Genomic DNA, 48767 nt, shown 5'->3' with positions numbered 1-48767 from the left:
ATCATCGAGCGCCACGGCGGCGAAATCTGGGTCGAGTCAGAGCCCGGCGAGGGGACGACATTCTCGTTTACGCTGCCTACAGCTAACACACGTGGTTCGTGAATCACCTTCCGTACTGGGATATTACAATTCCCTGTAAACTACCCCACTCTGCTCGCTCACGGGAGGCTTCGCTCGCTCCCTGCGGGTGAGGCCTTGATGTGGCCTCTCGGCAATCAGTCGCAGCGATTGGCCGGTGACTCTCGCCGTTCAACGTCCTCCCCTTCACACGCACGTTTACTGGGCGTTTCCGCCCCCCGACGTGGGCGAGGAACGGTGTCTGTGATGTTGCTTCCGAGCGTACCGTCCCCCGATAGTCTTCGCAGCGTTGTAGGCCGCAGTCACTTCGTATCCGCACTTTTGGCACGAGAAGCGTCACCGTGGCGGTTGTCGCCGTACGTGAACTCGCAGTCCGTCCGAGAACAGCGTTGGGACGTGTGGTTCGGGTCGACTTGCTCCACGGACACACCCCGCTGGGTGCCTTGTACTCCACGTACCTGGAATTGCAGCAAGACTGTGTGGTCGTCCGCATGGAGGACGTCGGAGGAGAAGTACTCTGACGAGTGCGCGCTCGAAGTTGCAGTGACGATTGCCTGCCAAGGGCCGCGGGGAAGATGGCAGATCAGAATCTCGATGTTGGCGTAGCCTCCCACCGCTGGCACTGTGACTGTGCGATGGTCGTGACACCCCCAACGAATCCGTCGAGAACATCACCACTCCAGTCGGACTCGTCCTCGAAAAACCGGGACCGGCCATGATGGCTGGTGGCGTCGACGACAAGAGCCGCTGCAACCATCACCGCAGTGTCGTTCAGCGGGTTGTGGCGTGTGATTTCGCGTCGGTACGTGGATCTATGTCGGCTGAGTCTGAATCTGGCGTTGGCTTTGTTTCCATGTCGTATTGCGGGTCGAGTTCGACCTCGAGGTCGACGGTTCCGTCCATACAAGTAACTTTGCGGTAGAGAACCTTCTTTGGATGGGCGACGCGGCCTGCCGGCGGCAGGAAGTCCGTCACTGTCACCGTGGCGCCGTCGGTTTGAAAGGTCGTCTCGAGGACATTCGTGTCGTCGACGTAGCGGCGATCCGTCTCGAAGGAATCGGCCGGCGTGATCCGGAACCGACCGCCGCATTCGGCGTCGAGAATTGCGGCGAGGATACTCGACGACTCGAGGTGCGGGAAGGGGAACCAGTCGACCGAACCGTTCGGCGCGACGAGCGCGCACGTCTCGAGGTTGCCGACGACGCCGTAGGCTTCGATCGGAGGGTACGCGCCGGACTCAGTCACCGACATCACCTGTATTTCGGACAGAGGCGTCGAACGTGGAACTTCTGAGGGCTGAAACGACGCACATACAGTACTATTCGAGGACCAGCAGGAAAAAAGCGGAGCACGCAACGACCTGCAAATATATCATCACGTGTTCTCGAAAATCATCGTCGGGCAGCCGCTCACAGGGCATACTCTCGGGGTTACGTATGATGGGCTTGCTACGGAACAGTCTCAAGTTGAGCGGATAGTTAATAGATTGTTGGTCACAATCAAGGGGAAACGTAATTGTCGGTGAACTGTAGTATGGTCCCCTCTGCGTGAGATACGGAACCATCGGTCGACGGTGCTCGAAGAATGATTCGACATGAATGCGGGACTCGTCGCTACGGAGACGAAGCCCGAAAAATCACGCTGCGAGGATGTTCGGTCGCGAGACCGATCCGTTCCGGTCCCCTCACATTTCGTCTTCGTGCTCCTCCTGTGCGTGTTCGTGGAGTTCTTCTTCCGTGTCGAACGACTGACCACAGAGGTCACACTCGTGTTCGTCTGCCATGGGTATGGCTCTCGGCAGCTAACAGTAAATAACATCATCCTTCATCTAGAACCCCATGACTGTCAGATCGGGGTTTTCCACGATCACGGGGTAGAAGCGGAAGGGTGTCAAGCTATTACCAGTGCGTCAATCCAATTGTCCGACTGGATCCAGGAGTCTTCGATCCGTTCGTCGTAGACGATCACCTGTAAGTCGTCTGTCTGGGCAGCAGAATACTGATTGGGTGAAACTTGCTGAGCTAACAACAGCGATCGATACCGCTCTTGATCAACTCACTATTCCCAAAATGTTGCGAAAATAGATCTATCTGAGGGGTTCCAGCCACAGAAGATACTTATCACCGTATGTGTATTAGCTATCATGACTACAATTCATGGGATTTTTTCATCGTTATCAGGCCTGGATAGAGACATTCGGTCGGTGACCATCGGTCTGGACAGGCGAACGTTTATCGGCGTGCTGGTCTGCATCGTCGGGGTCGGACTGGCCTTGGAGTGGGCCTACTGGACGACGATAGCGTTGCGGCTCGACCTGCTGCGAGCGCTGGTGGAACCACTGCAACCGATCGTCGGGTTAGTACCCTTCGTTGTTGGGGTTCTCGTGTACGTGCGGTATCGGCCAGCAGCGAGTGTCCTGGAAATTGGTCTCGTCGTACTCTGGGGGGCGTGCGCGATAGCCGCTGCGTATGTCTTCATGTTCCTTTTCGCACCCATAGTACTGAGCGATGCCCGGATCTCGACCGTTCTGGTGTCTGGTGGCTCCGAATTCACGCAGTGGCAACTATTCCTCTATCTCGGACGGACCGCCATCTTCGCCGGATTGTACGCCGCTGCGGCGTTTCTGCGTGATAGACCGCTTATCAGCGCCCTCGTACTGCTTACCCATCCGGTCTGGATCGTTGGCGTCTTGGCGATTATGTAGGCCCGTTTCGTCGCAGTTCTGTGTCTCTTGTAGGAAGCGAGATCTGCCAGATGAGGGGTCCATCAGACGCAGGCGCTCCGCAAGCAGTACCCACACGCGCCTGACGACCCCGAGCGGATTCGGAACGTGATACACGACGCACTCGACGCCGACGAAAACGAATCGGAGTAAGGAGCCCCGAGGACTGTGGCAGGTACCGGGGTACGGATAGTGGCTACGCCATCTGTTGTGAAAACTATTCGGCCAAGAGACATAAGAGGGGGTAGTAAAAAGGCATTTTCATGGGAAGATCGATTTCAATATATCTTACATCTATGGATGTTGGGGGCGTACAGCGTGTTGCACTGAACCTATGTACAGGATTAGTAGAGAAGGGCCATGACATTGAGGTCGTATTAGTCAATGCAGAGGGCGAGTTGCTGAATGAACTACCAGAGGAGGTATCAGTTATCGACTTAGGTGAAGATCGTGTGGCCACTACGGTTTTTCCACTTCGTCGATACCTAAATCGGAAAAACCCAGATGTGCTGTACGCGATGATGACGGAAATAAATATAATTGCCACCATCGCACACCGTCTTTCTCGAGTTGATTCACGCCTTATACTCAGCGAACACAATATGCCTACGAATAGTATCGACTCAAAAAAAGATCTAGCAGTTATGAAACTAGCGACACTCACTTACTCGCTTGCAGACCACGCAGTGGCAGTCTCAAACGGCGTCTACGAGGATCTACTCAATGTGTCCCGTCTGAGCGAATCTAAGATATCACAAGTCCATAATCCAATAAACATAAATCGAATCCGTACTGATGCGTCAGAGCAAGTTTCCCATCGTTGGCTCAATAACGACGACTATAACGTGGTTATCAGTGCTGGGCGACACGTCCCACAAAAAGGATTTGACACACTGATTGAATCATTCTCACGAGTGAAAGACGAAAATTTACGCTTATTGATTCTCGGGAAAGGTGATGAAACAGAATCACTAAAGGAAATTGCAACTAATCTGGGCATCAAAGACAGGGTTGAATTCCCTGGTTTCGTCGAAAATCCCTTCGCCTACATTTCAAGAGCCGACGTGTTTGTACTTTCATCACAGTACGAAGGGTTCGGAATGGTTCTTGTTGAAGCGTTGGCTTGTGGATGTGCAGTAGTATCAACAAATTGTCCAAGTGGGCCGGAAGAAATCCTCAAAGGCGGAGAATACGGACCATTAGTGCCAGTTGGTGCAGTAGATGAGCTTACGTCGGGGATCGAGAGAGTTTTAGATTCTCCTCCTACGTCAGACGAGCTGGAATCGAGAGCACGAGATTTTGCAGTCAATAAAATTGCGTCGGAGTATGAAGATGTGTTTTTTAATACTATGTGACCAGTAGTTACAGTTCTCTGAATGGTACCTCAATATCTACATCTGGTAACATAGTGGCGAAGTTTATTAAAGAAGACTGGAACATAGGATCAGTACCTTCGCCTGTGAATAGTCCTGTTTCTGGATCGTATGACCGTGATATCTCGACTTCTATTGAGTTCGAGATTTCTGTCTCGGTACTATCAAAGAATGTACTTAGAATACAAGCGTGGTGTATCCCAGGTAAGACGCTTCCATATTTGGGGGTGTTTGCCTGGACTTTCCGTTGATAGTCCTCAGTCTCAATGAAAGAGAACGCTTTCTGGATTTTTCTCTGGTCCCAAACACTGTGCTTTGGAAAATTTTCCTTTAATTTTGCGAGGGCTGATAGAACAGTCACGTGATATCCGATCTCCTTTGTCCGCCGCTTCTCGGATCGTTCATAATAGTGGGATGCGATCTCGTTTCTAACAAGGTGTGCGTGTGAGGATAATTGTGGAATAGTTCGTATAATATTCTTCAATGGCGGTCGGATATAGTGACATACCAGACCATCATCATGTATATCGATTGTTTCAGCAAGGTGATCGAGAAACCCGTTAATACGGTTTTCAGCTACTTTCGACAGTGACGCTAATTCGGAAGTCGAAGCAGCAAAGATAATCTGGTGGTTGAGTGTGCGATCGAACGATAAATTGGTCCCATCCACTTCGATTGCTTCCCAGAGACCCAATCGATCATCGAATGGGTGCAGAGTAAATACCTCGGTCGCTATATTGGCAAGCATAGGGCGGTCAAGCCGCTGTCCCGCAAGATATAGACTTTCGATCGGTTTTGCTTGGCCAACAATGCCGTTACAACGGTTTGCACCTGCCTTTCGAAAATAAAATGTATATCCTTGGGGACGAGCCTCATCTGAAGCTAAGTACGTTGCAGCGCGGTCTGCGACCTGACGAAACCGCCGATCATGAGTTTGTTTATAGACAAATAAAAAGAGATCCAACCAATGGGACGTTGTTCCAACTGGAGTCTCAAGTTGGCCATATACACCGTTTTGAGCAGATGGGAACGAGCCATCCTCACGTTGCAAATCAATCGCTTCGTCAGCACATCGTCGAAGCAAGTCATAGAGGCTGATAGTCTGTGTTTTTAGCTGGTAGTCTGGCATTGATGTTCACATGTATCCAAGTGCTTCAAGCATCTTCTCGCGCTCCATCTCGGTTTCCTTGAGATCTAATTCTGGTGCATATGTGTGAGTATCTGTTGCTGTAGTTACTGCCCACGGAACTCGGCGTACATGCGGATGGATCGTCCCACCACGGTGTTTGTATCCAAGCCATTCACCAAATGCTTCGCCATGGTCAGAAGTAATCACAACACGGTCTGCATCGAAGTTTTCCAATAACGTACCAACGCTATCGATAACCGACTCCAATTCAGAAATGTACTGTGACCAGACAGCCTCACGAGAGATTTCCCCAGACATCATTGACGGGAATGGATACCGCTCCCATCCCTCAAGAGTTGTTCTCCCCTCGGCTTCGGCAGCTGCATAGTACGGATAATGGGGCTGGATATAGTGAACGATCGTTCGCTCTAAATCATTTTCACGAGCATGGTGAATCGCTGCATCAGTGACTACCTCCGCAGAAGGGTGAGGTCGGTCTTTGTGACCCTTGCCTGAACTTTTCACATTCCGTTGCTCCCATACAGACACGAAATCGTTGAAATCTTCTGGTAATAATGTTTCCCACGCTGTGGGGCTCCAAGATGAGTTACTGGCATCCTCCGGATTTTGGTTGCCAGTAAGAACATCTTCAACGACCATATTCCCAGCAATATAATCGATATCAGAGGCTAGATCTTGCGTTTGCTCTCGAAATGTCTGTGCAGTCCACTCAAGGGTTGACCCACCGATCGATCGACGAGAAGATATCTCAAGATCATTTAACCAGGGAAAAGTACCAGATTTTTGGACTTGGTTGAGAGCGTCTACTCGGCATGTGTCTAAAACAATAAGCAAATCCCAATTTCTATGCAGAACATTCTCACCATAAGGAAAACGGGATGAAATAGCCAATTCGAATCCAGACAGTGTGGAACGAGGGACTAAGTATTCCGCCACACCGCGAGGGTTCCCCAACCCCTTTTTCGTTAACTCCAATAAAGACATTCTGTTCTTCTTGTTTTAGACGACTCTTTATAAATGTAGCTAGAAATATCAAGACAGAATGCCTTATTGAAGGCGAGAGTTGATCTGTTTAGTTTTCATTTTCCAGCCAAGTTCCGAATATTTATATAATACATATTACACAGATATAGATATTATGGTACATCCAAATTTCCTACTAATATCGATCGATAGTCTTCGACATGACTTCTGTTCATTTTTGAATGATGGCGAAAACACAATGACTTTCCTTGAGAAATTCGCAGAGAAATCAACAGTTTTCGAACGAGCGATCTCCCCGTCAGTATGACCACTTCCAGTACATACCTCAATTTTCACGGGTCTATATCCCACAGAACACTAAATCAATGATGAAAAAACTATACTAGGCGATCACCCTACATTCGCTGAACTCCTTCAAAATGAGGGATACGAAACTCGATCGTTCACACATAACGACTGGTTCCGGACCGCTGAAATGGCGCGCGGATTCAATCACGAACATACTCGGATGCCGGGGATGGTGGGTGACGGAATTACGAACATCAAGAGTAAAACTGAAGAGCAGTCCTTTAGCCCCGTGAAGAAAGGGATCAAGCAAATTTTAGAAGCGCCCCTAGTAAAAGGGCGTAAGGCGTTTTTCAGACATCGCCTTAAGGGATCTCGAACTGTCTCTAACAGTATTTCGCGGCTCAAAGAATGTTCTTCACCGTTTTGCTATATGATTCATTTAAACGATGTACATCACGCATATCGACCAAATATCAAATATTATCGGGAATTCGGTGACGAAGGACTGCGATCATTACATAAAAACGTCAACTACCAGCGAACACTCAAGAACAACCGAGAAGCAATCTACACGGAGAACTTCGAGATTGATGAAGAGCGAGTGCCGCTGATGAAAGACCTTATAGAGCGTCGATCCTCCAGACTGATCAGCTGGTCGAACGGCTTGTGAATACGCTCTCTGAGATCGGGGAGGAGGAGAACACGATTGTTATCATCTTCGGTGATCATGGAGATCTGATTGGGGAAAAGGTATGTTTGGTCACTCATTTTCAGTTGCCGATGAACTTATACGAGTCCCACTGTTGGTCTACGATCCGACTGAGCAGCTTACATCGGGACGCCGCCGGTCTATAGTTCAATTGAACGATCTTTATCTAACGATCCTTGAACTAGCCGGTGAAGATCCGCCAGAGACGAACAGTGTCTCTCTATTAAATGAATCCCGTGATGCTGCCTTCGTTCATTATGAACGGGCAGATAGTGAGTTAGAGTACCCACAGTCTGCGTATCCACCATTCAAACAATACGCGACCTGGAAATCACCATCTTCGAAACTGATATATTACCCGGAAGAGGATCGGATGGCAGGTTGCGACTCTGGAGAGTTACAATCTAAATTAGATGACCACTTAACACAACTTAATCCAGTCCATCCAAAAGGTGAAACACAGTTATCAGAGTCCGTCGAACAGCAGCTGAAAAATATGGGTTATTTGTGAGGCTGAGATAACCACCGGTGAGAATTCACTCTTTCTTCAACACTACTAGCTTTTGTTCGCTATGTTCCTTGAATAGATCCATTTTTTTCGTTACTAGAGAACAACTTTCTGAGATAGCAGTTGGGAAGTATTTATTGATGGCCTTGAACACTTCTTCATACTGTATTTCATCGTGGAGTGGATGAGCATCTATAAGTGAGTATGGTCGTTTCTCGCAGAGTTCATGGATATAGTCGTTCTTTGAACGTATTTTCACATGATTGCCCGGTCTTTTCTCTTCATCTGTCCATGCAATCCGCAAAAATAGATAGCCATCTGTTTTTGTTACCCGATCTAATTCATCAAGGCTCGCCTTCCAAATCTGGTCATCAACAATGTGGTAGAGGACAGAGAAACAATGAACAAGATCGAATTCGTTATCATCAAACGGGACTGAATTTAGGCTAGATTGTTGATAAGAGCCAGGGATACCTAATTGTTCTACTTTATTAACTGCTTGTTGTGAAAGGTCAATACCAAATACGTTCGCCCCTTTTGATGAGTAAAATTCTGAATAGATACCAGTACCACATCCTGCATCCAATACCTGAGAATTCTCTAAATCCACGGAGTTGTTTTCGAGTGTCTGACTAATCCTCCCAAAGGTTTTTTCTCGCCGATACTTATTGATTGTATTTGGAAGAGCTTCTTTTCCAACAGAAGAGTAGCGGCATTTATCATTTATCCGTTCATTCCAATATGACTCTGGATCGGTGCTATAACTCATTAATAGCCAAATCAAGCGTGATTAGGAATAAATCTTCTTGCCACATATGTTCAAACCGTTATTTATGCCAAAATGAGTATCCACGAGATTAATCAAGATCGTAAGTCTCTCACAGCCAAACGAGTTCAGTAGTTCCGCGAGGACTCTACAAGACGCCGAGCGGTACGTACACGTTCACGAGGACGCCAGCGGTCCAGTACACGCTCGTGATGGCTCGATAGCGTCGATGGACCACCTGCTCGAGATCATCGTCGCATCCGCGAAGCGTTCCCAGACCACTCGCTTCCGAAGGAGATCAAGCACTACTACGCGAGAGAAGCGCTTAGCCAGGGCGACGATTCGCCCCTTTCACCCAAAGGTCGGCGCATCGTACCAGGTGAGCCGGTGGGACAAGAAGTTAGGAGTAACCCCGGAAGAGCTGAACCAATTGGGGCGTGAGCTCGATCAGACAATCCTATCTGACTCGCGGATGCTGGACTCGACATAGCACCCTACCGATAAAGACGTGAGCAAGTCAGTTTCGGCGTTTGAGTGGGTCGACGCCGATTCTATCGAGTCGGTGAATAATGTGCCCGTTCCCGAGTGGGAAGACCGGATCAACCATGCACATGTCGAGACCGTCGACGCGCCGAACGAACTCGTGGTTTACGGCGAGGACGGATACTCGGAAGAGGCGTTGATCGTTGCGACTGGCGAAGCGTTCACTACGCTTGAGAACGCCCGATAGCGTGGATGTCATAGAACTTTCCCAAGAGTTTGTTCCACCTACGTTGCGGTGAATCACCCTCTCAGTAAGTGTCTAATTTCTCACTTAATTTCCAACTGGCCGCTCCCGTCGTTCCCTTCACTGCCGTTCTCGTCCCATTCGAGTTCGAACTCGATACTCAATTCACCGGGTCCGTCCGTTGGCCCTTCGCGTTCAGCTTTGACCTCAAACGTCGGACGGGCTGGCGGTTCCATTGTCACGGACTCGGAACCGGATTTCAGTGTGACTGCACCCCCTTGTTCGAGCTTATTAGCGACACTGCGAAGATACGATGCGATGTCTTCTCGGGTCTGGTCGCTCTCTGATTTGAACAGGACTTCTTCGGGCATATAGAGNTTATTAGCGACACTGCGAAGATACGATGCGATGTCTTCTCGGGTCTGGTCGCTCTCTGATTTGAACAGGACTTCTTCGGGCATATAGAGACAATACACTGTCTGCACCGATAAGTCCATCCTCTGTATTGATCATTCGTCGGACACCGCATAGCGGTGTGAAAACTCTCCTATGACACCACCGATAACGGTAGTCGGCGAAACCGGCTAATCTAGTCCCGTTGCCGTCCCTCGTATGGCAACGCGCGAATACTCGATTGCGACGCCGCAACTTCCATTCTCAACCCGAACTGTTGACCGCGTCCTGTAGGGACTCGTCGTGCTCACACTGATCGGTGATATCGTCACGACACTCGTTGGCCTACAGCTCGGACTCGTCGAGTCGAATCCAGTTGGCCAGCATGCTCTCGCGAACGGCGGGCTCGTTGGAATCCTCACGCTGAAAGCCGGCGCGATCGGCGTCGGGTTGGCCTGTCGTCCTCTCTGTCCGCGCTCGTATCAATTCATCGTGCCGGCATGTCTGGCGCTGCCGTGGTCAATTGCGGTCGTGCTGAACTCGTGGTTAATTCTGTCTGTGGCCGGGTAGCGATAGACTCCAAAATCAGAGTTGCCACTACTGAATTTTGCTCAAAAGTCATTTCGGCGCTTTCGCGCTACGAAATGACCCATGTAAACCCATTTTCACCTATCCGCCCGACGCAGGTAAGTCTAACTGAGGTGTTTTGACCTGTCTTCAATCCGATGTGTTTTAGGGGTGGTAGTACATACCATAAAATGGGTCGAAATGACCCATGTAAACCCACCGCCGAAGTGGCTGAAGGAGTGGGCAACCGTCGCGGCGAAACTCGCCGTGGTTGTCCTCACCCTTGTGAGGTTGCTTCGCGGGCTGCTCGCATAACTCAGGGCGAAAGCCCTGAACTACCCCGAGAGGGGTTTGCGGGCGATCAAACCAACCATGACGGCCACAACGATATTCGGCTTTGACCGCCAGATGGTTCGCGGCGTTGGAACAGCTGCGATGTTCGCAATCGTGCTGATATACCTCTTTGAGTCGAGTATCGAACCGATCCTCGGTGGTGGGTTACTGGCGGTCTACGCCGTGCTCGCTATCATCGTCTTGGTGAGTGTCATTGAGGACATCCGCCAGATTAGGTAGGCGTTCTACTCGGTTGCAGAAAATATCACCAACTAGTTTTGAGTACGATGTTCCCGATCGCCTGACCCAATAGTTGAGAGTACCCCTATTTTACTGAGGTGCCAAGAGTGTCATAGAACGAGTCGCATGGCCTTTCTTTTGCCTCTTCTGGACCGAACAGACGTTCCCCACACGTGCCTACTGACCGCTACTTTGATGTAAACCAAAACGTATATCGATGTGTGAAAGATTCGTTAAAAGCCAGACTATTCCGGTTTGACACCAAGGCATGGAACAATCCATGGTATGGATATCTTGGTGCGCCAGCTTTGGCGATGTTGGGAGTATTAATCGGTAACCTGTTCGGTGTCCATCTCGTGAACTCTGAACTAGGTGAGTATCTAACCGTAGGTCTGTGTATAGTGATTACAATGTATATTGGGTTCGCAGGATTGGCATGGATTGATACGCGCCAATAGTCTATGGAAAGCGCGGTAGTCTCTTTCCCTGTACTCTGGCAACTCCGTATGCTACGTACCTTTTTCCGCCTCGGGATTCCTCACTTCGTTCGGAACCTCTTGGCGCAAAATCTACGCTACAAAGGCCGCCTTCGCGGGCTTCACCTGCACCAGCGGTGAACCGCTTGCTTCGCTCGCGGATGCTGGCAACGGTAACTCCTTGCTCTGTACTTACCGTTTATCGGGACGTCATAGGATGAGTATGCGAACCGTTCTATGACGCTCTCGAGGTGTCTTCTAATTCACTCAGTATTGAACCTTCTATCCGTATCAAAAGGATAATTCTGAAGTTCAGTCTGTTGTGTCGTCTCATTTGTTATTCGATATGCGGCTGAGTAAGTGTGCTCCTCCGATTCAGACAGTTGCGATGAGTCAGTGATCCCGCCCCGACACTCTAAACGGACGCGATACTCGTCAGTACTGTTGTTTGAGACTGATGTAGTGGTACAGTCGGTTATTACACTTTCATCGGCATCAAAACTATGGTTACGGCTTGCAAGTAGGTCGTTATAGAAAAGGCGCTCCTCGTACGTTACAGCATAGCTCCCTACATTCGAGGAGTTCAATGGGGACGGTTTTTCGGGACCAATTGGATAGGATTCAACATCTACATCACCGTTTCCCTCCCCATCTGGCCCTGTATGAGAAACTATGAATGCGCCCATTCCAGCAAGAAGTACAACGATAAGGAATCCGAGTGATACTAGAACCGGTTTACGTCTGGAGACCATATTTTGAAAATCGTCGCATTTACATATATATTCTCCACCTTGTCTAAAGACAGACAGATTGATTGTTCATGGATAGATATAATCGAAATGTATTTGCTGTTTAAATTTCACAGGTAGCTAAGCATGACGAATCCACTTAGTCAACTTCAGGTTACTAGGAGTTAGCAACTGAGGGAGAGTCTGAAAGATCTTCTTGAACTGAATCGTCTGAATCCACGCTCTACAGGCCTCCTAAACTAACTGTAGTCTTATCCTCTAGACTCGTCTTACCGGCATGCTTGGCGCTGCCGTGGTCAATTGCGGTCGTGCTGAACTCGTGGCTGATTCTGTCCGTAGTGTAGCGGTAGCGAAAATCAATATGCGGAGTTCACCGTTGGCACTACTGAATTTCTCCAAATGTCATTTCAGCGCTTTCGCGCTACGAAATGACCCGTATCAACCTATCTTCGAATGTGGCTTCGAATCAAATAGGTGTTCTGCTTGACTGACTCGAATCTGATTCTTGACGATACTACCGATTAGTTCTAAGTACATTGTTCCCGATCGCCTGATCCAGTAGTTGAGAGTACCCCTATTTTACTGAGGTGTATTCTAACCCATCGGATTTCAAGAACCCAATGCATACGCTGGTCTGACTCCGTACGATCAGTACGACCAGCCAGCAACGTACGCAATGCGAATACTAGCAGGGGCGTTTCTCTAAAAGAAGCCTCCGGCAGAGATCACAAAACAGCACTCCTCGAGCACCGCAAACGGCGGCCAATGATCCGTCAGCAGCTTGGCTTCGAGACGCTTCCTGATCAGTCAATACTCCGGCGGACATGGCACTGCCAGTTCTCACCTATGCAATGAGAAGTTGAGACTGTTCTCTCAATGCGTACGATCCGCGAACTGCTCCGTGATCAACAGTGATTTCCCTTCAGTGTTTTCGTAGCTTTCACTCCTAACACTCTTTACAGTGGGTCACGTATCCGCATTCAACGATGTCCATCGACCGAGACACCTTCGAAAACACGAGTGAGGACGAGCTCGCGGATCTTTCAGTCCCGGACCAGGTCCTCGGATTTCTCGCCGCCAACGAGGGTCGGGCGTTCAAGGCCCGCGAAATCGCCTCCCAGATCGGTGTCGACGAAAGTGCAGTCAGCACTGCGCTCTCACGGTTGAAGGACCGCGATCTGGTCGAACACAAGGCGACATACTGGGCGGTGACTGACGACGATGAGCGTCTTGAGGGATACAGTAGTTACGAACGGGCGACTGCCCTGTTCAACGACCAACTCAGCGAGGAAGACAAGGCATCCTGGCGCGAACACGCCCCCAGCGAGCCACATCCGAGTGTGGAGAACGAGCAGTGACCGACCAGGAAGCTACTCCGGTGTTCGAGTGAGGCGATGTCGTCTATGGTGATGACACGTTCAAAGGCGAGGAAGCTGCTCGGCCGTGGCTCGTTCTCTCGAATCACGAGGGTCGGCTGTTCCACGGCGAGCAGTACATAGTGATGATGTTAACGTCGAAATCATGGATGGACGGTCTCATTGCTATCCCTGAGGAGAGCTGGCTTCGTGGCGGGACGCCGGATGAGAGTCGAATCGTCCCGTGGGGTGTCCAATCAATTGACCACGTGGACATCGATTTCTGGCAAGGTCGTCTTGAAGGCGATATCGCCGACGAAGCGGTTGCTTCCCTCATCGAAGAACTCCAGTAGCGGTTACTCGTTGAATTCTTCTTGGTAAGGGACGAGGGCGGGAACACAACTGTCGTGCTCGCGCCGTGGCTACGGGCGCACGGCCCGAAATCGAAGCATCCCGAAATCAAGCCGATCGTCGAAGACCTGCTCAACTCGGCTGAGGACCTCGTCCAAGGTGACAACGTACTGATTGACCGAGAGTTCGACAGTCAACACGTTTTGGAGATGTCAGCAAACGCGGGCTTACGTACGCCGTTCCAAAGCGGATGCACACAAGTGAGAGAGCCCAGGCGAAGCGACTCCTCAAGAGCGATACGGATCGGTACGTGAACGACCGAAAGCTCCACTTAGGTAAGAACGAGTGGCACAAGACGACGCTCGTGTATCGCCGAAACGAGAATTCTGAACACACCGACCGCGTCGCGATCGCGGCGGCCTCAGTTCGCGGCCTCGGTCAGCCGCTGGACCTCGTCGTCGCTGAGCGACAGGTGAGTGGCGGCGACGTTCGACTCGAGGTGGTCGGGATCCGAGGTTCCCGGGATCGGGAGGATGACGTCCGCCCGCTCGAGCAGCCAGGCCAGCGCGACCTGACGCCACGTCGCGTCGTGCTCGTCGGCGATCTCGTCGAGGAGGTCGCCGTGTGCGTCGAGGTCGTCGCCGTCGATCGGGGCCCACGGGATGAAGCCGATGCCGTTCTCTTCACAGATCTCGAGGACCTCCCGGCTCCCGCGATCGTTCAGGTTGTACCGGTTCTGGACAGTCGCGACCTCGACCTGCTCGCGGGCCTGGTCGAGGAGTTCCGGCGAGACGTTACTGACGCCGACCTCGTTGACGAACCCCTCGTCTTTGAGTTCGGCGAACGTCGCGACGGAGTCCTCGAAGGGCGTGTCGTCGTCGGGTCGGTGGAACTGGTAGAGGTCGATGGTATCCGTCTGCAGGCGACCGAGCGAGGTGAGCACCTGATTGCGGATGTAGTCCGGATCGCCGTGGGCGATCCAGTCGCCGTCGTCGTTGCGCAGCAGGCCGGCCTTGGTCGCGACCAGCACGTCGTCGGGGTCGCCGATCGCCTCGCCGATGAGCCGTTCGCTGACGGCCGGGCCGTAGGAGTCGGCCGTGTCGATGAGGTCGACGCCGCAGTCGACGGCGTGCCGGACGACCTCGCGTGCGGTGTCCTCGTCGTCCGGCGCGCCGATGATGTCCTCGCCGGTGATCCGCATCGCGCCGAACCCGAGTCGGTGGACGGTCGCGTCGCCGATCTCGAACGTGTCGCTCTCGTTGGTGATCGCCTCGTCGCTCATACTCGTGCCGACAGCGGCCCGCCTCTTGAAGAGTGGCTTGCCCGAACGGCATGCCGGTTCCGCGAACACGCGGCTTCCGGCCTTCGACCGAGGATCCACAAGCCTCGGTCCCACGGGCCTCTGTCCCGCAAATTCGCGACCATCACCGTCGCCGTCACTCGCGCTCGCGCCGACTCTCCTCGACGTCGGTCCGCTCGGGCAGCGGACACCGAGCCACGCTCTCCGCGTTCGTCTCCGGGAGCATGTACTGCTTCCACTCCCGGGTCCGCGGGTCGATGAAGTCGCCCGCGTCGGGGTGCATCGCGACGTCGCCGTACGCCGCCAGGCGGTCCCTGATCCGCGTCCGAGCCTCCTGCCCCTCGTCGTCGAGTCCGGTCAGTCCCTCCGAAGACGCCCCACGGCTGGACGGTGATCTCGAGCCCGTGCGGGGTAAACCGGCTCCGGCGCCGCTCGTAGAACAGCGCGCGGCCCACGAGGAATGTCGGTTCGCCGGCGAAGCAGTACTGACACTTCGGGTGTTCGGGATCGGTCAGGACCGACGCCGGCCAAGGCTCGGGGTCGTGGTCTTGCAGGTACTCGAGGACACCCCAGAACTGGCGCTTGTACGCTTCCGCCGACGGCTCGTCCGCCACAGCCGGATCCGCCTCGGGCGGTCGAAAGAGCACCACCAGCGACGGGTACTCGCCGATCGATTCGTAGGTCTCGTGGAACTTGGCCAGGGGATCTACGAGGGCCGCGAGTCGCTCGCCGAGCCGCCCGGGCACGTCGACCCGACGAACGAAGCGTGGCCGCGGCGTCAGCCGTACACGCGCTCCGCGAAGAGCAAGGCGACCAGGCCGAAGATGATGATCGTGTACGAGACGGCGGCGAAGAGGGCGTCCTGCGCGGTCGCGTACTCGTCCGTCCGGAAGATGATCGCCTTCCGGACCATCGCGATCACGCCAGTGTAGATGACGAGCCTGACGATCTGGCGGGTTTCGCTCTCCTGCGTGTACGCGATGACCGTGTGATACACCTCGACGATGATCAACAGCAGGAGGCCGGTGTCGATGAACCCGATGACGACGAGCGGATCAGTGATGGTCCGCGCTCGAATCGACCGCAGGATCTGCAGCGTCAGGTCGACGACGCCGATCGCGAAGAGGATCGCGAACACCCAGGCCGCGATCAGTTCGACGAATCGAATGAACCGATCCGCGGCCGCGGCGATCCGATCGGAGCCGGCGACGGTCTCCGGACTGCTGCCTGGCGGGTCCGGTGGCGGGGAATCGTCGTCGTCGGCCATGATGCGATTGAACCGTCGGTCCGTTCCGAACGTCGACTCGAACGCCGATAAATGTTCGACGTCGCGCCCGTCGGTCCGGGCGGCGGACGGCGTTCGATCCGCAGGGCGTCACGCGTGTAGTTATGGTCCCGCCGGTCGTCGTGCCGGTATGAGCGCCACTCGCGACGCGATCCTCGATCACCTCGGGACGATCCCCGACCGCTCCGATCCGGCCGTCGAAACCGTCTCGACCACGGCCGCCGACGGGTTCGAGCGCCGACTCGTCGAGTACGACATCGAACCGGGAGAGCGAGCCCGAGCCTATCTGCTCGTGCCGGACGACGTCGATACTGGCGACGAGCGCCCCGGCGTCCTCGCCGTCCACCCCCACGCGGGCGAGTTCGCCGTCGGCAAGTCCGACCCCGCCGGGCTGAGCGAGACGGCCGCGTACCACTACGGCGTCGAGTGCTGCCGGCGCGGCCACGTCGTCTGCTGTCCGGACCTGCTTTGTTTCGAGGACCGTCGCCCGGCCGAGCGCGAGCGCACGGCCGGGACGGCCCCCGCGGGCGCCGACTACGAGAAGTTCGTCGCGATGGACCGTCTGCTTCGCGGCTCCTCCCTCCAGGCGAAGTACCTCTCGGACCTCGCCGCCGCGCTCGACATCCTCGAAGCCCACGACTCGGTCGCTCCCGATTCCCTGGGTGTGCTCGGGCACTCGCTCGGCGGGCAGGAGGCCGCCTGGGTGGCCTGGTTCGACGACCGCGTCGACGCCGCGGTCGTCTCAAGCGGCGCGGCGCGACTCGCGGCCGTCCAGCGCGAGCAGATTACCCACAACTTCGCGCTGTACGTCCCCGAGCTGCTGACGGTCGGCGATATGGACGACGTCCTGGCGGACGCGGCTCCGACGCCGCTGTTGGTGACCCACGGTACCGAAGACGGCATCTTCCCGCCGGACTCCGTCCGCCGGCTCGGCGACACGGTTTCGGACGCCTACGCCGACGCCGGCGTTTCAGAGCGGTTCGAGCTGACGTTCTTCGACGGCGGCCACGAGTTCCCCGCCGACGTCCGGTCGAACGCCTACGCCTGGTTGGATCGCTGGCTCGATCGGTGACCCCTGAGCTCGCTTCCCACGACGCGATTTCGGTGATGCGCTCTGCTCGAGTACGATGTCGTCTCCAGTCCGTCCGGTCTCCACTCGGACCGCTGACGAAGGCGTCGGCGTGAGACGTCCTCGTCGGTTCGGAAGGCGGTTCGTGGCCGACGGGTCACTCGCTTCGCGATACGCGTTGTCGATCGCAGACGGACGGTGCCTCCCGGATTTGAACCACAGGATCTTTCGCGAGAAGGAGACAGCTCGGTCTCAATCGGGTGCGGAAGAGTATCGATTTTATCTACATTCGGCTCTATTGAATCACTAGAGGGCGTCGGTGTGGGTCGGTAAATCAAAGGAGTTGAAGCGGGTCGAGTTTGCCGGTTGAAATCTGCATCTTGTCGGTCCTATAGCCCGTATAGTCTCAACTTCCATCAACTTGGACTCGTACAGAAGTTGAGACTGCGTCGTCCAATGCATATGAAATCGTCACCCGTTTCGTCACTTTGTTTCGGCGAGTCTTTTCGGGAAGAGCCGATACAGAGACAGTGCGAACCTACCGCTGTTATTTCTGTCAGCTGACGCTTCCTCTCGGAGCATACAACGGGTAGCAACCAACGACTCGCTGACCCACGTCCAAGTCGGGTTTGGGATTCTGGCCACCCTCGCCGGAAACTTCACACCTATCCTTCGCAACTGAGAACATTCCTATGAACACCCCTCTAAATCGGGTCTATGTGGGTCCCGTGGAGAGTATCTGATGACACGACACAATAGCCAATCCGACAGGAATCGATTCGCAACCATCGCGGTCGGCGCAGCTGAAACCGAGATGCATCCTCATAGAGATGGAACAAACGACGTCGTCCCGCCGATCCATCTTTCGACTACGTTCGAGTGGGCCAGCGGGGAGGACGCCAATAAACACGACTATTCGCGTGAGAGCAATCCGACGCGGGCAGCTCTTGAAGAGCAGTTAGCCCGCCTCGAAGGCGGCGAGTATGGATTGGCGTTCGCCTCCGGAATGGCCGCCACATCGACGACGATGCTGTCGCTGGTCCCCCCAGGAGGCCACGTCGTCTCCTCGGACACCATCTATAGCGGAACCGAAAAACTGCTCACGGAACACATGGCCGGACATCTTGGCGTTGACATCGACTTTGTTGACGCCCGTGACCCCGACAACGTCGCCGATGCAGTCAACGCGGACACTGACTTGATCTGGGCAGAAACACCGTCGAACCCCTTGATTAGGTTGTGCGATATCCAAACGATAGCCGACATCGCCGATGACCACGATACCCTGTTCGGCGTGGACAGTACTTTTGCGAGTCCGTACTGCCAAGCCCCGCTCGAACTGGGTGCCGACATCGTTGTCCACAGCACCACCAAGTACCTCAACGGACACTCCGACTCAATCGGCGGTGCCGTTATCACTAACGACGGTGGAGTTTTCGAGCAATTGGCGTTCGCGCAGCGGGTTGGGCTTGGGAATATGCTTTCGCCGTTCGACTGCTATCTCGTTGCAAGAGGCATCAAGACGCTGCCCGCGCGGATGGAATATCACGAGCAGAACGCGATGGCAGTTGCCCGGTTCCTCGAAAGCCACGATCGGGTCGCTCGGGTTCACTACCCGGGTCTTGAAAGCCACCCGCAACACGATCTTGCGACTGAGCAGATGTCGGGGTACAGCGGGATGCTGTCCTTCGAGTTTGACGGCACACTCATCGAACTTGAGGCGTTCATCGAGGGCCTTGAGGTATTCACGCCGGGAGCCAGTCTCGGTGGGGTTGAGAGCCTTGTTGAGGTGCCGTCACTAATGATCCGCGACGAGTTCAGTCGGAGTGAGGAATCAGCGGAGATTCCCGAGACGTTGGTTCGGGTATCCGTTGGCCTCGAAAACGCCGATGACCTCTGCGAGGATCTCTGGAGGGCGCTCCCGTAGGCACACGTTCTTCTCTCCCCCGATGACCCGTACTACAAGCGGGTCGATCGCCCACTAGATATGGTAGCTGTAAGCGGAATACGAACTGTTTCTAAACGATAGAACGAGGATTATTCGAGCGGTTCGATTACGTCTCCGGGGCGAATCATCCCATCTTCGAGAATGTCCACTCGGAGCCCACCTCGGTGGGTGAGTGCCTGCAATACGCCGTCCTGAGTGATGCGCTGAAGATGGTTGCAGGGTTCACACAGCCGATCACCTCGACAGATGGCGTCACCGACTCGGAATCGTTGTCCAACGAGATGATTGAGTGCGACATCACGGGTTTCGATGTTTCGTCGGTGTTCTCCCGGTGCGAGTTCGATTCTCGCTTCACGTTCGATTGCTGTTACAGCCTCTTGCTCGATCAACGTGAGGTCGTACCCATCGTGGCGTTCCTCATCTGGCTCCCACTTGACGAAGGTTCCCGTCTCAATCTCGCTAAAGTAGCGATCACCTCGGAGCCCCTTCCTAGCAACTGCTTCAACGTCGGTCTGTTCTTCCATCTCCGCTTCGGCTTCAGGTGCGATAAAAATCCGTTCGACAGTGCCACTCCCGGTCATGTGTTCTATGCGCGTTTAACACAGTATAAACACTCGGATGTGGATGTTGTTGACAAGGTACTTCAGCAGGTGATTTTTGGTAGATCTCGGATAGACCGATAGCCGCTTCGGTATCTGCTTGCCCTGTACTTACTGTTTGTCGGGACGTTATAGGATGAGTATGCAAATTGTTCTATAATACTCTCGGGGTGTCTTCTAACCCATCGACTCTCGAAGACCTATATTTCGATAGTCGGGAGAACGTTCAAGTACAATATTCACTAGTTTTGAAAAATGTCGAATACTGATAGAACGCCACAGACGATGGACGATTTGTCCGGCTTCCAGCGGGACCTCCTGTTCGCCATTGCAGGGGAAGACCGACCGTCCGGCCAAGACGTAAAGGAGGTCATCGACACCTACTACAGCAGCGAGATCAACCACGGGCGACTGTACCCGAATCTCGATACGCTGGTCGACATGGGCCTCGTCGAGAAAGGCCAGCTCGACCGACGGACGAACTACTACCAACTGACGGCTCGTGGCGAGCGCGCAATCGCAGCGCGACGAGAGTGGGAATCCCAACTGGTCGCAGGGGTGAGCGTGCAATATCCGACGATATTCCAGATCCAGTTCGAACGGTGAGCGTCGAGAAAGCACATCTGCTGCACGAACAGGCGGCGTTCTCCGAAGACGAGTACGAGAACGCGGACAACGAAATCGAAGCGGCGTATCACGAGACGCGCGTCGAGTATACGCACGAGCGCATCGAACAGATCGAAGGCGATGGGCTTCGCGGTATCGACGTTCGAGAGTCCCGTGACGAGTTCAAANACCGAGAAACAGATCCTCCGCGAGTATTTCGACGAGGGAGAGGACACGTTTGAGGTTGGCGAAGCGATGAACGTCATGGGCTACGAGGATGGTGCAGTCGCGTTCCACGGGCTTGGTGGCAAGGCGATTGTGGAGTTCTCTGATGAGACCAACGCTCGAGCCGCAGCCGATTGCATCCTCGATGGCGTTGGTGCCGAAGACGACGCGGCAATGATTGGACAGAGGTAACCATGCAGGTAGAAACACCATTTCCCGTCGAAGGAACCATCACGCCGACCGATTACGGCTACTCGGCGAGTTTGCCGTGTGCATCCGTGTATCTGACTGAAACCGAACACGGCGATTTCCTCCAGCAGGCCGTCGATCGCGCGGCTCGCGAGTACGGCGAAGGCGTCGAAGTGCGTGTGCGGTTCACGGCTGACGCGACCGGATTGCAGTGTGGTGACTTCGAACTACTCGGATCGGTGGAAGGTGATTCATAATGCCGTCGTTCACCGGCCGCGGCCGGATCACAGTCGAACGTGATGGTGAGGAGATTGAGGTCTTCAACCACGTCAGCGTCAGCACCCATCACTACGTCAACAGCGTCAACGGCTACGAGTCGTTCGAGGCTGATATCTCGAAAGGCGATATGGGGGGTGGTCCGGAACCTAACGTCGTGACTGAACGGGTGGCACAACTGGTCTTTGCGGAGTTCAATATCGACGTGGGGAACCGCGATATCAAAGTGATCGATCCGGAATCCGACGAGGTGTCGGTGCTATGATCCTTGCAACGCCCGACGACTACGAGTTCCCGCACATCGACTGGCACTGCAAGGAGTGCGGGATGGTCTACTGCTACGCCGGCTACCCACCGGAGACACGCTGTCTCGACGGTCACGGTGCTGGCTGGAAACCCGAGAACGAACAACTCATCGAGTACATCGACCTACTCGAGACACTCACACCAGGCGATGGCATTGTAATCAGCGGTGACGGGCCGACGACCCTCATGGGACCAGTCGAGTCCGCCGACGATGGACAGCTCGTCACGGCGGCGATCGACAGTCCATCGCGAACACTGCGGTGGGAACGCGATGACTCAGACCCGACGATCGAGTGGAAACAAACAGAGAAACCTGACGCGTTCTACGACGACGTCCATCACGTCGAGACGGTTGAGATCCAAACGGCCGCGGACAAGGAGGTGCCAGCNCAAACAGAGAAACCTGACGCGTTCTACGACGACGTCCATCACGTCGAGACGGTTGAGATCCAAACGGCCGCGGACAAGGAGGTGCCAGCGTAGATGTCTGGCGACGAGATTCCACACGCGGTAATCGACGTGCCGGCCGGCGGTCGTAGCGTTGCGCTCGAAGCGATTCAGTACCGTGTCGGGCCGCCGGTCAACTACGCGTTCTTCCGGACGCTCCGGAAAGAGAAGCTCATTCTCTGGGGTGAGAACATGGAAGTACGGTGGCTGAATGAACTTTCGACGGCGTGCCATGAACTCGAGCAAGAGTACTCGGACATGGCGATGTATGAGGACGCTCGCGAAGCCGATCGAATGGAAGGCGCGTTCCTCCGCGGTGAGGAGGTGGCAGTGTAGATGGCGTCGCTTGCCGACCGAGACCAGGTCTCAGACCGTGGCGATACGAGTGTCGGAAAATACCACAGTCCGCGGGAATCCAACTCGCTGCAAAAGACGAGTCAGAGCGGTACTACTTCCGTAACCCGACCGGCGGCATCTCATCAACTCCCGCGATGAACGCCGACCAAGCACGCAAACTCATCGCAGACGGTGTTCGCGGATTTGCACCAGAGGACTTCGAGCAGGTCGATGGCTTCGGCGTGGAACCGTGGGACTACCCGGACCCGATCGACTCCGACCGCGAGGTCAACGAACACGACCTCTGGATGCTTCGGGCGGCGATGTACAAGGGCAAACGCGTCGGACTTCAGGGAAAGCACTCGTCGCGGAAGAACCCGACCGAGTACACAATCGAGCGCCTGCTTGAGCACTTCGACGATGCCAAGGATGTGCCGTTGCACGACCCTGAGGAGTTGCAGCAGGCCCCTGGAATCGGTCCTGACCGCGCTTCGCAGGTCGTCGGCGCTGCCGTGGCGAACAGGTTGATCGAACGGTCAGTGCGANTGCAGCAGGCCCCTGGAATCGGTCCTGACCGCGCTTCGCAGGTCGTCGGCGCTGCCGTGGCGAACAGGTTGATCGAACGGTCAGTGCGAGGTGAGGCGTAGATGCCACTCCACCAACCACGTGACCCGAAGGGCAAGGGCTACCCGTGGGGTGTTCGTGTCACAGTCGCCGGGATCGACTGTTACAGCGTCGGTGCCGAAAGCAAACGCGAAGCCGGCGTGCTCAAGACACAGATGGAAGCCCAAGACGGCGTGTCGGACGCCGAGGTGGTCCGGTATGCCTGACACCCAACACCGCGTAGACGGCGTTGACCCTGCTCACGAAGCTCGCGCTCGCGACTATCCGATGCTTGAGGGCGGGGCGACGATGGGGACTGTCTGTGAGTACAAATCCAGCGGTGAGTGGGCGATTATCACCGACCTTCCCGACCGGACGTGGGGCGACGTGTTCGACGACAACGACGAGCGGGCCGACGAGAAGGCGGTCCGGTTCCTCAATCTCGAGAAGCTATCGGATGCGGCCTTTTCCCGTTTCGAGGACGCAGTTGGCTGCTATGAACACGTCTCGATCGCCCGTGAGTACCGGGACCAAGAGGGCGCTGGGAACTACGTTCGCCGGTCGGACTTCCAAGAGAAATTCCGTGTACTCGGTCCCGTTCACCCCGATGCACGAGGTGAGTCCGATGGTGAGTGATGCCATGCGAAAGGCCGAACGCGAGTACGAGCAGTTCTGTGAGACGCTTGCCGCTTACGACGACCCGCTGGTCGTACAGGTCGCCGACGCGCTCGACGAGTCGGATATCCTCGCGCTCAAGACGCCCGACCTCTCGCCCGACGCGTGGCTTGACGTGCTCGAGACGGCTGGCGAGNACGCGCTCGACGAGTCGGATATCCTCGCGCTCAAGACGCCCGACCTCTCGCCCGACGCGTGGCTTGACGTGCTCGAGACGGCTGGCGAGAATCTGTACCTCTACGCGCACGAACCCTCGTACCGCGGCATGTCCGACAGCGAGCACACCTGGTACGCTCGCTACGACGGCGAGGGGTTCGTCTACGGGACCGAGAGCACAGGCGAGTTGTANCGCGGCATGTCCGACAGCGAGCACACCTGGTACGCTCGCTACGACGGCGAGGGGTTCGTCTACGGGACCGAGAGCACAGGCGAGTTGTATCGCAGCGATCACGACGAGAACGCCGCTCGCCAGGTCCGGGCGGTGATTGACGGCCACGACGTGTACCCACAACCGATCGACAAGTATCCGCTTGACGAGTGCGATGAGTTCCAGGAGGTGCCGGGCGATCGATGAGTAGCGAACGGTCTACCGATACAATCAAGCGAGAGGACGACTGCGGAGCGTACGACTCGGTTCTGCGCTCTCTCGAGCCAGGTGTGCTGGTTCGATTCAATGCCAACGACCCGTCTCAGGCATCAACGCCTGAACTCAAGGTCGGATACCACGACCAAAAAGAGGCATACATCGAACTCGAGGCCAGTGATGAAATTTATCGAGTGAGCTACTGTCGTCGGACGGGTCCAGAAATACGCAGAGAGAACGGCGGAACTGACATGATAACGACAATCGAGGTGGGCGGCATTGACGGGTAGCGATCAGTTCGGAAATGCCATTCAGAAGTGCGACGAGTGTGACGAGGAGACATGCAACCTTCAGCTAGTCTGTGTTGCCGGACGGGACGAAATCTCATCACTCTGTCCAAGCTGCTATCGAGACCTCGAAGGTGACGGCTTGATCGATCGAGAACGGGACGCGGAGGTGTTCGGATATCCCGAGTGATGGACACGAGAAAGGGTGTGTCAGAACTACGGAAATCGCATCGACGGGTAGCCACTGTATCACCAAAGGGCTCTGGTGAACCGCTGGACAGCGTCGGCTTCGGCCGTCAGAACTAGGGAGTTGAAGCGGGAAACCGCCGATGCCTATGTCGAAGATTTCCCGATTCACGAAGAAAGTAGTGCGTTAGCTAAAAATGCTGTTGGTGGCCGAGGCAAAGTCGCCGCCCCCGAAGGGGGTGGCGGCTTCGCCGACTACGCCGTTGTATCGCTCCACTGTCTTCGGGTTTATTTGGAGAAGTCCTACCGAGAGTCGTTGGATCTGCTGAGCGAGATGTCGCAAGTACTCGGGGAGATCGGCCTCAAAGCGGCCGATCTCCCGCATCATTCGACGTTAGTCAAGTGGTTTGATAGAATCAAGACACCACTCTGGCGAGTGCTGCTGCGCCCCTTGGCGCAGTTGCACGACCCGAGCGGTCACGCCGCGACTAACGCGACGTTCTTTGACTGCGAAAACGCCAGCAAACACTACTGCTGGCGGACGAATTCCGGGTTCAGACGCTCAAAGCAACCGCTCTCGTCGACACAGAGAGCCACACGATTTTGGACGTTCACTGTACGACCGAGAAACGCCACGACACACAGCTCGGCTGGCGACAAAAGCTACGATGGATGGAATTACGCGAAAAACTCCGCGAAGAATGCATGAGGACCCTGATCAAACATCGTGAATTTCGGCCCATCGATCCGCGCGTTGTGCGCGTGATCGATGGGCCTCGATACTGACAGCGAGCGATGTGTGGGACCGCCTTCTCAACGATCAAGCGCACGCTTGGCGACGCCGTACGTGCGCGATCTTGGTACGGTGAATTTCGAAAACTCGTCCTGATGTGCACGGTTCACAACATCAAGCAGGCGATAAAACACTGAAATCAAGCTACGTCTGGCGATTCACCACGGCCAAAATTATAGGTCTCTGCTTCGCTCATGTATCGGAGATAGGAATCACATGACTTTTCGTCAGTATCGAAAAGATCTCTAATAGACTGATAAACCCAGTACGCGACAGTGCTGTTTTCACTGTTGTAGGTGCGATTTAGAGGTATTTTTGTTGTGTTGATACCCGTGCTAGATAGGTTCGTGTATCTGGTTGTATAATGTTGTCAATACTGACTTTAAGTATATTTGACTATTAGTAGATAGAGAATAGCATTGTAATGCAGCGACGAAAGTTCCTGAAACTTGCGGGTGTATCGAGTGCACTGTCGGCAATCCCAGTCACCAGTGGTGCTGAATCAGACGACCTTGAGAAATTCAAACAGATTGTTAAGAAGTCATCCAAAATCCGAGCTAATGAAGGCAAGGACGGCATGAAGCAATGGTTAGAGAATCAGCCCGTGGATGCCGGCTTCAGTAATCACAAACTCCCGGTTTCGCTCGGGCCGAAGGCAGAAAATGTCGGGACAGAGCAAATCAAGGAAGACTCCATCATTATCGACATTGGGTTATATAACTCATATTATACTCCGTACGTCTCTGCCACGCTCGACTTCAACTACAACCTCGAGCTCGACGCCTGGACGGCCCCGTACGGCTGTGGCACCGAAAAGGTTAGCTACGGCGACAACCCCAAGGACGCCGCCGCGATGACCTGGAACACCGACTTTTACGAAGCCATTAGTATCGACCGGTTCGATGCAACCCACGCCACCGAGTACGTTGAAACCTCCACACCGTTCGAAACCGGCCAGGGAGGCTATAACACTGGGAAGATCGGGTTCAGAATCAACGACTACCAAGCCAGTGCCGACTGGATCGACATCGACGCACTCGATGTCTTCTGCGAGACAGACGAGACACAAGTATATGCAGGCCAAGCAGCGGTCTTTCTGGAACAAACCGGTGACTACGACCCAAGCGAACGCTTCGTGAGAGGCGGCTATAACCACGCCTACGACGCAGGAGAGCCGAACGTTGGCGCGTCCCTCTCGATTCCTGCGGGCGCTGGTGTCACGTTCTCGGGCGCGAATGAGAATATCAAAGAACAACCAATTATTGAAGACCGGAACGGTGACGATATCGTGGTAAAGGGGGACGAAACAGAATCCGGCCCCTGAGAACCGACCGTCGACCCGAGCGGGTCAACATTGCCGCTACTTTTCCTGCGTCGAAACGCTAAGAGGCTTTCTTCACCGACCGGACGACGTGCACCATGTGCTCTCTACAGACACCGGTGTGTCTGTAACGCGCGTCGTGGAAGCAGGGGCCCCACCCACGACTGTGAGATGTCAAGCGAGCGGCAGGTGGGGTATCACCGTAGTGGATACCGTTCCAGAAGAACTCCGTCGGTTGTAGGCTGCCGTGTGAGCACGCCACCGGAATCTGGCGTGATCCACGTAACTCGCCAGTCAGTTCCGCGCGAGTCAATGCGTTCTCCGGTCTCAGCGTCGACAGCGGTCAACGTCATCCCCGGGGCTGTGAACACCGTATTGCCTGCGATGACCGGCGGGCACGTACTCAGTGACTGATCTGCGTGCCACTGTTGCTCACCGGATGCAGGATCGATCCCGAGCAGTCCCTTGCTGGTCGATGCGACAGCGATGGTCTCGCTGATTGCAGGTGCCCACACAGGTGGCTTGCTTACTCGCCATTGAATCTGGCCATCCGCGGGGCTCACGGCGACGATTGCATCGTTCGTTGAGGTGATGACGGTGGTATCACCAGCAATCACAGGGGGGAACACTGTCTTCTCCATCGAGCGCGTCCAACGGACGTCACCTGCGGCGCGGTCAAGTTTGACGAGTGTGTCTCGGTGTCCGATGTAGACTCCGTCTGGACCGATTACTGGTCGGAGATACGAGAGGGTTTTTCGCCAGTCAAATGCTTGGTCGAAGGTCTGGCGCCACGTGGTGGTTCCATCTGCTGTGAGGCGGTACGCTTCGCGGTCTGATTGGACGTAGATGTCATCAGCGACGGCAACCGAAGCGAGGTAGTTCCCGTCGAGCGTGTGTTCCCACACTCGTTGCTTGGTTTCGCGGTCGAGAGCGTACAGTGTTGGTGCTTGCAGGTCGATATCCGAGTCGAAGCCTTCTCCATAGGTGTCTCTTGGGACTAGGATGTGGGTGTCGGTTACTGCTGGGGCGGCGGCCATGCCGCCAGGGAGTGAGTGTGAGAACGCAATCGTGCCATCGGCTTTGTCGAATCCGATGAGTTTCGATTGGGTGCTCACGAGGGCATGGTTTTTGGTCATGACGATAGGGCTAACGAACTGTGAAGCGATGGGTTTGTTCCAGGAGATATCGTCTATTTTAGATCCTCTAATGGCGTCGAGTCGGGATGTGTTCTGCGCGTTCTTACCGGCCATTCTCCAGCTTGTGGGGGCGAGTTTTTGCAAGTCATCTGGACTTGATCTCCAAGATGAGATGCAGCCACTGAGTCCGACAGCTGTAGCGGTCAGTATGGCACGCCTTCTAAGCTTGTTTGTGCCGAGGATAGAGGTAATAATTCTAATAATTCTTTCCAACTGTATATATTTTATGGGCTCTGGGAACTCGACATGCTGCGTTTGATTTCACTATGTTTCGGCGTGCTTGATATTGGGAACGATTCATTTCATGACGAGTTCACGAAATTCTCAGTATTATGTTCACGCTCACACGGCGTCGCCGTGCGTATTAGTCGACTAAAAGACGGTCTCACAAATCGATCCGAAACCACAGACTGATTCGCAGACTAACGACAATCAGCACTCTGCGTTTAATGGAATCGTTGTGAACAAAGACCCGCTGACGCTGTCGGATGGCACAGACGAGATTGTGCTCCCCGACGCCGAGATAGAGACCGCCTTAGGCCACCGTGTCTCGATATCCGGCGGAATCCTCGTTGACAAGGATGCGCTCGACAACGACCGCGACCGTTCGGCGACCGGCCGCTCGCCGGCCACCGATCACGACCGAATCCCGTATCGCGAACGTGGCGACGGCCAGCCAGTGACAGCGTGGCGCTTTGCGCCGGAATCCAAGCGAGGAACTCGTCAATGAGTCGCCCGTCAGTCCTCACGGTCGTCTCGTGTGGCGAGACCAAGATTGACCTCGATCCCGGCGAGTCCGTTCCGGCGCGGGAACTGTATGATTCGTCGGTCCACACCTGCAAGGACCGCTACGGCCGACATTCGGACGGATACTATATCATGTCCGCCGAGTACGGGCTTGTCCACAGCCAGACTGAACTCGCGTACTACGACCGCACGCTCGACGAGATGAGCGACCTGCAGGTTCGAGCGTGGGGCCGGCGTGTCGCACTCACGCTTCAAGAGGTCGCCCTCGAGTTCGACGCCGTCGTTCTCATCGGCAGCGAGACCTACGTCGGTGCACTCAAACCTCACTTCGACCGGATTCCGGCCACCGTGCTGACGCCGTGGCAGACGTCCGACTACGTGACCGGCGTCGGTCGCGGGATGGCGTGGTGCAATGACGAACTGAACTGGCCCGAGAACGTCTCACCGGTCGGCGATATCGGAGAAATCGTCTCTGCTGGCATAGCATCTATCGATAGACCTGTCTAGAAGACAGGTATATAGCCAAATAATCGGTCGGACCCGACCTTTCTGAACTGCAACTCAGTGGGTATGAATCCGATCTAAATCGTACTCTCACTCATCAGTGGATATGAATCCGATCTAAATCGTACTCTCACTCATCAGTGGTGTTCAGTATCGTTTTCGCGGATTACCTCTGTCTCACCCGTCTCAGGGTTGTAATGGAACTCGTTGATTGAGCAGTTTGCCTGCGATTGTTCCATGATCGCCTCTGCAATTTCGATTTCTTTGACGTGTCCGAGAATCAAACGGATGGGGCCGCCGTGGGCGACGATGAGGACTGTCTCATCCGAGTCACAGTCGCTCAGTAGATCTTCCCATCGCTCGACGACGCGCTCGCGGACTTCGATGAGGCTTTCGCCGCTATCTGGTTTTTCATAGGCAGCTTCGGGACCGACCTCCCAGAGCCCGTACTCCGGGAACCGCTCGAACATCTCGTCGGCGGGAAGACCTTGATACGCACCGATGTCGTGCTCGCGCCATGCCGACTCGAACGTGACTGGTGCATCGATGTACTCAAGCAGCAGTTCTGTCATCTCTTTTGTCCGATAGAGATCCGACGACAGAATTCGATCAATATCGTAGTTATCGTGGAGTACCTCACCGACTTGATTGGCCTGCTCTTGTCCCAATTCGGTGAGTGGAGCAGGTGCCCAGCCCTGCATCAGCTCTTTACGATTCCATGTCGTTTCGCCATGTCTGACTGCGACTATGGTTGTCATTTATAGGCGTAAACTGAGCGATGACAAGAGGGTTCTTATCCAGATCAGCTGATCAATCCAACCGATTATTCAATACGTGCCTGACTTCAGGCCTGCCCAGAAGTTGAGACTGGCGTTCTCAATGCATAGAGAATCGGATCGACAGCATCCGATCAATTCTTATCACCATGGCCTTACTCACCTGTTTGTTCCTGTCGCACTCGTAACCACACTGGCTCACTCGGACGGCACGTGAGCGCAGGGTCGGCGACAACTTTGTTTCAGAGGTTGCTTCAAATCGCACTGATCGAAGCAGTGTCGCAAGCGTGAGCCGTATACTTCGTCGATCTCGACCGGGCTGACGAGGTGAAGCGCTCGATGTGCTGGTGGATCGTTTTGTACTGGCTATCGATTTCGAACTGAAACTGGTGGAGACTCGTGTTAAACCGGAGGAATGTGCAGATCGAGAACAACCACTTTCTGAGTGCGGTCTTCGAATGAGCGAAGATCGTGCCGGTCTTGTCGTTGAACGTGCGGTCGAAATTCTTGCAGAGATAGCGCTGAAAGTGGCCATAGCTGCCGTTTTGACCGAATGGTCAGAATGGCAGCGAGGGCATGTAACTCCGTTTCGCTAGCGGACCTGCTGAAACAGGTTCGCTGCGACCGATACCGACCCAAACACATCTAGCGGAATCATGCCTACCGGATACCGCTGGCGCGGTGTCCTTGCTTTCTTTGATTCCACAATAACAACTGGATATCATCAACAATCTCCTACAAAAGAACGTTTTCCCATACTCTACTGTACGCTAAAGCGGCGGCCCGGATTCGCTGACCTGATATTTTTGAACCTCGACTCGTTCTGGATCGAACTGGGATTCCGGCGGATTTGCCACTTTCCGCCACTCATCTAGATGCTCTTCTGATTCCCAGGCCTCGTATATGTTATAGCGGTTTTCCTCCAGTGGATCAGCCGCAATAACGAGATCCAGACAGCCAGGTTGTTTTCGTGCCCGCGCTACCATCTCTTGATGCTGCGCGACCCATTCATCACGCACCTTCGTATCTACATACACTTTTCCTGAAATGATAATCATGGTAATTTACTCTCTTGATTTCGACTTTCAGCAATTGGCGGTGTTTAGTATTCAGCTCGTTATGGTGAGGCAATTACAGAGTCAACTGCCAGTTTCCTATGCACATCCATCCAAACGAACCGATGGGAGATGAACCTTTAGCGCACAATGAAAGTAGACGATAACGGACGCTGTATCCCTACCATGAGCGGCGAGGATTTACGCTCTGGGCTACTGTAAATAATACGGAACAGCTGAATTTCATTGCAGTCATGCCCGAACTCTGGTGAATTTTAACTTATCCGATTACAGCCCTCGATTTGTTCGAATTGACAAAGGGACAAATTACTGACGAAGGAACAATCGAACATGATTGTGAATATGCTACCCTTGCAAAACCAGCCGATAAACCCTATGAACCACTGATGTCGTCTAGGTAGCTGATTTATGCACGGATCAGGCGTTCGTTCCGACCATTTTCTCATTGTGATAAACAGTCGCTGATCAATCTCGGATGAATATCCCGGAATCGGGTCGTCAAGACAGGAAATAAACACCCGCTGAACAGTGCCGCCGCTCACGAACCGGCGGTCGCGGAGGTGGCCGAGCGTCAATTAGGCGGGTCGAGACTGTAGAATTGCTTGGCGACGGTTAGGAACTGGTTCGCATCGACGCGCGGTGCGTACGACGTGCTCTCGCCGTCGATAGCGAGTTTTACCAGCAGATCGACCAGCCGCCAGACGTTATACAGCACGCACGCGAACGCGAAGTTGAAGAACCGATAGTCTCGTTCGGTCGAGGTGGTTCGCACCATGAAGTGCTTTTGCTTCTTGAAGCCGTTCTCAATCCCCCAACGGTGGCGATACCAGCGAATAAGCCGCTCGATCATGTGGACAAACGCCCTCCCGTCCATCTGCTGATCGTCGGCGTCGCGGGCGGTCACGTATGGATGGTTCGTCTCGAACACCACTGTTTCGGAGGTGTCCACCTCTCCCTCCTGTGCTTTCTGTTTCCGCTCTTCGACTTCCTCTTCGCGCTGGAAGTCCGCGAGCAGCCGCGAGAACGACATCCGCTCGCTCGGTTCACCTTCCATGTCTTCGAATTCCCACTCCCCGTACATCTCCTTCTACACTGCTGAGAGACTGCCGTCTTCGTCATCGTCGTCCGAATGCGACCGTTTTGGGAGGTAGATCTGCTTGCGTGTCGGCGTCCCGTCGTCGGATTCCGTTCCTGTGACATGGTACCGTTTGCCGTTACGGTACATCCACGTGATGGTGTCTGCTTCGTCGCTATTGGCGAAGATGCGCGTAGGATTCAGATAGTGAACGTCGTACTCCTCGCAGGTATCCTTGACCGGATCGCTATCGAACTCCCGATCCATCATCACGAGGTCGATGTCGACCATCTCGGTCGCCTGCGACAGGAGCTACTCAACGATCTCGTCTTTCAACTGACCGCGCACGCGCGGGATGGCACGAGCACGAGCGGGACGTCCATCCCGACTAACTTGAGTACGGCCCACTGGTAATACTCGTTGCCGTCCTTGTACCCGAGGATATCATCCTCGAGGTCCTCCACATCGCCGGTGAACGGGAAACCCTTGGTCACGTCGATGGCCGCCATGACTGACCCGCGAGCTCGCCGTTCTGGCGGGCGCGAGCGATCAGCATTCGTGTGGTATTCCGAAGCATCGAGCGGATCTCCGAGACGGAGAGCTTGCCGATCTGGTAGCGGTGAGTCGATCCCGTCGGGATGCGCTCCCGTGAGGTGTCGAGCGAGAACGACGCTGGGCCGCTGCGAGCATACACGTCCTCGCGCATCCCTATGTAGGCATGCTGTTCCCAGAAGGCGTTCTCGTGAATCTGCCAGTTCTGTCCGCGGTCGGTTTTTCAGCAACTCCGATAGCCAACGAATACTGGCTATCACCAATGAGACCAATGGGCTGAACAGTCTTTTCGCTATTTGGCGGTCAGCGTCGAGACCTCACTTATCTCCGGGAGCCGTCGGAGGCTCGGGACCGCGAACACGTAGAGCGCCAGTAGAGCGAATGAAGCTCCGGCGGCCCACAGCACGAGCGTTGCCGAGGTCGCCCCGGCGACCGCACCTCCAACAAGCGCACCGACCGGCGTCATCGCCGCCGATGCACTCCCGAGGACCGCCGTCACGCGACCCAGCAGGCCATCGGGAACCAGTGCCTGCACCAGCGAGATGACAAGGACGTTCGTCACACCGGCGGGGACGAGCGCGAGCGCGAACAGGAGCGCGCTCGCGGGGAGCCAATTGACGGCGACGGCTCCGACCCACAGCATCGCACTGCCAGCCATTCCGAGAGCGACCACGCGGCCGAACGGAAACCGCCTGACCGCGCTGCCAACGAGCGCACCGATCAACATTCCTGTCCCGATGGCGGCGGTCAGCAGACCGTAGGCACTCGCCCCTCCCAGCACGTCAGCGTAGGCCGGGAGAACCGCCATCACACCACCAATTGAAAAATTGACAACAGCTGCGCCGACGAGGAGTTTCGCCACGATGGTTCCGCGCAGGAACTCGATACCCTCCTGAAGGTCCGCGAGGTATGATGCTGGCGAATCGTTCGCTGCTGTGGGTCGGCCTCCGTCGGCGGCCGTTTCCGACGCCGTGGCCGTTTGCTTGGTTTCGTCGTTGTCTGTGCCGGCGGCAGGGATAGAGAGTGTGGCGAACAGGAGCGTTGCAATACCGAATGTGAGCGAGTTCACGAGAAACAACGTGACTGCACCGAGCGCGGCGACCAGCAGACCGCCAACAGCGTTGAATGCTGCGTCAGCCCCCTGATAGGCCAGCGCGAACAACGAGTTGCCCTCGACGAGTTCCTCGCGTTCGACGATTCGCGGGAGCGCCGCCGATTCAGCGGGATACACCGGCTGGTTGAGCAGCGAGAGCAACGGCATCACGGTCAGGACCACCCAGACGGAGAGCGCGTCGAGCGCGGCCGCGATGGGAATGACGAGCACGAGTATGCCCTGTGCGAGTTGGGTTCCGACAAGTACCCGCCGGAGTGGGGTCCGGTCTACCAATGGTCCGAAGAGGAACTGTATGGCTGAAGGAGCCGTCGTCAGAAAGCCAGCAACGCCGGTGAAGGCCGCCGAACCGGTCAACTGATAAACGAGCCACATCGCCGCGATGTAGTATAGGCTGTCACCAGCGTTCGTCACCAGTCGCCCGCAGAACAGCCGCATGAACGAGCCGTTTCTGAGGAGTTCGCGCATACTCCCAACAGAGTGCGTCGGGGATTAAATATAATCAGAACAACATTTCTGTTCAGTGCGGAACAGAAGGTATTTTCTGTCGTTGAGGTATCACTCGCGTTCGATGGCGAGTACGTCGAGATTCCTATCGGCAGTGAGCGTCAATCGGTCGTTGTCGGCGGTATAGGTAACACTCGTTCGGAGCGGTTCCTCGTGAAGAATTCGGGCGCTGTCCCCGTCGACGGCAATGAACCGCCAGAGCGGGGTTTCGCGCACGTCGATATTGTGATGGTGGTAGAACGCAATTACGTCGGAGTGATTGAGGAACGCAGTTCCAAGGTCGGAGTTGGTGGTTTCTCCGCATCGTTCGCATTCGTACTGGGCCATTGGAATTCGAGATAGGTCTTCGGCGTCGGACGGCGGCGCTTCGACCGTGACCTGCGGGGAAACTCGCCCCTCACAGGTCATACAGAACCCGGTTCTAGCCTGCTGGACGAGATTCCGGGCATACCGTTCGGTTACGTCGGGGAGCGTCTCATGGTCGTACCCAGCGAATACTCCCGGCGGAACGGGGAGCTGTATCTGAACCTGTTCGCAATCGTCGCAGTCGATGATGGCCTGCTCGTCCTCGTACTGGAAGGTCAATGGGCAGTCACAGTACGGACATGACTGGTCCATCGGTACTGATTTTGTTGAGCCAGTCTGTGTATAGGCTCCTGATAGGAGCGCGCCGATGACACGAGTCCCGGCCAATTGCAGTTGATAGCCGTCGTCAATTCTGCTGATGAACCGGCCGCGTAACTTCGAGAGATGGTAGTTGAAGCGGCCGGAGTCGTCCATTGCGACGGCTGCGCGCAACTCTGAGAATGTCGCTGTGTGGTCTTCGGCTTCCCAGAGCGCTCGCAGAACCGCGATACGGGTCGGGTCCGAGAGAGCGGCGAACGCTTTTTCGGGTGGAACTTCCTCCTTGACCAGAGACTCACTCATGGCTAGGTGTAGATGCAAAACGGAAAAACACTGTCGGCGTCATCGGTACTCAACCGCCGAAGTAGTACTATGCAGTACCGCCAGTATTTCAAAAGGAGGTGGTTCTGAAACACGTTCCAAAATCCCTGTTCTTTGTATACTCTACCCGTACGTTCCAAAACATGCCCACCACCGCCATCTATGCACAGGTTTTGACCGACCAGCAGGACGCTACTCGGCAGGTTGAGGACTGCCAGCGTATCGCCGAGCTCCGTGATGCAACTATCAGTCTCTACTGAGGCCGGCTAGATCGATTTGTCATGCACGGCTTCCTATGAAATCTACACTGTAGATATAGATTCAGCATATGCTGTGCATGAGAAAACTACCTGCCTGACTACAGTTACGTAGTGATCTGTGCATGATAAACCGACCTAGCCGACCTCTGACAGTTTCGGAGGATGGAGGTCTGATGCGTGCCTACCGGCAATTTAGGTGAGGCGTTGTTCGAGTGGAGAATCGAAGGACATGGGCCTATTCAAGATTGAATCAGTGAAATGAAGGCACGCATCACCCCATCAAACTCCGAACTTGTGGGCTACTGTGCAAGATGGAAGTTGCGACTGGTGTACTCAATACATAGACTCATAGGCTATTTCTTGCTAATGCATCATGAGGGACGTCAGATTTGAGCATCCGACGCTAACACTACACGCCTAGTATTCCCATGAGGAGTGCCGTGGAAGCAGGTTCACGAAAGAAAGGACGAGCATGCCTTTCCAGCCGATTTCGATGAGTTGGTCGATTCGGACGCGCGGTATTGCCGACCGTGCCCACTGCGTGAACAAGAAAACGCCCCATATTTTGATGAGGAACCAAACGAACCCTGGCAGCCACGGTCCGTTCGGCCCCCAAGAAACAGTATTGCGATGATTGCGCCGCCGAGGAATATGTGGAGAAACTCGCTCCCGTAGAGAAAGACAAAGTAGACGCTCGAGTATTCGGTCTGATAGCCGGCAACGACCTCCTGTGGTGCTTCCGGGGTGTCGAACGGATTTCGTCCGATCTCTGCAAGGTTCGCCGCCACAAAGAGTGCGAAGGCGAACGGATTCACAAAGGCGAACCAGGATGGAATGTGGACGCCCAATACGTCCGTGAACGTTCGACTTTGGAATGCGACGACTTCGCTTACGCGAAGTGTTCCCGTGAATAGGACGACCGACGCCGCCGTGACCACGAGCGGAATTTCGTACGCGATATTCTGTGCGACTGCGCGCAACCCACCGAGGAACGAATACTTGTTGTTCGACGAGTAACCAGCGATGACCAGCGCGAGACTCGCTAGTGACGAGATGGCGAAGAGAAACACGACGCCGGTCTCGGGATCAGCGAGCTGTATTGTAACGCCAGCGACAGTCTCCATCGGAACGACGGCGAAGCCGACGCACGCCGAGAAGAACAGGAGGATAGGAGCAAAATCCCAGGCGGAACGGTCCACGCCATCTGGGATAATGAGTTCCTTCGAAATCAGTCGGACGATGTCCGCGACGATGACGAACAGTCCAAACGGACCAACTCTATTCACGGCGATTCGATCCGCAAAGGCTGCATTCACTTTTCGTTTCGCCCACGGGCCAGTAATCGCCATGTGGATCAAGCAGAATATTCCGATGAAGATGGCTCCGAGGAGTGATGCGGTGAGTTGTTCTAAGATGGTTACATTCGGACCGAAACCTAGCAGCTCCGCAATTGCCTCGACGAGTCTCATTGGTTACCTCTCCTCATTTGAAGGCGATGAGCGCACTGCCGGTGATTCCCGGATACTTATGGGCTTTGTTCTTTCTTGTGTCGTTTACAGAATTACTTGGGCAAAACACCTGTGACGCTCATAGCGAGGTATTTGTGGGTCAGTCTGAGTCGCTTACAGAGGGATGAATTCCCCCTAAATCGCGCATTCTAGGACTTCTGTACCTACTGTAGTCTCATCTTCCAAGCCTGCCCATTCCATACATCGGCATACAGTTTATAGGTGCGTGTATTGTGGTTAGATGCTCTATAACTGCCGTCTGTCGCCGATAGAGACAGTATCGGAGTTACATGGCTAAAAGCTAATTTAACCAAGTAAGTTTAGGAGGGTGGACGCTGTACCCCACAGTGAAGATCATGGATTCAGGAAATTCGAGGCCTACAACTGATTCTCGCGATCGCCACCCCACGGATACGACCCTGTCTCTTATACACATCTCTGACGGGCTGNAACCAAGTAAGTTTAGGAGGGTGGACGCTGTACCCCACAGTGAAGATCATGGATTCAGGAAATTCGAGGCCTACAACTGATTCTCGCGATCGCCACCCCACGGATACGACCATCCAACAGTCGGTCGACCGCTACCTGAACTCGCTGGACTCGGGCGGCAGTCGCGCGAGTATGCGACCGGCGCTGAACGAGTTCAGTTCGTTCTGCCACGAGGAAGGAATCGACAGCGTCGCTGAACTCGACTCGGGTGACTGCCGCGAGTACGGGCTTCGACTTCGTGAACGCACGATCGACGGCGACCTTGCGGGCTCGACGGCGAATACGTACTTCCGGTACGTGCGGGCGTTCCTGTCGTTCTGTGTTCGCGATGAGCAACTCGACACGAATCCCGCAGACACCGAACGTGCCGAGGAGTTCCTTCCCGAAGATCGACCGACGAGAGACACGCAGTTCTGGACGCCCGAGCAACGCAAGCAACTCCTTTCGTACGCAGACGAGCGCGTGCGGATGGCTCGTGAGGAAACTATCGACGTGCCGCTCAAGCGTGCCTACCGCGACCGAACCATCGTCGTATTGCTCGCGGAACTCGGCGTTCGCGGGGCCGAACTCTTTCGCGACAGAAACGACGACGATCGCCACGGCCTTCGATGGGGTGACGTCGATCTCGACAATCGGACACTCGAGGTGTACGGCAAATCTCGAGCGTACGAGGCCGTCGGGCTCACCGACCGGGCTCACAACGCACTCTCGCGCCTACAGCGTGTTCACGAGCCGCCGACCGATGACTGGCCAGTGTTCCCGACCGGGCATACGGCGAGCAAGTACCAGGCTGTCGAGGACGCCACGGAGGAGCGTCCTGAACCTGGCAGCGACATAAATTTGATCCTACGTGAGCAGGCGATTGCGCCGCCGTCGATCACGAAAGAGGCCGGCCGGCAGATCCTCAAGATGCTAACCAGTGAGGCCGGGATTGAACTCGAGGGCGACCAGGAATATCTGAAACCCCACGGAGCGCGACGGGCGCTCGGTGCGGAGTTGTATGAACAGGGTCACTCTGAACTCGCACAGGCGGCGCTGCGGCACAAGTCAATCGAGACGACCCACGAGGCCTATAGCGATATTCAGGCCGCTGACGTTGCCGAGTCGATCGATGAGGTGCGAGAGTAACGATGGGCTCGAGAACTACCTATACCTGCACTTGCTCGACGTGCGGGTATCACCGCGAGTTCCTCGAAAAATCGAAGGCTAAACGAGCCCGAAACTATCACAAGTACGAAAAAAGCAGACATACGGTCAACGTGGGCTTAAGTGTGGTACAGAGCGCAAGTACATTCAAGAAACTGCAGTACTGGACATATGAGTGCTCGTACGAGTTCGAACGGAACTACACATGGTGGATGTGGTTCTACCAGTTCCTCTGAATCTAATTTGTAATATTGGCCAAATTACCAACTTACCTTCGGGCTGATATTCCATACATTATTCCGGTTGAAAATAGAAGATAGATATATTCCAGAAACTGATTCTAGGNGTAATATTGGCCAAATTACCAACTTACCTTCGGGCTGATATTCCATACATTATTCCGGTTGAAAATAGAAGATAGATATATTCCAGAAACTGATTCTAGGCGGTATTCTGGATCGTCAGAAGTGGGGTGATGGGTATTTAGTTCGCAATAGAGCGTATTATAGTTTTGAAGGGTCTCAATCGATGTCTTTGCTTCTTTGAGCCACCTGTTGATCTCCTTGATAATGAACGCCCGCAGCAGTCGCGCTATTGGATACGGACCTGAATAGGGTGCGGACGAATCGTGAGCGGCGAACGTAAGATTGCCTATCGGGAGACGACAAATCACCGTCTCGATATCAGCGTAGTCCGTAGCGCACTCGTACTGCGACTGCATTATTGTCGTGACATCCGCGACCAATTCGTCGAAACACTATCTTTTCGAACCGGTTCGATCCCGAAAAATCGGGGCTGACTGTGAAGATTTGAAGTCAAGTAGGCAGATTTTTGTCCATGGTCATCAAATATGGTCGGATTATATATTTTGCTGAATTTGTTATAATATATCTAATCTGCTCCAGATGAACGAAAAGGATCCATAACAGATCCTGACTGGAAGGGGTCCGCGAGTAACCGTATCACCACTACGGCTACGACAGCGACTAGTCCAAGAGCGGCTAATGCCGTCATTGGAGTGGTCGCATCAGCGAGTGCCCCTCCGGTCGACCGTGCCAGTACAAAGATGAGCGCTTGCACCATCGAAACACCGCTGAGTGCGGTCGCTCGCCCTTGTGAATCGAGTCGGTTGTTCAGATACGTGCTCCTGAGGGTGTCGCTCACGGTGTTGGCACTGCGGGCAATGAAAAACACGGGGACTGCAGCCACGGGAAGCAGACTTGCGAGTAGAAGAACTCCTGCGAGTCCTGCTGTTCCAAGCGTGAACCAGCCGCCGATACTGAATCGGTCTGCAATTGGATCGGCAAGGGATGAACCTACTGCGGCGGCGATCATCAACCCTGCGTACAATGGTCCGAGAAGTGACGGAGTGAACCCAACTGATAGTGCAACTGGTTGTACGAACACTTCGATAGTCTCTGGCACAGCCAGAACCACTGCCGATAAAACGACAAAGATCCTGATGCGACTCGTCGTGAGGACTGTCGTGAAGGCCGCAGCAGCCTCTCGTAGCGAAAAATCCTTTTTCGAAGTGTTAGCGTCCGGTTCGGGAAGTGTTAGAACAAGTAGACCACCAAGAGCAGTCATCACTCCAGCTGCAGCGAACGGAAGGATAGACCAGTATTCGTAAAGCAGCCCACCGCTCAGTGCAGTGACTGCTGCGGCTATATAGAACATCGATGTACTTCGGCCTCGTACCGCTGTATACCTCGATGTCGCGTCGGCATCGACGAGCATGTCGTAGAGCCATGCATCGGTACTTCCTGAACGAAAGGTCGCGGCTACCCCCCAGAATGACCAGCACAGGATAAACCCGATGAGCGAATCAGCCATGGCAAATCCGATATGGGTTATCGAGACGAGTCCGGCCCCGAGAGCCAAACTGTTCCGTCGTCCGACTCGATCACCGATATATCCAGTTGGAATTTCACCGAGTAGTGTCCCGAGAAAAAACGTTCCCGCGGCAAGGCCGACACCTGCGAGGTCTAATCCCTGTGCGAGCGCGTGAACCGTGAGAATTGGGTACACGAACCCCTCCGAGGTCAACAGCCGGTAGGCGTAGAACCGCCGAAGGAGTGAATTGATAGAACTCATCTAATCACCCTCGTATTCGGATAATCCGATATTGCAATGTGCGTGATAGCAATCGCCTGCTAGTATGAATTCCTCTCATTGAACGACAGATACTGATACTTTTGGGCAGGGGTTAAGATCTCGTAGAAGACCATTTCAATTGGTGAAGTGACAGGATACGAAATTGATACCGACGGACTTTGGCGGACGCACACATAGGTCATATCAATGACTGATACATCCTCGGAGGTGGAACTCACTGAAATCCGTGATGCGTTTCAGCTACTCGCTAACGAGACACGATTATCAATACTCTATGCACTCTGGACGCGGCCAACGTGGGAAGCGACGTTCACGGAACTGAAAACCGCCGTTGGAATGCGCGACAGCGGCCAGTTTCAGTATCACCTCAATCAGCTCATGGGAACGTTCATTCAGCGAACGGATGAGGGATACACCCACCTCGCTGGAGGCATTGCGCTCTACCGGACTGTGCTTGGTACGCTTGGCGGGCCGGACGATATTCCGCAGCTCGTACTCGAAACTCCCTGTCTACTATGTCACGGTTCGCTTGTGTTATCATACGAAAACCAGGTGTTCTACGCCCGATGTGAATCGTGTGGTGAGACTGTGCTGAGTTCACCGTTCTTTCCAGCAGGAGTTGCAAACAGAACGGATCAAGAACTCCTAATGGCCTTCGATACGTGGTCCCGTCGATTGATTGACCTGCTTCAGAGCGGTGTCTGTCCGTGGTGTGCAAGTACAATCTCACACGATTTCGAACGGTCAGGGGATTCAGAGGAGGTCCTTATTACGCATCAGTGTACCCGGTGTGAGGGGTTTCTTACGACTCATATCGGAGAGGTCTTTCTCAGCGACCCAGCTGTGATTTCGTTTTTCTATCTACTTGGTCGTGATGTCACTACTGCCCCGTATTGGAGCTTCGAGTTTTGTACCGACAGCGATGATGTGACAGTGCTGTCAGAGGATCCGTGGATGGTCGAACAGGCGATTCGATACGAAGGTGAAACTATTCGCCTCAAACTCGATGAGACAATGGATACGACTGTCGCCGATTGTTCAATCGACTCACTGAGTAACTCAAGCGCATGGCTATAAAGATAAATTCCGAGACAATTCGTGCATAAGAGATCAATTGCCCAACTTTAGACAGTGAGGTCACCAAAATCTGGCTTCGACATTGGATTAGGCCTCGTTCCACTCACGAACTTCTGCGAGTGCGGTCTCGAGTTTCTGCTGGTTGAACGGGTTCGATTCGGCGTCGATCGCAGCCTTGAGTTGACCAACGCTCATGAGCCGTGCCCGTCGTTTGAAACACCGGGCACAGAGATACCGCCCTTCGAGGGTCCCGATCGGGTTGGTCTGGCAGCCCGATGTGTTGCACACCTTCGAACGGACGGTACCCGCGAAGGTCTCGAGAAAATCGGTGCTTGTCATGTCTTGTGAGTCGAAATCATGATACCTAGTCGTTTCGCCGACTATTCCGACGCTCGATACCGGTCAATTCGGGCTTTGTTCTCGGCGTACGACCGGCCCGAATCATAGATCGGGTTATCCGGAAGCGCCGCCTCACCCTCAGGAACCGTCGCGACGGGGAGTTCAGTCTCCGCAAGGAGATCCTGAACCATCGATTCCCACGTGCCAAGTGGCGACTCATCGTCCATCAGTCCGCGTAGGCGCTCGAATACGTCCGCGACCTCCGCATAGGCGGCATTGAAGTCCTCAATCCACGCTTCAAGGTCATCGAGTTCATCGTCGACGCCGGCCTCGCAAAGCCGATCTTCGATTCGGGCCTGGACATCGTCTTCCCACTGCTCGCTGCGGCGGGCGTTCTTGCGAGGGAGATCCGGGTCGGTGTACCGTTCGAGAGCATCGCGAACGATGCGGCGGAACTCATCAGGGTGTTGCTCGAGCGCGTTCAACTCGGTCGCGCCGGCCCCGTGTTCCTGCTCCCACTCGGTGATACGACGATTGTACGCAACGCCGCCGGTTCCTGTCGCTGAACTCTCTTCGATGGGTTTTCGCGGGAGGTCCAGGTTTTCGATTTGATCGGTCGTCACAGCCAGCCGTTCGATCACGACGTGTTGTTCGAGGTCGCCACGTTGATGCAACCAGGCGAGTTTCCCCGCCATGTTCGCCGGCATATCGTAGCCTTTCACGTCGAAATCGGCCAGATACAGAATCACCGCGGGTTTGCCGGCGTCGTCGATCCGCTGTGCCAGCTCGTTCGCGACGGTCAACGAGAGGTCGCCCTCGCCCTCTACCACAACGTTACAGCCGTACTCGGCGGCCAACCCGCCCCGGCCGCGAATGTAATCGGGAAGCGTCTTCTCGGACCACAGTTCGATGTGATACGGCGACTTTCGGGCCTTGTCTCCCGGTGTGGGTTTCTACCGCATCGCGACCCTGATACGCACGACTCATCCAATACGTCTAATTCGACCAATGCGTCTAATGCGTCTAATACGCAAGAGTCAGATGAGGTTCCTGTCCGAGAGAGGGAGACAAAGCTGCTATACCTCGAGGAGCATCTCAAGAAGGAATTGGAGTTGGGCTTCGGTGATCTCAATCAGCGATACAGACGAGAGCGAGACGAAGAACTCCAGGAGAACAAAGACTGGTGGCCAGTACTCCCCCAGATTGGCTATGAGGCCATCGGTGATCCTCGTGACCTTGACCTATATGAATTTGAGCGAGCGAGAGAAGGGAAGTATAAGGCTCGAGAAGATCAGGAGAGTTCGTAGCTATTCGTATAGGCGGCCGATGGCGTATACCCCTACTGACGCTGCGGTCAGATAGATAGCTTGGTAGAACGGTCCTTCAAGCGAAGTTTCTGGGTAGAGCAGCTGGTCGGCCACTCCCATCAGCCAGATCAACCACACAAAGCCGAGAACCGTAGCTGCTACGAGCTGGAATAGGGCAATCGCGTAACCGACGTTCTCTGCTAATTTTCCATCAAGACACCTGAATTTCATGCTCGCCCCACCAGTTGTCATACTCGTCTAATAGAGAAGAACAGGTATAAACATTGTCGTGTCCTCGGTGAACTGAAGATAAGAAGGATCTCCGTATCGATTACGCGACAGCCTCGGCCTTCGCCCCGTCGACCTTCTCCTTCTCCTCGTCAGTGAGGTCCTCGAACCAAATACTTACGTTCGCCTCGGAATTTCCCCCAACGTCAAACTCCTTGATGCGTTCCTTGAACGGCACACCCTCTCCATCGAAGAGATTTGCCCGGACCTTCACGGACCCGGCCTCGTCCGGTGCCTCCTCCTGGAGCGTGACAAATACGCCCACCTTGCCTTCCTTGTGAGCGACTCGAGTGTCGCTCACCGACATGATCGGTGAGTTTGGAGAACTCGACGAGTTTGGATCTGACGCGGACGGGTCCAAATTGGTACATCCTGCGAAGGTTCCCATCCCGATGGCGGCCGCGCCGATCACCTGTCTCCTGTTGTGGGTCATGATCGTACCACCACTTCCGGAGACCAAGTCGCTGTATGAATCATCATTCAAGTCATCCATATCTCGTTTCTAACTTATAGATTTTGCCCTAAAACACATCGAGACCACGGTTAAAAAACTGACAGCAAATAATGCTCGCGCACGAAACCGCGGAAACCAATGTGGTCGTCAGTCGGCTGCGAACTGCAGGACAGATATCGGCGTCGGCAGAGTTGGCGGACGAATAGACCGACCAGACGGTATCAGCGTTACTCTTGCTCCAGTTCGTCGGCAAGGTCGTGGAAACTTTCAATCGTGAAATCCGGGTTCGTCTCATACGGTCCCCAGAGCGTGTCCTGCCGGTTGATCCAGATGCCCTGCATACCGGCGTTGATCGCGCTCGGAACGTCCCACCAGCCCGCGGCCACGAACGCGATTTCCTCAGCTGGTGTTCCGATCCGGTCGGCAGCGTGGCGGTACAGCGCCGGTTCCGGTTTGAACTGTTCGATCTCGTCGGCGCTGATCGTCTCTTCGAGTAGGCCCTCGAGGTCTGCCTGGTCGACCAACGACTCGAGCATCTCCTCGTTGCCGTTCGAAACGATGTAACAATCGTAGCCCGCGTCCTGCAACCGCTCTATACCACCGTAAACGTCGTCGAACACCGGCAGTTCGTGATACGTCGAGAGGAGTTTCTCGCGCTCGTCTTCGTCGATGTCAACGCCGGTCGTTTCGAGCGCGTACTGTAGTGCGTGACGGTTCAGCTCGTAGAACGAGTCGTACTCCTCGATGGCGTTGCTAACCATCGCATACGACAGCGAGCGCTCTCGCCAGAGTTTCGAGACGAGTTCAGGGTTGTCGACGTGCGCCGAAAGCGGCTCCGCGACGGCGGTGACGTCCACGATCGTCCCATAGGAGTCGAACGCGACTGCGTCAACGGTATCGGGATCGAACGGCATCACGTTGGTATCCGCTTCGAATGCGGAAATAGCTACACCCGACAGAGATATCATCTAGACGCGATAATGTTCAAATATAATGAATAACGCTCGACAAGCAGACGAATTGAGCGGATCTCCCCCACAAACTGGTTGGCGTAGTAGGGTGCGTGCGCTTGTAATCGGTCTTGGATTGATCGTCGCCGCCCTCCTGATCGGAACGGCTCTTTCGATCCCTCTATTTGCGCTGGGTGGGACCAGTCTCGCTGCGCTCACCGCAGCAATCATTCTATCGGAAGCGGGCTACGCCATCGCCGGATGGCTCTACCTCCGACGATGGGTCAGTGAGTCGGTGCCGATAACGCTGCCGACACCGCGACAGGGAGTGTGGGTGATCGCCAGCACACTTCTTATGCTCGGGATTGCAACCGGAGTTAGTGCACTCGGCACCGTGTTCGACGTTCAGCTCGGCCGTTTGGATCAGGATCTCATAGCGGGCAATCCGACGGTGGTGCTCGTGATGGCAGCACTGTCGTTCGTACTCATCGCGCCAGCGGAGGAGTACCTGTTCCGCGGTGTGATTCAGCAACGATTGATGCGGAGTATGCGACCCAGTGCTGCCATCGTTGCCACTTCATTTCTATTCGTTATTCCCCACGCCATCGGCTATCTCGGCGGTGCAGAGGGTGTGCTCCTTCTCAGCACCGTCCCGTTCTCGCTCGCGATTGTAATGGGCGTTCTCTACGAACGAGTCAATAACCTGTCCGTCCCGATTCTTGCTCACGCCTGCTACAACGCGACCCTGTTTCTCACAGCGTACGTTACTGGGTTTTGAGACAAATCTAATCCCGAGTCCGACGCGGAGAACGATGTCTTTGAGGCTCGCGCACCCACGGTTGACGAACTCTTCTCATCCCCGACCGAAACCGAACCGGCATGGACCCAGCGGTATCTCCGCTGGTAGGTCGCCTCCACTATGTTCTCCCGCAGCCACTCGCTGTCGACCATCTACTAGTCGTCGGTTTCGTCGGAATCTGTCTCCGGTGACCGAAACGAGACGACGATCCGATCTGCCCGGCCCTTGGCGGTCGACGGATCGATCGCGTTCACGTCTCGTCCAACTGTTCCCATCAGTCGTTGGCCTTCGCTACGCTCGAGTCAGGGACTTCTACTGACGCAGGTGCGCCGGACTCGAGCCAGTCTTCGACGTCCAGCGCGGCCATGCTGCCCATACCGGCAGCGGTGACAGCTTGCTGGTAGTGGGGGTCCATCACGTCCCCCGCAGCGAAGACGCCGTCGACCGCGGTCGCCGTCGTTGCCCACGCGTCGGTGTTGGCAGTCCACACGTAGCCGTTGTCGTCGAGTTCGACCGGCGTATCCCGCAGGAACGTGGTGTTCGGCGTGTGGCCGATCGCGTAGAAGACACCGCCGACGTTGACGGTTTCGCGGTCGACGTCGCCGCCAGTCGCAACCTTCTCCTTAGGATAACCGTTCGAGTGTGAGACGAGCGTCGCTCCCGCGATGCCGTCTTCCTGCGAGCCGTGGATCGCCTCGAGTTCCGTATTCCAACGGAACTCGATGTCCTCGTGATCGCGAGCCCGATCGACCATGATCTCGGAGGCACGGAGTTCGTCGCGGCGGTGCACCACCGTGACGTTGTCGGCGAACTTCGCAAGGAAGAGCGCCTCCTCCATCGCGCTGTCGCCGCCTCCGATGACGAGAACGTCGTCGCCGCGGTGGAACGCGCCGTCGCAGGTCGCACACGTCGAGAGTCCGTAGCCCATCAACTCGTCCTCACCCTCGGCGCCGACCCACCGAGCGCTGGCGCCGCTCGCGACGATCAACGAGTGCGTTCGCAGGATACTGCCGTCCGACAGTTCGAATTCGAACGGACGCTTCTCGAGCATTGCGTCCTCGACGGTACCGCGCGTGAACTCGGCGCCGAACGCCGTCGCCTGTTCCTTCCCGTTCTGAATCAGCTCCATCCCGCCGATTCCCTCGGGGAAGCCAAGGTAGTTCTCGATCTCCGTCGTCAGCGTCAACTGACCGCCGGGTTCGGGACCTTCGAACACCAGGGGTTCGAGGTCGGCCCGCGCGGTGTAGACGGCCGCCGAGAGGCCGGCGACGCCGGTGCCGATGATCACTACGTTACGAACGGCCGTTGTCGTGTCGGGTGGCCTGTTCATTCAGTGTATCCCTCGATCAGACTTCGGAGTCGGTCTTCCGGCAGCGCACCGGTCTGCTGTTCGACCTGCTCGCCGTCGGCGAAGAGGGCGAGCGTCGGGACGCCGCGGACACCGAACGAACCCGCGAGCTGCTGGCGTTCGTCGACGTCGACCTTCGCGATCACGGCTTCGGTCGTGTTCGCTAACTGCTCAAGGATCGGATTGAGCATCTGACAGGGACCACACCAGTCGGCGTAGAAGTCCACGAGAACAATGTCGTTCTCGGTCGTGACCTTCTCGAGGTGACTGCTGCTGTCAATGTAAACCGGTTCATCGCTAGACTGTGCCGAAACGTCATCGCGTGCATCAGTTGCCATCGCCGCTACGTACGGACCCAGGATGTTTAAAAATTTTGTGTGATACATACAATACTGTTGCGGCTCTAATCGTGAACAGGATACTAGCCCGAATCGATGGATGCAGCTAATATCAAATTCAGGAGAGTATTAAGGTAGAAGAGACCGTGTTCGATGCCACGTATCCGAAGCCGCTCAAAAACAGTTTTGCACATATCGATACAAACCGCTATTCGACAGGGTCAACCGACTACGCCGAAGCAGTTGCGTCGAAGCGCGCCCTCATGCTGTCACTCTGTAGTCCTCAGCTAGTTCCTGAAAGTCCTTCCACTCGGGAAGCCGAGACGTCCGCTGCTCACCGCTCGTGTCGAGATACGTGAGCGGGTCCTCGACGAGAGTGTCGATGTCATACTTCACGGCCTGGTCATGCAGCTCATCACGGTCGACGTCGACGTGGCCGAGCAAGAGCAGGCAATACGATTGGGTCCGCGCTTCCGAATCGATCACGAGCGTGTGACAGCACAGCGTCGCTGGCAAGAGTTCGCTCATCGATTCTGAATAGAGGGAGACGATCGCGGGCCAGAAGGGGTAGGTCGTAGGTCTAGAACTGCTCTGACCCCGCTGGAATGAAATTATCGTCAGTGATCTCGGTAGCCGTCTGTACGAGGAATTCTCCTGGTGACCGAGTCGGCCGCACCCTGTCTGAGTCCACTAGGAGGTGTCGTCAACGCATTCATACACGTGCAGCTGCTCTACGTGTGAATATCTCCGTCCAATAATATCGTTTAATCGTACTCCGACGCCCGATACCGATCAATTCGGGAACCATTTGCGTGTGCGGCGGAGAAATAACGATCAACGTGGTAAACGCGGTTTGTGCGTCTGTGTCGGCGTTGTCCGATTCGGGCTCGCTTGAACTATCGACGGTTACTCCTGATCGGTTCGACTCGGCCAGCCGTCACACTCCTGTGCGTCCAGTTGGTCGTCGGTCATGGCGACCCATCGTATCTCGTTCCAGCTTAATCGATAGTGGCAGGTGTCCGGCTCGAGTTGCTCCCAGTAGATGGTCTGCATTGAC

General features: G+C 55.0%; 48 protein-coding genes and 11 pseudogenes. 28 read left to right on the top strand and 31 right to left on the bottom strand.

Features of this window, described 5'->3' with window-relative positions:
* The coding region (locus tag C481_RS22900; protein ID WP_152422147.1) for an ATP-binding protein at positions 1-102 on the top strand (102 nt) is incomplete at its 5' end.
* A gap of 121 nt (positions 103-223) precedes the next feature.
* Here C481_RS22900 and C481_RS23180 read toward each other — a convergent pair.
* From C481_RS23180 to C481_RS23285, 3 genes and pseudogenes are all read right to left on the bottom strand, one after another.
* Positions 224-535: pseudogene (locus C481_RS23180) on the bottom strand (zinc ribbon domain-containing protein); the annotation flags it as partial.
* 398 nt (positions 536-933) lie between these two features.
* Positions 934-1329: pseudogene (locus C481_RS03405) on the bottom strand (trehalase-like domain-containing protein); the annotation flags it as partial.
* Between the two features lie 433 nt (positions 1330-1762).
* Positions 1763-1861 (bottom strand): C2H2-type zinc finger protein, encoded by a 99-nt coding sequence (locus C481_RS23285; protein WP_449406447.1) that lies wholly within the window; start codon positions 1859-1861, stop codon positions 1763-1765.
* Between the two features lie 360 nt (positions 1862-2221).
* Between C481_RS23285 and C481_RS03400 the strand changes: the two genes are divergently transcribed.
* Complete coding sequence (locus C481_RS03400) at positions 2222-2782, top strand: hypothetical protein (RefSeq protein WP_006107554.1); 561 nt, start codon at positions 2222-2224, stop codon at positions 2780-2782.
* Positions 2783-3063: 281 nt separating this feature from the next.
* Positions 3064-4155 (top strand): glycosyltransferase, encoded by a 1092-nt coding sequence (locus tag C481_RS21050; protein WP_006107553.1) that lies wholly within the window; start codon positions 3064-3066, stop codon positions 4153-4155.
* A 7-nt stretch (positions 4156-4162) separates the two neighbouring features.
* Here the strand turns inward: C481_RS21050 and C481_RS21615 are convergent, their stop codons facing one another.
* Complete coding sequence (locus C481_RS21615; RefSeq protein ID WP_152422146.1) at positions 4163-5302, bottom strand: hypothetical protein; 1140 nt, start codon at positions 5300-5302, stop codon at positions 4163-4165.
* Between the two features lie 6 nt (positions 5303-5308).
* A complete protein-coding gene (locus C481_RS21610) occupies positions 5309-6307 on the bottom strand; it encodes an alkaline phosphatase family protein (protein ID WP_152422145.1) in 999 nt (332 codons plus the stop codon).
* Between the two features lie 475 nt (positions 6308-6782).
* Here C481_RS21610 and C481_RS21605 point away from each other — a divergent pair, with 475 nt between their 5' ends.
* Together C481_RS21605 and C481_RS21600 are read left to right on the top strand one after the other, a co-directional pair.
* Positions 6783-7265, top strand: a complete 483-nt coding sequence (locus C481_RS21605; protein ID WP_152422144.1) for a hypothetical protein — start codon at positions 6783-6785, stop codon at positions 7263-7265.
* Positions 7266-7347: 82 nt separating this feature from the next.
* On the top strand, positions 7348-7815 hold the full coding sequence (locus C481_RS21600) for a hypothetical protein (RefSeq protein ID WP_152422143.1): 468 nt from the start codon (positions 7348-7350) through the stop codon (positions 7813-7815).
* Positions 7816-7840: 25 nt separating this feature from the next.
* Here C481_RS21600 and C481_RS21040 read toward each other — a convergent pair whose 3' ends face one another.
* Positions 7841-8581 (bottom strand): class I SAM-dependent methyltransferase, encoded by a 741-nt coding sequence (locus tag C481_RS21040; protein WP_006107549.1) that lies wholly within the window; start codon positions 8579-8581, stop codon positions 7841-7843.
* Between the two features lie 145 nt (positions 8582-8726).
* Between C481_RS21040 and C481_RS23175 the strand changes: the two are divergent.
* Both C481_RS23175 and C481_RS03385 read left to right on the top strand, forming a co-directional pair.
* Positions 8727-9073 (top strand): annotated as a pseudogene (locus tag C481_RS23175) (DUF7845 domain-containing protein); the annotation flags it as partial.
* Between the two features lie 13 nt (positions 9074-9086).
* Positions 9087-9308 carry a hypothetical protein gene (locus C481_RS03385; protein WP_006107547.1) on the top strand — a complete coding sequence of 74 codons (222 nt, stop codon included), beginning with the start codon at positions 9087-9089 and terminating at the stop codon, positions 9306-9308.
* Between the two features lie 80 nt (positions 9309-9388).
* Here C481_RS03385 and C481_RS03380 read toward each other — a convergent pair whose 3' ends face one another.
* Together C481_RS03380 and C481_RS22895 are read right to left on the bottom strand one after the other, a co-directional pair.
* Positions 9389-9676, bottom strand: coding sequence for an amphi-Trp domain-containing protein (locus C481_RS03380; RefSeq protein ID WP_006107546.1), 288 nt, complete (start codon positions 9674-9676; stop codon positions 9389-9391).
* Between the two features lie 15 nt (positions 9677-9691).
* A pseudogene (locus C481_RS22895) lies at positions 9692-9766 on the bottom strand (amphi-Trp domain-containing protein); the annotation flags it as partial.
* Between the two features lie 871 nt (positions 9767-10637).
* On the opposite strand from C481_RS22895, the gene C481_RS03370 reads away from it, so the two are divergent.
* Positions 10638-10838 carry a hypothetical protein gene (locus tag C481_RS03370; RefSeq protein WP_006107544.1) on the top strand — a complete coding sequence of 67 codons (201 nt, stop codon included), beginning with the start codon at positions 10638-10640 and terminating at the stop codon, positions 10836-10838.
* 739 nt (positions 10839-11577) lie between these two features.
* On the opposite strand, the gene C481_RS21035 is transcribed toward C481_RS03370, so the two are convergent.
* Entirely contained in the window at positions 11578-12066 is a 489-nt protein-coding gene (locus tag C481_RS21035) for a hypothetical protein (RefSeq protein WP_083860882.1), read from the bottom strand.
* A 983-nt stretch (positions 12067-13049) separates the two neighbouring features.
* Here C481_RS21035 and C481_RS03365 point away from each other — a divergent pair.
* The 3 genes and pseudogenes from C481_RS03365 to C481_RS22580 form a co-directional block, all read left to right on the top strand.
* On the top strand, positions 13050-13421 hold the full coding sequence (locus C481_RS03365; protein WP_006107543.1) for a MarR family transcriptional regulator: 372 nt from the start codon (positions 13050-13052) through the stop codon (positions 13419-13421).
* Positions 13418-13771: pseudogene (locus tag C481_RS23170) on the top strand (type II toxin-antitoxin system PemK/MazF family toxin). Before C481_RS03365 ends, C481_RS23170 begins: the two are co-directional and overlap by 4 nt.
* A 108-nt stretch (positions 13772-13879) precedes the next feature.
* Positions 13880-14169 (top strand): annotated as a pseudogene (locus C481_RS22580) (transposase); the annotation flags it as partial.
* Positions 14170-14190: 21 nt separating this feature from the next.
* On the opposite strand, the gene C481_RS03355 reads toward C481_RS22580, so the two are convergent.
* The 4 genes and pseudogenes from C481_RS03355 to C481_RS03350 all read right to left on the bottom strand — a co-directional run bounded on the left by C481_RS03355 (position 14191) and on the right by C481_RS03350 (position 16336).
* A complete protein-coding gene (locus C481_RS03355) occupies positions 14191-15051 on the bottom strand; it encodes an aldo/keto reductase (RefSeq protein ID WP_006107541.1) in 861 nt (286 codons plus the stop codon).
* A 154-nt stretch (positions 15052-15205) separates the two neighbouring features.
* Positions 15206-15430 (bottom strand): YqcI/YcgG family protein, encoded by a 225-nt coding sequence (locus C481_RS22890; protein ID WP_275040050.1) that lies wholly within the window; start codon positions 15428-15430, stop codon positions 15206-15208.
* 13 nt (positions 15431-15443) lie between these two features.
* Positions 15444-15815, bottom strand: a pseudogene (locus C481_RS23165) (YqcI/YcgG family protein); the annotation flags it as partial.
* A gap of 32 nt (positions 15816-15847) precedes the next feature.
* On the bottom strand, positions 15848-16336 hold the full coding sequence (locus C481_RS03350) for a phosphate-starvation-inducible PsiE family protein (protein ID WP_006107539.1): 489 nt from the start codon (positions 16334-16336) through the stop codon (positions 15848-15850).
* A gap of 148 nt (positions 16337-16484) precedes the next feature.
* On the opposite strand from C481_RS03350, the gene C481_RS03345 reads away from it, so the two are divergent.
* A complete protein-coding gene (locus tag C481_RS03345) occupies positions 16485-17426 on the top strand; it encodes an alpha/beta hydrolase family protein (protein ID WP_049904408.1) in 942 nt (313 codons plus the stop codon).
* 739 nt (positions 17427-18165) lie between these two features.
* Entirely contained in the window at positions 18166-19350 is a 1185-nt protein-coding gene (locus C481_RS03340) for a trans-sulfuration enzyme family protein (protein ID WP_049904403.1), read from the top strand.
* A 110-nt stretch (positions 19351-19460) separates the two neighbouring features.
* Here the strand turns inward: C481_RS03340 and C481_RS03335 are convergent, their stop codons facing one another.
* The gene (locus tag C481_RS03335) at positions 19461-19952 is read right to left on the bottom strand and encodes an MOSC domain-containing protein (RefSeq protein WP_006107536.1); all 492 of its coding nucleotides are present in this window, start codon (positions 19950-19952) and stop codon (positions 19461-19463) included.
* Between the two features lie 303 nt (positions 19953-20255).
* On the opposite strand from C481_RS03335, the gene C481_RS03330 reads away from it, so the two are divergent.
* The 10 genes and pseudogenes from C481_RS03330 (at position 20256) to C481_RS03265 (ending at position 26806) form a co-directional block, all read left to right on the top strand.
* Complete coding sequence (locus tag C481_RS03330; RefSeq protein WP_006107534.1) at positions 20256-20576, top strand: PadR family transcriptional regulator; 321 nt, start codon at positions 20256-20258, stop codon at positions 20574-20576.
* A 255-nt stretch (positions 20577-20831) separates the two neighbouring features.
* Complete coding sequence (locus C481_RS21895) at positions 20832-20993, top strand: hypothetical protein (protein WP_161605620.1); 162 nt, start codon at positions 20832-20834, stop codon at positions 20991-20993.
* 2 nt (positions 20994-20995) lie between these two features.
* Complete coding sequence (locus C481_RS03320) at positions 20996-21247, top strand: hypothetical protein (protein WP_006107531.1); 252 nt, start codon at positions 20996-20998, stop codon at positions 21245-21247.
* Positions 21247-21531: a hypothetical protein gene (locus C481_RS03315; RefSeq protein WP_006107529.1), complete on the top strand. Its 285-nt coding sequence runs from the start codon at positions 21247-21249 to the stop codon at positions 21529-21531. The genes C481_RS03320 and C481_RS03315 overlap by 1 nt, the downstream gene beginning before the upstream one ends.
* A gap of 524 nt (positions 21532-22055) precedes the next feature.
* A complete protein-coding gene (locus C481_RS03305) occupies positions 22056-22355 on the top strand; it encodes a hypothetical protein (protein ID WP_006107526.1) in 300 nt (99 codons plus the stop codon).
* Between the two features lie 647 nt (positions 22356-23002).
* Positions 23003-23185 carry a hypothetical protein gene (locus tag C481_RS03295; RefSeq protein WP_006107522.1) on the top strand — a complete coding sequence of 61 codons (183 nt, stop codon included), beginning with the start codon at positions 23003-23005 and terminating at the stop codon, positions 23183-23185.
* Entirely contained in the window at positions 23178-23594 is a 417-nt protein-coding gene (locus C481_RS03290; protein WP_006107521.1) for a hypothetical protein, read from the top strand. The genes C481_RS03295 and C481_RS03290 overlap by 8 nt, the downstream gene beginning before the upstream one ends.
* 609 nt (positions 23595-24203) lie before the next feature.
* On the top strand, positions 24204-24506 hold the full coding sequence (locus C481_RS03280) for a hypothetical protein (RefSeq protein WP_006107519.1): 303 nt from the start codon (positions 24204-24206) through the stop codon (positions 24504-24506).
* A gap of 332 nt (positions 24507-24838) precedes the next feature.
* Positions 24839-25619: pseudogene (locus tag C481_RS21015) on the top strand (IS5 family transposase).
* A 287-nt stretch (positions 25620-25906) separates the two neighbouring features.
* Positions 25907-26806 (top strand): hypothetical protein, encoded by a 900-nt coding sequence (locus C481_RS03265; RefSeq protein WP_206537171.1) that lies wholly within the window; start codon positions 25907-25909, stop codon positions 26804-26806.
* A 194-nt stretch (positions 26807-27000) separates the two neighbouring features.
* Here C481_RS03265 and C481_RS03260 read toward each other — a convergent pair whose 3' ends face one another.
* On the bottom strand, positions 27001-28212 hold the full coding sequence (locus C481_RS03260; protein WP_206537170.1) for an outer membrane protein assembly factor BamB family protein: 1212 nt from the start codon (positions 28210-28212) through the stop codon (positions 27001-27003).
* A gap of 247 nt (positions 28213-28459) precedes the next feature.
* On the opposite strand from C481_RS03260, the gene C481_RS03255 reads away from it, so the two are divergent.
* Together C481_RS03255 and C481_RS03250 are read left to right on the top strand one after the other, a co-directional pair.
* Positions 28460-28729: a hypothetical protein gene (locus C481_RS03255; RefSeq protein WP_006107507.1), complete on the top strand. Its 270-nt coding sequence runs from the start codon at positions 28460-28462 to the stop codon at positions 28727-28729.
* A complete protein-coding gene (locus tag C481_RS03250; protein ID WP_006107505.1) occupies positions 28726-29253 on the top strand; it encodes a DUF6884 domain-containing protein in 528 nt (175 codons plus the stop codon). The genes C481_RS03255 and C481_RS03250 overlap by 4 nt, the downstream gene beginning before the upstream one ends.
* 134 nt (positions 29254-29387) lie before the next feature.
* On the opposite strand, the gene C481_RS03245 is transcribed toward C481_RS03250, so the two are convergent.
* The 7 genes and pseudogenes from C481_RS03245 to C481_RS03215 form a co-directional block, all read right to left on the bottom strand.
* Positions 29388-30008: a histidine phosphatase family protein gene (locus tag C481_RS03245; protein ID WP_083860880.1), complete on the bottom strand. Its 621-nt coding sequence runs from the start codon at positions 30006-30008 to the stop codon at positions 29388-29390.
* Positions 30009-30314: 306 nt separating this feature from the next.
* Positions 30315-30684: pseudogene (locus tag C481_RS03240) on the bottom strand (transposase); the annotation flags it as partial.
* Positions 30685-30796: 112 nt separating this feature from the next.
* Positions 30797-31084, bottom strand: coding sequence for a putative quinol monooxygenase (locus tag C481_RS03235; protein WP_006107501.1), 288 nt, complete (start codon positions 31082-31084; stop codon positions 30797-30799).
* A gap of 589 nt (positions 31085-31673) precedes the next feature.
* Positions 31674-32946, bottom strand: a pseudogene (locus tag C481_RS23155) (transposase); the annotation flags it as partial.
* 75 nt (positions 32947-33021) lie between these two features.
* A complete protein-coding gene (locus tag C481_RS03225) occupies positions 33022-34308 on the bottom strand; it encodes an MFS transporter (protein WP_006107499.1) in 1287 nt (428 codons plus the stop codon).
* Positions 34309-34398: 90 nt separating this feature from the next.
* Positions 34399-35274, bottom strand: a complete 876-nt coding sequence (locus C481_RS03220; protein ID WP_006107498.1) for an ArsR/SmtB family transcription factor — start codon at positions 35272-35274, stop codon at positions 34399-34401.
* Between the two features lie 687 nt (positions 35275-35961).
* Positions 35962-37021: pseudogene (locus C481_RS03215) on the bottom strand (complex I subunit 1/NuoH family protein).
* Between the two features lie 537 nt (positions 37022-37558).
* Between C481_RS03215 and C481_RS03210 the strand changes: the two are divergent.
* On the top strand, positions 37559-38677 hold the full coding sequence (locus tag C481_RS03210) for a tyrosine-type recombinase/integrase (protein WP_006107496.1): 1119 nt from the start codon (positions 37559-37561) through the stop codon (positions 38675-38677).
* Between the two features lie 909 nt (positions 38678-39586).
* Here C481_RS03210 and C481_RS03200 read toward each other — a convergent pair.
* Entirely contained in the window at positions 39587-40789 is a 1203-nt protein-coding gene (locus C481_RS03200) for an MFS transporter (RefSeq protein ID WP_006107494.1), read from the bottom strand.
* Between the two features lie 207 nt (positions 40790-40996).
* On the opposite strand from C481_RS03200, the gene C481_RS03195 reads away from it, so the two are divergent.
* Positions 40997-41887 (top strand): winged helix-turn-helix domain-containing protein, encoded by an 891-nt coding sequence (locus C481_RS03195; protein ID WP_006107493.1) that lies wholly within the window; start codon positions 40997-40999, stop codon positions 41885-41887.
* Positions 41888-41974: 87 nt separating this feature from the next.
* Here C481_RS03195 and C481_RS03190 read toward each other — a convergent pair whose 3' ends face one another.
* The 5 genes from C481_RS03190 to C481_RS03160 all read right to left on the bottom strand — a co-directional run bounded on the left by C481_RS03190 (position 41975) and on the right by C481_RS03160 (position 45189).
* Entirely contained in the window at positions 41975-42226 is a 252-nt protein-coding gene (locus tag C481_RS03190) for a hypothetical protein (protein WP_006107492.1), read from the bottom strand.
* 41 nt (positions 42227-42267) lie between these two features.
* Positions 42268-43056: a hypothetical protein gene (locus C481_RS22555; RefSeq protein WP_006107490.1), complete on the bottom strand. Its 789-nt coding sequence runs from the start codon at positions 43054-43056 to the stop codon at positions 42268-42270.
* A 477-nt stretch (positions 43057-43533) separates the two neighbouring features.
* The gene (locus C481_RS03175) at positions 43534-43785 is read right to left on the bottom strand and encodes a hypothetical protein (RefSeq protein WP_006107487.1); all 252 of its coding nucleotides are present in this window, start codon (positions 43783-43785) and stop codon (positions 43534-43536) included.
* A gap of 79 nt (positions 43786-43864) precedes the next feature.
* Positions 43865-44254 (bottom strand): hypothetical protein, encoded by a 390-nt coding sequence (locus C481_RS03170; RefSeq protein WP_152422142.1) that lies wholly within the window; start codon positions 44252-44254, stop codon positions 43865-43867.
* A gap of 248 nt (positions 44255-44502) precedes the next feature.
* A complete protein-coding gene (locus C481_RS03160; protein WP_006107484.1) occupies positions 44503-45189 on the bottom strand; it encodes a haloacid dehalogenase type II in 687 nt (228 codons plus the stop codon).
* Positions 45190-45334: 145 nt separating this feature from the next.
* Here C481_RS03160 and C481_RS03155 point away from each other — a divergent pair, with 145 nt between their 5' ends.
* Entirely contained in the window at positions 45335-46003 is a 669-nt protein-coding gene (locus tag C481_RS03155; protein WP_083860879.1) for a CPBP family intramembrane glutamic endopeptidase, read from the top strand.
* 295 nt (positions 46004-46298) lie between these two features.
* Here the strand turns inward: C481_RS03155 and C481_RS03150 are convergent, their stop codons facing one another.
* The 3 genes from C481_RS03150 to C481_RS03140 form a co-directional block, all read right to left on the bottom strand.
* Positions 46299-47354 carry an NAD(P)/FAD-dependent oxidoreductase gene (locus C481_RS03150; protein ID WP_006107481.1) on the bottom strand — a complete coding sequence of 352 codons (1056 nt, stop codon included), beginning with the start codon at positions 47352-47354 and terminating at the stop codon, positions 46299-46301.
* The gene (gene trxA, locus C481_RS03145) at positions 47351-47710 is read right to left on the bottom strand and encodes a thioredoxin (RefSeq protein WP_006107479.1); all 360 of its coding nucleotides are present in this window, start codon (positions 47708-47710) and stop codon (positions 47351-47353) included. Before trxA ends, C481_RS03150 begins: the two co-directional genes overlap by 4 nt.
* Positions 47711-47971: 261 nt before the next feature.
* On the bottom strand, positions 47972-48238 hold the full coding sequence (locus C481_RS03140; RefSeq protein ID WP_006107478.1) for a hypothetical protein: 267 nt from the start codon (positions 48236-48238) through the stop codon (positions 47972-47974).
* Positions 48239-48767: the final 529 nt, after the last annotated feature.

This window comes from Natrialba asiatica DSM 12278, from assembly GCF_000337555.1.
Taxonomy (GTDB): domain Archaea; phylum Halobacteriota; class Halobacteria; order Halobacteriales; family Natrialbaceae; genus Natrialba; species Natrialba asiatica.
This window is presented reverse-complemented; position numbering and strand designations above follow the sequence as displayed.

What these genes read in the sequence shown, in the direction of transcription:
- C481_RS21610 (WP_152422145.1), bottom strand. Translation starts at nt 6,307, where the DNA reads ATGTCTTTATTGGAGTTAACGAAAAAGGGGTTGGGGAACCCTCGCGGT.
- C481_RS03170 (WP_152422142.1), bottom strand. Translation starts at nt 44,254, where the DNA reads ATGACCCACAACAGGAGACAGGTGATCGGCGCGGCCGCCATCGGGATG.
- C481_RS03370 (WP_006107544.1), top strand. Translation starts at nt 10,638, where the DNA reads ATGACGGCCACAACGATATTCGGCTTTGACCGCCAGATGGTTCGCGGC.
- C481_RS03210 (WP_006107496.1), top strand. Translation starts at nt 37,559, where the DNA reads ATGGATTCAGGAAATTCGAGGCCTACAACTGATTCTCGCGATCGCCAC.
- C481_RS21035 (WP_083860882.1), bottom strand. Translation starts at nt 12,066, where the DNA reads ATGGTCTCCAGACGTAAACCGGTTCTAGTATCACTCGGATTCCTTATC.
- C481_RS03340 (WP_049904403.1), top strand. Translation starts at nt 18,166, where the DNA reads ATGACACGACACAATAGCCAATCCGACAGGAATCGATTCGCAACCATC.
- C481_RS03345 (WP_049904408.1), top strand. Translation starts at nt 16,485, where the DNA reads ATGAGCGCCACTCGCGACGCGATCCTCGATCACCTCGGGACGATCCCC.
- C481_RS03250 (WP_006107505.1), top strand. Translation starts at nt 28,726, where the DNA reads ATGAGTCGCCCGTCAGTCCTCACGGTCGTCTCGTGTGGCGAGACCAAG.
- C481_RS03305 (WP_006107526.1), top strand. Translation starts at nt 22,056, where the DNA reads ATGTCTGGCGACGAGATTCCACACGCGGTAATCGACGTGCCGGCCGGC.
- C481_RS03235 (WP_006107501.1), bottom strand. Translation starts at nt 31,084, where the DNA reads ATGATTATCATTTCAGGAAAAGTGTATGTAGATACGAAGGTGCGTGAT.
- C481_RS03400 (WP_006107554.1), top strand. Translation starts at nt 2,222, where the DNA reads ATGACTACAATTCATGGGATTTTTTCATCGTTATCAGGCCTGGATAGA.
- C481_RS03330 (WP_006107534.1), top strand. Translation starts at nt 20,256, where the DNA reads ATGGACGATTTGTCCGGCTTCCAGCGGGACCTCCTGTTCGCCATTGCA.
- C481_RS03295 (WP_006107522.1), top strand. Translation starts at nt 23,003, where the DNA reads ATGCCACTCCACCAACCACGTGACCCGAAGGGCAAGGGCTACCCGTGG.
- C481_RS21050 (WP_006107553.1), top strand. Translation starts at nt 3,064, where the DNA reads ATGGGAAGATCGATTTCAATATATCTTACATCTATGGATGTTGGGGGC.
- C481_RS21605 (WP_152422144.1), top strand. Translation starts at nt 6,783, where the DNA reads ATGGCGCGCGGATTCAATCACGAACATACTCGGATGCCGGGGATGGTG.
- C481_RS03245 (WP_083860880.1), bottom strand. Translation starts at nt 30,008, where the DNA reads ATGACAACCATAGTCGCAGTCAGACATGGCGAAACGACATGGAATCGT.
- C481_RS03200 (WP_006107494.1), bottom strand. Translation starts at nt 40,789, where the DNA reads ATGAGTTCTATCAATTCACTCCTTCGGCGGTTCTACGCCTACCGGCTG.
- C481_RS21600 (WP_152422143.1), top strand. Translation starts at nt 7,348, where the DNA reads ATGTTTGGTCACTCATTTTCAGTTGCCGATGAACTTATACGAGTCCCA.
- C481_RS03150 (WP_006107481.1), bottom strand. Translation starts at nt 47,354, where the DNA reads ATGAACAGGCCACCCGACACGACAACGGCCGTTCGTAACGTAGTGATC.
- C481_RS03195 (WP_006107493.1), top strand. Translation starts at nt 40,997, where the DNA reads ATGACTGATACATCCTCGGAGGTGGAACTCACTGAAATCCGTGATGCG.
- trxA (WP_006107479.1), bottom strand. Translation starts at nt 47,710, where the DNA reads ATGGCAACTGATGCACGCGATGACGTTTCGGCACAGTCTAGCGATGAA.
- C481_RS03315 (WP_006107529.1), top strand. Translation starts at nt 21,247, where the DNA reads ATGCCGTCGTTCACCGGCCGCGGCCGGATCACAGTCGAACGTGATGGT.
- C481_RS03190 (WP_006107492.1), bottom strand. Translation starts at nt 42,226, where the DNA reads ATGACAAGCACCGATTTTCTCGAGACCTTCGCGGGTACCGTCCGTTCG.
- C481_RS03320 (WP_006107531.1), top strand. Translation starts at nt 20,996, where the DNA reads ATGCAGGTAGAAACACCATTTCCCGTCGAAGGAACCATCACGCCGACC.
- C481_RS03140 (WP_006107478.1), bottom strand. Translation starts at nt 48,238, where the DNA reads ATGAGCGAACTCTTGCCAGCGACGCTGTGCTGTCACACGCTCGTGATC.
- C481_RS03160 (WP_006107484.1), bottom strand. Translation starts at nt 45,189, where the DNA reads ATGCCGTTCGATCCCGATACCGTTGACGCAGTCGCGTTCGACTCCTAT.
- C481_RS03365 (WP_006107543.1), top strand. Translation starts at nt 13,050, where the DNA reads ATGTCCATCGACCGAGACACCTTCGAAAACACGAGTGAGGACGAGCTC.
- C481_RS03280 (WP_006107519.1), top strand. Translation starts at nt 24,204, where the DNA reads ATGAGTAGCGAACGGTCTACCGATACAATCAAGCGAGAGGACGACTGC.
- C481_RS03225 (WP_006107499.1), bottom strand. Translation starts at nt 34,308, where the DNA reads ATGCGCGAACTCCTCAGAAACGGCTCGTTCATGCGGCTGTTCTGCGGG.
- C481_RS03350 (WP_006107539.1), bottom strand. Translation starts at nt 16,336, where the DNA reads ATGGCCGACGACGACGATTCCCCGCCACCGGACCCGCCAGGCAGCAGT.
- C481_RS03355 (WP_006107541.1), bottom strand. Translation starts at nt 15,051, where the DNA reads ATGAGCGACGAGGCGATCACCAACGAGAGCGACACGTTCGAGATCGGC.
- C481_RS03175 (WP_006107487.1), bottom strand. Translation starts at nt 43,785, where the DNA reads ATGACAACTGGTGGGGCGAGCATGAAATTCAGGTGTCTTGATGGAAAA.
- C481_RS03380 (WP_006107546.1), bottom strand. Translation starts at nt 9,676, where the DNA reads ATGCCCGAAGAAGTCCTGTTCAAATCAGAGAGCGACCAGACCCGAGAA.
- C481_RS03335 (WP_006107536.1), bottom strand. Translation starts at nt 19,952, where the DNA reads ATGACCGGGAGTGGCACTGTCGAACGGATTTTTATCGCACCTGAAGCC.
- C481_RS23285 (WP_449406447.1), bottom strand. Translation starts at nt 1,861, where the DNA reads ATGGCAGACGAACACGAGTGTGACCTCTGTGGTCAGTCGTTCGACACG.
- C481_RS03290 (WP_006107521.1), top strand. Translation starts at nt 23,178, where the DNA reads ATGCCTGACACCCAACACCGCGTAGACGGCGTTGACCCTGCTCACGAA.
- C481_RS21895 (WP_161605620.1), top strand. Translation starts at nt 20,832, where the DNA reads ATGAACGTCATGGGCTACGAGGATGGTGCAGTCGCGTTCCACGGGCTT.
- C481_RS03220 (WP_006107498.1), bottom strand. Translation starts at nt 35,274, where the DNA reads ATGAGTGAGTCTCTGGTCAAGGAGGAAGTTCCACCCGAAAAAGCGTTC.
- C481_RS03265 (WP_206537171.1), top strand. Translation starts at nt 25,907, where the DNA reads ATGCAGCGACGAAAGTTCCTGAAACTTGCGGGTGTATCGAGTGCACTG.
- C481_RS21615 (WP_152422146.1), bottom strand. Translation starts at nt 5,302, where the DNA reads ATGCCAGACTACCAGCTAAAAACACAGACTATCAGCCTCTATGACTTG.
- C481_RS21040 (WP_006107549.1), bottom strand. Translation starts at nt 8,581, where the DNA reads ATGAGTTATAGCACCGATCCAGAGTCATATTGGAATGAACGGATAAAT.